The following is a 54,880-nucleotide window of genomic DNA, read 5'->3' as shown; positions in this document are numbered from 1 at the left end:
TGGAGCCCCCTTGAGTCAAGGGGGTGAAGAGTGATCGCTCAGAACCGCAGGTTCTCATCGTTCTGAACGCCCAACGGGCCGGGCGGCCAAATGCCTGCGCAGCAGGCGTTTGGCGGGGCTATGGAGATCTGGTGCTGAGAGCAAGAGCGATGGTCGCAAGGCTTGTTCAGAACTTCATTGATACCCGAGAATACCACGGCGCAGAAAGTCGCCTGTCTTCTGGCCAATCGCGCCGAGACCCTTGAGTTCCATCTCGAAGTACAGCGCGTCGTTCGCCTTGCCGCTCGCGCTGCGCAGGTAATGGCGCGCGAGCAGGCGCCAGACCACGCAGCAGGAGTCGCGCTCGATGCCGACGAGGTTTTCCAGCGGCTTGCGGTCGCGCAGCGAGTAGTTCCAGCGGCCGATCAGGCGCCACTTCTCGTTGAGCGGGATCAGCGCGGAAATGTCGGTCTGCTCGAGGAAATCGCGGCGGTAGCGGTACGACAGGTTCAGCACGCCGTCGCCGAGGAAACGACGCTGCACGCTGATCGCGGACAGGTCGGTCTGGTCGCCGTTCGGGTTCCACTGGTCGGCCACTTTCAGGCGCCAGCGGTCGGTCAGGTGCACGTCGAGTTCCGCCACGTAGGCCGAGCCGGAATAGCGCGTCGGCGCGCCGTACAACTGCACGCGCTGGTCCTCGAAATAGCGGATCTGGCCCAGGCTTGCCGACAGGCGTTCGGCGCCGGTCGCGGTCTCGAGCAGACGGGTAGTGACCGCGGCGGTCAGGTTGTTCGCATCCATCTGGCGGTCGGCGCCGGTGTAGCGGTTGGTCGTGAACAGCTGCGGGAAATCGAAGGTCAGCAGCTGGGTGTCGAAGACCGGCAGGTCGTTCTGGTTGCGGTACGGCACGTTCAGATAGAACAGGCGCGGTTCCAGCGTCTGTGTATAACCCTTGCCGAACAGGTTGGTGTCGCGCTCGAAGATCAGGCCCATGTCGAGGCTGCCGATCGGCGTGGTGCGCTGCGGCGTCGCGCCGAGCGTGTTGCCGTTGGCCTGCTCGGTCTCGACGTCGTAGCGCGTATGGCGCACGCCGAACTCGGGGCGGATGAACCAGGACGCGCCTTCCAGCGGCAGGCTCAGGTACGGATACAGGTCCAGGCGCTGGCCCGTGGTCGGGCAGACCCGGTTGCCGCCGCCATCCTCGAAGCAGTCCTTGTCGAACGCGACGAACTCAGACTTGACGCCGCCGCGCAGTCGGCCGGCCAGCGCGATGTCGCCGTCGAAGGTCATGCGCGGCAGGCGCATGTAGGGCTCGAACTGGTCGGGCAGCGAGGGATCGGTGATCTGGTACTTGTCGCCGCCGACGGCGAAGCTCCAGCCACGGCCGCGGCCGTTGAGGTACGCGCTCGACGGTAGCAGGCTCGTCGAGATCGCCGACAGGCTGTCGCCGAAATCCTCGAAGTAGCGCTTGTCCGACACGCCGTTGATGTTGGCGGCGAAATTCCAGTTGCCACCGAGCGAGGTGAAGTTGTCGAAATGCCACTGGCCGCGCTCGCGGTCGGCGCGGCGGTCGTTCGGCAGCCAGGCGCCGTCGATCTGGCCGCGGCTGCGCTCGGTGAGATAGCGGAACTCGGCACCCGCCATGAAGCCGCGCTGCGTGACCAGGCGCGGGTACAGCGTCATGTCGTAGTTCTCGGCCAGGTTCAGGTAGTACGGCAGCGTGAAATCGAGGCCACTGTTGCCGTTGAAACCGAAGCTGGGATAGAGAAAGCCGCTCTGGCGCCGGTCGTCGGTCGGGAAGCGTACGTACGGCAGCCACAGGACCGGAACATCGCCGATGCGCAGGGTCGCGTCATGACCCGTGGCGATGCCGGCGGCCTGGTCGATCGCGAGATCGTCCGCGCGGATCTCCCAGCTCGGTTGATCCGGATCGCAGGTCGAGAAGCGCACCATTTTCATGCGTGCGTTGTCGTCATCGACGAGTTCGGCCTGGCTGGCCTGGCCGTTGCCTCGCGAGCTCAGCAACTGGAAGCGCACCCCGTCGAGGATGGCCGTATTGGGCGTGGTCTTGCCCTGGGCCTTGTCGGCCGACAGCAGCATGCCGCGGTCCTGGTAGCGCACATTCCCTTGCGCGACCCAGGCGGTGGTCTCGGTCCAGTAGGTCAGCTCGTCGGCGCGGATTAGCTGGTCGAGGCGCTGCACGCGCGCATTGCCCTGCAGCAGGTACTTGGTCTGGTCGGCGGTCTGGAAGCGGTCGGCACCGAAATCGGTATCTGCCTCTTCGCGCACGCCCGTGGTCGGCAGGCCGGGTACGTAGAACGCGAGCAGCGCGTTGGGCCTGCACAGGCTGAAGTCGTCAGACTTGCGCGGGCACTGGTCGCTGCCGGGCAGGCAGGCGGCCGGGTTGGCCGCATGGGCGCCGGCACCGTACAGGCACAGGACAGTGGCCTGCACCAAGCGGCGCAGCCGGGGAGTACGCGAAAGATGGCGCGGCACAGGCAGGTCTTTTGCAGACAGTGAGGCGCGTAAGATGCCCGAAACGCGCCCATGGCAGCAATCTTCGCGGCGGCAAGTGCTTGACGCGGCAGCTTGAGCCGTCGCCGCACGACCCCAATCTGGAGCGACCATGAACACCAAGATCGAAAAATCCGACGCCCAATGGCGCGAAGAACTGACCCCGGAGCAATACGCGATCTGCCGCTGCTCGGCGACCGAGCGCGCCTTCACGGGCAAGTATTGGGATCACCATGACGCGGGGATCTACCACTGCGCGGCGTGCCGGACCGCGCTGTTCGGCTCCGGCACGAAATACGATTCCGGTAGCGGCTGGCCGAGCTACTGGCAGCCCCTCGCGCCGGATGCCGTCGTCGAGCATACCGACGATACCCACGGGATGCGCCGCGTCGAAGTGCGTTGCGCGCACTGCGATTCGCACCTCGGCCACGTGTTTCCGGACGGGCCGAAGCCGACCGGGCTGCGCTATTGCATCAATTCGGCCGCGCTCGAGTTTGAGCCGGAAAAGTAGCGTCGAGGAGTGAGAAACGAGTGACAGCGAAAGTGTGTCGCCGCTTCCACTGTTTTCTCACTCCTATCCACTGTTTCCTCGTGTCATTGGCAGCCCTGTGCGATCGGCGTCAGCGTGCACACGTCGAGGCTCAGCACATTTCCCTCACCCGAGGTGCGGAAGATCACGTCGTTGTTGACGAAGACCGGCACCGACGGATAGCCGACCACGGCGATGTCGGGGTTCACGCGGTAGCGGATCTCCGTGCCGTTCTGCACCGTCGAGGAGGCCACCGGGATCAGGAATTCCAGCCAGAACCCCTGCGCCGAGCGCCAGGCGCCACCTTCGGCAGTGTTGCGCGGCGCGCGGATGGCCCAGCCTTCGAGTCCTTGGCTCAACTGCTGCGGACAGCCATAGCCGCTGTCGTTGCCGAGGTTGATCAGGCGAGGGCCGTTCGGCACGCGAGCGAAGCAGAACGCGGGGTTTTCGGCCGAGATCGCCGGCGCCATGCCGCTGGGCAGCAGCAGCTCCAGCCCGATCACGCTGCCGCCGCAGGGATTGCCCGGGTGGCTGATGATCAGATGGGTGTAGAACACTTCGCCGACGGCCGGCGTGCGGTTCGGCGGCAGCAGGGTATAGCCGGTATAGGCCTGTGTGCGGACTTGCGTGATCGGCGGGTCGCTGACACAGGCGATGTTGCTGCCGATGCTCCTGAACACGCCGTCGTACCACGGCAATTGCAGCGCCGCAGCGGGACGCGCGGCGGCGAAACAGGTCAGGACCAGGGCGGCCAGGCTCGGGAACAGGCGACGCATGACGGATTCCTCGCAACGGCGACCCGCGACGGCGCGGGTTTCGTTGCCAAGGACGGCGGCGCGGCGAGAAAACTGTCAGCGCGATTTCGGCGCGAGGTCAGTACAGATCTGCCGGCGCCTGCGGTCATGCCGCGCCTGTAGCTCAGTCGAGCAGCGCCGCGACATGCGCCTGCACCGACTGGCGCAGCGCGGTCAGGCTGTAGCCGCCTTCGAGGCTCGACACCACGCGGCCCTGCGCGTGCTGGCGTGCGATCGCGACGAGTTCGCGCGTTACCCAGGCGTAGTCGTCCGCGTCGAGATTGAGGTTGGCGAGCGGATCGAGGCGGTGCGCGTCGAAGCCTGCTGAGATCAGCACGAGCTGCGGCGCGAACGCGTCGAGCGCCGGCAAGACGCGGTCGCGGTAGGCGGCGCGGAACTCGCCGCTGCCGCCGCCGGACGGCAAGGGTTCGTTGACGATGTTGCCGGCCCCGGTTTCCCGGCGCAGCCCGGTGCCGGGGTACAGCGGCATTTCGTGGGTGGAGGCATACAGCACGCGCGTATCGTTCGCAAAGATGTCCTGACTGCCGTTGCCGTGGTGTACGTCGAAGTCGACGATCGCGACGCGTTGCAGCCCGCTGGCCAGCGCATGCGTGGCGCCGACCGCGACACTGTTGAACAGGCAGAAGCCCATGGCCTGGGCGTACGTCGCATGGTGTCCCGGCGGACGCACTGCGCAGAACGCACGCTGGTGGCGCGCGGCGAGCACGCCGTCGATCGCGCCGCATACCGCGCCCGCGGCGCGCAGCGCGGCGTCGAGTGAGGCGCCCGACATGACCGTGTCGTCGTCGATGCGCAGCGCGCCGTCGTGCTGCGGCGCGAGCGCGAAAATGCGTGCGACGTGTTCGGCGCTGTGCGCGCGCTGCAACTGTTCGGTGGTCGCGCGCGGTGCCTCGATGCGATCGAGTCCGGCGAAGCGATCCTGGTCCAGTGCTTCGAGTACGGCGCGCAGGCGCGCCGGCGATTCCGGATGGCCGGCGCCCGGGTTGTGCGCGAGGCAGCTGGCGTGGGTATACAAGGCGAGATGCATGAGCGGATTCCGTGGCGATTGCGGCGGCGTCATCGCGACCGGGCGGCGTCAGGTGCCGGCGGGTTTCTTGCGCCGCTCGTGCTGCCACAGCACTTCGCCGTGACCGCTGCGGCGCGCGAGCACGCGGGCGAGCACGAACAGCAGGTCGGACAGACGGTTGAGGTAGCGCGTCGCCTCGGCGCGCACGCTTTCGTGCGCGGCCAGCGTGACGACTTCACGCTCGGCGCGGCGGCAGACGGTACGCGCGAGATGGCAGGTCGACGCGGTCATGCCGCCGCCGGGCAGGATGAAATCCTTGAGTGGCGGCAGGTCTTCGTTGAAGCGATCGAGCACGTCTTCGAGCCGCGTGATGTCGGCGTCGAACATCATCGCCATGCCCGGTATGCACAGCTCGCCGCCGAGGTCGAACAGATCGTGCTGGATCTGGGTCAGGCACTCGGCGATGTCCGCTCCGGTGTCCTGCGCGAGCAGCATGCCGATGACACTGTTGAGTTCGTCCACGGTGCCGTACGCGTTGACCCGCGCCGAATCCTTGCGTACCCGTGAACCGTCGCCGAGCCCGGTACTGCCGTCGTCGCCGGTGCGGGTATAGATTTTGGTAAGTCGATTGCCCATGGAAGCTTCTGTGTCGGATTCGTGTGTATTGTGGAAAAGGTATAAAGTAAATAATGGGAATTAGCTACTGATCTTCCTCGAAACGCGAGGCATTCGTGTAGCTTACTTCAAACTGTCCCATGCGATAGCGGATACGGCTCGCACGCGCATGCCCGAGCTGCAGCGCGAAGGCGCGCGCCGGTGGCAGTCCCAGTGCATGGCACAGCAGCGCGCGGATCGAACCGGCGTGGGCAACCGCGAGCACGCCATCGTTGTCGCCGGTCGAGCCGAGCAGCGCAGCGAGCCACGCGCCGGTACGCCGCATCACGTCGCTGAAGCTCTCGCCGCCGGGCGCTTCCTGGATCACCCAGTTGTCGGCCCAGTGGCGATAGCGCGCCGCGTCATGCTTGGCGATCGCATCCCAGCGCTGGCCGTCCCATTCGCCGAGGTCCACCTCGCGCAGGCGCGGGTCGGCCAGCGGCTCGATGGCGAAGCGCGCCGCGAACACCTGCGCCGACTGCTGCGCGCGGCGCAGGTCGCTCGTGAACAGGAAACGCGGCGCCTCCCCTTGCCAGTGCGCCGCAAGACGCTGGATCGCGAGGAAGCCGGCGCTCGACAGCGCCACGTCGGTCTGGCCGATGCACAGTCCCGACGCCGCTTCCGAATCACCGTGCCGGATCAGAATCAGATCCATCGCTGGGCCCCCGCGCACACCAGATAGCAGGCGAGTTCCACGATCTGGTTGGCCGCGCCCAGCGTATCGCCCGTGATGCCACCGAGCTGGGCACGGAAATACAGGCCGGCGAGCAGGACCACCGCTGCGCTGATCAGCGCAGCGAGCAGCGCGAGCCGGCCGAATGGCGCGATCAGCACGAATACGAGCAGCGTGCCGGCGGCGACCTGAGCCCAGCCTATGCCGTCGGCGACCGGCTTGTTCGTGGCCTGGCCGTCGCGCGCATAACCCAGCATCGCGGCCAGTGGCAGCACGCTCCAGCGCGCAAGGATGTGGCCGAGCCACAGGGCGACGAACAACTGCGACGGGGACAGGCTGGCCAGTGCGAGGTATTTGCCGCCGAGCACCGTAGCCAGCGCGAGCGCGGCGTAGCTGCCGATGCGGCTGTCGCGCATGATTTCGAGCTTGCGCTCGAGCGTGAAGCCGCCGCCTAGACCGTCGGCCGTGTCGGCCAGGCCGTCTTCATGGAAGCCTCCGGTCAGCACGATCGCTGTGGTCAGCGCGACCCAGGGCGCCAGCGACGGCGGCAGCAAATGCAGGCTGACCCAGGCCGCGAATGCCGCGATCGCGGCGACCAGCGCGCCGACCAGCACGAAATACGGCGCTGCCTGCGCGAGCCGCGCCGGTTCGGCATAGCTCAGGCGCGCGAACGGCAGGCGCGTCAGGAACGTCGCGGCGGTGGCGAACAGGCGCAGCGGGTTGCTCATGCGGCAGGGAAGGGCGGGGAAGCGCCGAGCGTAGCCGATGCGGCGCGAGCGCGGAAATGCACGGCGGTTCTGGCAGGTGCTGCGGCCGCCCGCGACGCGATGCCGCGACCGCGGTCTGGGCATCGGATTCAGCCTGCCAGCGTACACCGACAGCCCCCCGGCATGCCGTCGAGAAAACTTCAGCGTCGGCGCACAGGAACATCACGGAACGCTCGTCTCCGGCCGCTACTGGCTAACGGCGAACGCCTGTGCATGAGGTCTTTGACGATGTCACCACAGAACCGCGCGCACCCGAGGTGGATGCGCACGGCCGTAGCATCGTCACTCCCAGCGGTACCCGACCTTGCCGTAGACGAAGGCACCGTTGAAGCCGAATGGCGCGTTGCGGGGGTACACCAACTGACCGCCGTTGGAGGTGGCGAAATAGAATTCGTCCGGATACGCGTCGAAGATGTTGTCGGCACCAAGGGCAAAACTCCAGGCATCGAGCTGATATGCCGCCGCCAGATCGACCGTCCATTTCGCGCCGAAGGTCTGGTCGAGTGCCGGATTCGCATTGAGCGCGCTGAACTCGCCGTAGCGTGTGGCGGTGCCGGAAAAGGTCCAGTCGCCGGACTTCCACACCGATCCCAGTAGGATCTTGTCGCGCGGCGCGCCGACCGTGATGCGTCCCTGCTCCACCCGGCCTATGCGCTGCAGGTTGAGGCCGCCGGCGGTGAGTTCGGGCGGATTCGGAGCGATCTTCTCGATCGTTGTCTTGGAGTAGTTGTAGCCGATGGTCCAGTCGACTTCGCTCGAGGACAGCACCCATTTGTACGTGCCGACGATATCCACGCCTGTGGTCTTGGTATCCACGGCGTTGGTGAAATAGCGGCCGCCGGTGACGCCGAAAATGCCGCGGGTTTCGAGGAACGCCGTGACGGTCGGACCGATCAGGTTTTCCGACAGGATGATGCGGTCGTCGATGTCGATGCGGTAGGTATCCACCGTCACGTACAGTCCGTCAAGCGGCGACAGCACCAGGCCCAGGCCGTAGTTCATCGATTCCTCGGCCTTGAGCGGTTCGGCGCCCAGCGCGATGGCGGTCGAATTGTCGACCGCGAACGTGCGCACGTCGAACGGTACGCCGCCGATGAAGTTCGTCGCCGTGGACTGGAAGTACTGCTGCTGCAGCGACGGTGCGCGGAAGCCGCTGGACACGGTGCCGCGCAGCGCGACGGCGTCGGTGAAGGCGTAGCGTCCCGACACTTTGCCCGAGGTGGTGGTGCCGAAATCGCTGTAGTCCTCGTGGCGCGCGGCGACCGCGGCCGAGAACCTGTCGGTGAGGTCGGCTTCGAGGTCGGCGTAGAGCGAACTGCTGTTGCGATCGCGGTGGCCTGCGTCTTCGGGCTTGAAACCCGGGAACACCTGCGCGCCCGGTGGCGTGTTGACGGGACCATCGCCGTCCACGTACGAACCGAGTTCGCCCGGGCTCTGATTGAACTTCTCCTCGCGCCATTCCGCGCCGAAGGCGAAGGTGATGGGGTACTTGAGCCAGCGGGCCTCGATCGGTTTGGAGAAGTCGAGGTTGGCCACGTTCTGCGTCACTTCGAGGCTGCCGGCGTAGAACTGCCGTGGCGAGGTCGACCCCAGGCTGCGGTTGAGGGTGTTCCGGATGTCGAAGCCGAGATTGTTGTAGCCGTAGTTGTAGCTGAGGTCGTAGTTCCAGTCGTTCCCCAGCCCGCCGCGCAGCCCCGCGACCGTGGATCGGTCTTTTGCAACATTGTTTATAGTAGGAAGAAAGCCATTGGGATAAATGGACGGAATGTTGCGCGAGTCGCCGGCGGGGCGGAAGAATCCATTGGACACCACGTCGCGATTGCTGGCCGCGCCGAACGCGTAGAGCGTGGCGTGCTCGCCGAAACCGAACTCGCTGTTGAACGACACCGCACCCTGGTCGATCTCCGGATCGCCGTAGCGCTGCACCACGCGATCGTAGGGAGGTGCCGCGGGTCCCGGCGTGCCGATATAGGGGCGGGCGCGGTCGGTCTGGTCGTTGTGGCCGCCTTGCCCGGCCAGGTGCAGGAAGCCACGCTCGCCGAACTCGAAGCCCGCATCGCCCGAAAGCTGGTATTGCCTGCCGTCGCCGGCGGAGTGCTGGCCGTAGCGCGCGGTGATGCCGCCGCCGCTGCCGCTTCCCTTGAGCACGATGTTGACCACACCGGCGATGGCATCCGATCCGTACTGCGCGGAAGCGCCGTCACGCAGTACTTCCACGCGCGCGATCGACGCGATCGGGATCGCGTTGAGATCGACCGGTGATGAGCCGCGGCCCTGGCTGTCGTTGAGGTTGATCAGCGCCGTCGTGTGCCGGCGCTTGCCGTTGACCAGCACCAATACCTGGTCCGGTGCCAGCCCGCGCAGTTGGGCGGGCTTGACCGCGTCGGTGCCGTCGGAAATGGCTGGGCGCGGAAAATTCAGGGAAGGCAGCACGCGCGACAATGCCGTCGCCAGCTCCCCCGTGCCGGTGGCCTCCAGTGCCTCCGGCGTGATGATATCGATAGGGGCCGCCGATTCGGCTACTGTGCGATCGGTGACGCGTGTGCCCGTCACGATGACGGTTTCGAGCGAATCTGCTTCTTGGGTGCGGACTTGGGCCGCGGCGGGCAGCGCCGCCAGGGCGGCGGCGACGGCGACAGTCAGGTTACGTGTGCGGGACATGGAAGCTCCTCGGCAGTGACGGAAATCGGTTGTTGTTGTCGGCAGCCGCTTCCCCTCGTCGCGGCGGCACTCGGGAAAATCTTCCCTGTACGGAACTCTTGCTATTTCCACACAGGATGAGCTCCCAGGGCGAGATTGGTGACCGGCTTGCGCCCATCCATCGCTTACACGCAGACGTGGCGATGGCAGTGGGTCAATGGTGCGGAGGCAGCACCCGCACTCCATCAGCGATCTTTGCGCGTCAGCCGCATCATATAGAAAAAATTTTCGGACTTTGTGGCATTTTTACGAATATCTCGGCTGAGCCCCAGGATTGGCTGGCTGGTGTGCCGAGCCGTAAGTTTTCGAACGAGAAATTCCGGATGGGTTTCGCCGCGAAACCAGGCGCGGCGAGGAGACGTACCGCAGTGGCGCGAATCCGCGCTGGCGGAGCGGTTGGTGGGTCTGCTGACGCGCTTGGCCGACAACGAAGCGCAGATGCCGAGACGACGGCGGCCGTGGAGCCGCCCTGCGGATGACGGACGGGGGCGATTGTGCCAAGCCGGGGAATGCCGGCGGAGCGAAGGCCTGGGTTTCGAGGTGAAGGGCCGGAGGCGGCAAGAACCGGACGATCGACGTGCGTCCAGGATCCTCGGTTACAACAACGGTTCGGACGCTGCAGGCCGCGTTGCAGACGAAAGCCAGGACACAACCGGCCACGCGTTCATACAGCCGTCGGGGCAAGGCGTGCCGTATGGACCTGGTTGCCGAGTCCGGTGAATTTCCGAGCGCGGCATCGGAATCCGCCGCATGAATCCCTAAGGAATTTCCGAGAGCGGTATCATCCGCCGATGACACCTGTTTTCGACGTAGTCCTGATCGGCGGTGGTTTGGTCGGCAGCAGTCTCGCCATCGCGCTGAACCACAGCGGTCTTTCCGTCGCCCTCGTCGAAGCCGCCGCCCCGCGCGCCAGCGACGGGCCGCGCGAGGACGAGCGCAACCTCGCCCTGGCCCGCGCGAGCACGACGGCACTGCAGACCCTGGGCGTCTGGTCGCACCTCGCGGCCAGTGCCACGCCGATAGAGCGCATCCATGTGAGCCGCACCGGTGAATTCGGTGCGCTCCGTCTGGATGCCCGGCAGGAAGGACTGGATGCGTTCGGTGCCGTCGTGCCGGCGCGCGCGCTGGGCGTCGCGCTGGCACAGGAGCTGGAACAGTGCACGCGGATACGCCGCTACACGCCGGCCGAGCTGCTCGATCTGCGTCCGGGCAGCGACAGCACGCAGATCAGCCTGCGTACGCCCGATGGCGATACGCTGATAGCGGCGCGCCTGCTCGTCGGCGCCGACGGCACCGCCTCGCGCGTGCGCGCGCTCAGCGGCATCGGCGTGGACGAGATCGACTACGGGCAGACCCTGTTCGTCTGCAGCGTGTACCCGCAGCGGCCGCTGACCGGCCTCGCCTACGAGCGCTTCAGCGACACCGGTCCGGTCGCGCTGCTGCCGCTGGCCGAACGTCGCGCCGGGCTGGTGCTCAGCGTCGCTACCCCGGACGCGGCCGACGTGGCCGCGCTCGACGACGAGGCCTTCCTCGCCTACGCACAGCAGCGCTTCGGCTGGCGCGCCGGACGCCTGTCCCGGCCTGGCCGGCGCAGCGCCCATGCGATCCGCCGCGTCGTCGCGCACAGCCTGGTCGCACCGCGCTGCGTGCTCATCGGCAACGCGGCGCAGACCATCCATCCTATCGGTGCGCAGGGCTTCAACCTTGGCCTGCGCGATGCGCTGACCCTGGCGCAGTCGCTGATCGCGCAGCAGCGCGCTGGCGGCGATCCCGGCGCGGCGGCACTGTTGCAGGCGTACGCCCATGCGCGCCGCGAGGACCGCGACGGCACGCTCGCCTTCAGCGACGGTCTCGTGCGGCTGGCCTGCAGTCCCGCGCCCTTGCTCAAGCCGCTGCGCAGCCTCGGCCTGCTGCTGCTCGACGGCCTGCCGGGACTCGGCAGCCTCGTCGCCCGCCGCGGCATGGGCTTCCGCGGCCGACCTACCGCCTATGCACTCGGAGTACGCCCATGAGGCCACGCAATGTTTTCGATGTCGCCATCGTCGGCGCGGGCATGGTCGGCAGCGCTGCGGCGCTCGCGCTGGCCCGGCGCGGCCTGCGCGTCGCGCTGGTCGAGGAGCGCGCGCCGTCAGGCTGGAACGCTGCGGACGATGTCGACCTGCGCGTGGTCGCGCTGGCGCGGTCGAGCGTCGATCTGCTTGAACAACTGGATATCTGGACAAACGTGCGCAGCGCGCGCGCCAGTGCCTACCGCCACATGTACGTCTGGGACAGCCAGAACGGCGCGCACATCGAATTCGACGCCGCCGATACCGGAGCGGCTGAACTCGGCTGGATCGTCGAGAACCGCCTGATCCAGCACACGCTGTGGACGGCGCTGCAGGCGCAGGACAGCGTCAGCCTGCGCTGCCCCGCGCGCGTCGTCGCCACCGAGGACGAAGGCGAGACTCGCAGCCTGCGCCTGGACGACGACAGCCGCGTCGTGGCGCGCCTCGTCGTGGCGGCCGACGGACCCGCGTCGCCGCTGCGCCATCTGCTCGGGATCGGCGCGAGCGGGCATGTCTATGACCAGCACGCGCTGGTCGCGCACGTGCGCACCGAGCGTGCGCACGAACAGACCGCCTGGCAGCGCTTCCTGCCCGGCGGTACGCTGGCGCTGCTCCCGCTGGCCGACGGTCGCTGTTCCATCGTCTGGTCGCTGCCGCCGCAGGAATGCCGGCGCCTGCGTGAGATCGACGAAGCCGCGTTCCTGCAGGAACTGGGGTGCGCATCGGATTTCCGGCTGGGTCCGATCCTCGCGACCTCGGCACGCGCCGAATTCCCGCTGCGCCTGCTGCTGGCCGACCGCTATGTCGCGCCGCGCTTCGCCCTGCTCGGCGACGCCGCGCACCAGGTGCATCCGCTCGCCGGGCAGGGTGTCAACCTCGGCCTGCGCGATGTCGCCGCCCTCGTCGATGCCATCGCTGGCGACGCCGACCGCGACCCGGGCGCAGCCACAGCGCTGCGCCGCTACGAACGCCGCCGGCGCAGCGACAACACGATCTCGGCCTGGAGCATGGACGGTATCAATCGCATCTTCCGCAGCGAGTTCGAGCCGCTGGTCTTCGCGCGCGGAATCGGACTGCGCGCGGTCAATGCACTCGGACCGCTCAAGCAGCTGCTGGCGCGGCATGCGGCCGGGCGATGACCGACTTTGTCTCCCCCAAGCTCGCTTGGGGGAGATCTGCGTGGTGAGGGAGGGGAAGCCGCAGACGCGCTCGGTGCAGATTTTGCGCCGCTTTCCCGCGCGGAATATCTTTTGCCGCAAAAACCACAGTTTTAACGTGGCGGATGTTTCTCCCCCTCAATGAATTCTCTCCCCGCGCAAGCGCGGGAGTGAGTGGGGCGCCGCAAAGAAACCCACGTTCTGGCGCCCCGAACGCCCAACGGGGCGGAGAGGGGCCAAAGTTCGTCCGCTGGTCCTCTTCCCTCTGTCACGAACGCGTCACTGCGCCTGCCCAGACTGCGCGGCTGTCGCCGGTCCGCCCGGCCCGCCGTCCAGGGAATCCCATGAGAATCGTCACCTCGCTCGTCCTCGCCGCGGCGCTCGCCAGCGGCGCGGATGCCGCGCTCGCGCAGGTCCGCATCAGCGAGTTCATGTACAGCGGCGCCAACGGCGAATTCGTCGAGATCACCAATACCGGCGCGAACGCGGTCGACCTGACCGGCTGGAGCTTCGACGACGACAGCAACACGGCCGGCAGCTTTGCGATCGGCGCACTGGGCACGTTGGCCGCGGGCGAATCGGCCATCATCACCGAAGCAACCGCAGCCGATTTCCGCGTGGCCTGGAACCTGTGCGCGGCAGCGCGGATCGTCGGCGGCAACGGCCAGAACCTGGGTCGCAACGACATTATCAATCTCTACGACGGCAGCGGTACGCGCGTCGATACGCTGCGTTTTGGCGACCAGAATTTCCCCGGCAGCATCCGCACGCAGAACGTCGCCGGCTGGGTGTCGGCAGCGGGACTCGGTGCCGATGCGATCGCGCAATGGACGCTGGCCAGCGCTGGCGACGCGGAATCCTCGCGCGCGTCGGTTGCTGGCGACATCGGCAGTCCCGGCATCAGCACGCGTAGCGCGCAGCCGTTCGATCCCTGTGCGCCGCTTGGGCCGCGGCTGCGCATCACCGAGTACATGTACGACGGCCCGGACGGCGAATTCGTCGAGTTCACCAATGTCGGTGACGCCGCCGCGGACCTGGCCGGCTGGAGTTTCGACGACGACAGCAATGCACCCGGCACGATCGACCTGAGCGCGTTCGGCACGGTGCAGCCCGGCGAATCAGTGCTGCTGACCGACGCGACGGCGGCGGCGTTTCGCAGTGCCTGGAATCTCTGCGACGGTATCGGCGTGGTCGGCGGCAGCAGCGCGGGACTGGGGCGCGCCGACCAGATCAACCTCTACGACGGGACTGGCCAGCGCGTGGATCGCCTGACCTACAACGACCAGACCATCGCCGGTTCCGTGCGCGCCAAGGACAGGAGCGCGTGGATGTCCAGTGCAGGCCTCGGCGTCGACCAGGCGCTGCAGTGGACATTATCCACGTTGTCTGATGTGGAAGAATCGCGCGCCTCGGCCGGGGGCGCGATCGGCAGCCCGGGCCGCAGCCGGCGCAGCCTGTTCGATTTCGATCCCTGCGCCGTCAGCGGCGGCGCGCCGGTCGTCACGGTCGATGTCGCGCAGACCACGCGCCGCCTCGACCTGGCGGTCAACGGCGCGGGCGCGATCGCCGCGACGCTGGCCGATGCAACCGATCCGGCCGCAGTCGACGGCATCGTGCTGCAGTTCGCCGATCCCGACGGCGACGCCACGGCGCTGACGGTCACCGCGAGCAGCAGCAATCCGGCCGTGGTCGACGCGGCCGGTCTCGTGCTGAGCGGCACGGGCGCGACGCGCACCCTGCGCATCACGCCGCTGGGCGTGGGCTACAGCACGATCACGGTACGCGCGGTCGATGCGGGCAACAGCGCCGGTACTTACGTCATCCGCTATGCCGCATCGGCCGCGGGCAGTGCCGGCCAGCATTGGTTCACCGGCGCGAGCGACGCGTCCGCGGCGGTGGCGAGCGGCGACCATATGCTCGTTGCCGACGACGAGGGCCAGAGACTGCGCCTGTATGCGCGCGAGGCGTCGGGTCTGGCCGAGAACGGTTTTGATTTCACCGCATCGCTGGGCCTGACCGACATTGACGGCGGCACGCCGCGCGAAGTCGATATCGAAGGAGGCGCGCGCGGCGGCGACCTGATCTACTGGACCGGTTCACATTCCAACAAGAAGGACAACGGTGCGGCGCGACCGAACCGTCAGCGCATCTTTTCCACGCGCGTCAGCGGCACCGGCAGCGAGGCGACGTTGAGTTACGTCGCGCGCTACGATCATCTGCGCACGGATCTCGTCGCCTGGGATGCGGGCAATGGCCACGGACTCGGTACCGACGCGCTCGGCCTGGCCGCCAGCGCGGCGACCGGTGTGTGGCCCGAGCGCGACGACGGCTTCAATATCGAAGGTCTCGCGCTCGCGCCGGATGCGGATGGCCTCTACCTCGCGTTCCGCGCGCCGCTGCTGCCGCTGAGCCAGCGGCGCAAGGCGCTCGTGATCCACGCCACCAACCTGCGCAGCACGATCGCCGCCGCTCCGGCCGGCGGTTCTGCCGCGGCGGGCAGCCTGATTTTCGCCGCGCCGATCGAACTCGATCTCGGCGGCCGCGGTATTCGCGACATCGTGCGCACCGCACAGGGCCAGTACCTGATCGCCGCCGGTCCGACTGCCGCTGCGACCGGTGTGGCGCCGTCAAACTTTCGTTTGTATACCTGGAGCGGCGACCATGCCGACGCGGCGCTGCCGCTGGAAGCAGACCTGAGCGGCATCGCCGCGAGCGGCAGCATCGAAACCCTCGTCAATGCCGACAGCGCGGTGCCCGGAACGCTGGCGCTGGAACTGCTGGCCGACAGCGGTGACACCGTCTGGTATGCCGACGGCATCATCGCGAAGGATCTCGCCGAGCCGCGTCACCGCAAGTTCCTCGGCGGACGCGTGACGATCGAGCTGCCGCCGGCGAACGACCGGGTGTTTGCGGATGGGTTCGAGTGAGGATCCATCCACCTCTGGCCTGGCGGTGTGCAGTTCTGCCTTGAAGCACCGCCATCCCCACCCAACCCTGCGGCCCGATGGGCCGGAGGGTTGGGTGGGGATCGTGTTCGCCTCGCGGCGCAGGTAGCAGCCGCATGCCCTTTGCGGTAGACGAACGCCGGTAAACGATGGCGGCAGAGATCGGCTTACTGCGCCGTCCGCGTCGCCTCGCGGCAGATGCGCTCGATCTCGAACGGGTCCGCCGGCTTGACGAGGTGATGGTCGCAGCCGGCCGCGCGCGAGCGGCGACGGTCGTCCGCCTGGCCCCAGCCGGTCAGTGCGACGAGGACGACACGGTCGCCGCGGGCGTCGGCGCGAATCATCGCGGCGAGTTCCAGGCCATTGAGCTTGGGCATGCCGACATCGAGGAAGGCGACGTCGGGCTGAAACGCGATCAGCGCATCGAGTGCGAGTTCGGGATCGTAGACCGTGCGCACGTCGTGGCCGGACATGCCGAGCAGCTGCGCCAGCGTGTCGGCCGCGTCGCGGTTGTCGTCGACGATCAGGACGCGGCGGCCGGCTTGCGCCACGGTCGCGGCGGCGGGGACCTCGGCCTCCTGTGCCGCGCGTGCGCGTGCCGCGCCGCGCGCGGCCAGCGGCAGGCGGATCTCGAAGCAGGAGCCGAGGCCGACGCCTTCGCTGCTGGCGTGGATGCTGCCGCCGTGCATCTGGATCAGGCGCCGCACCAGGGTCAGGCCGATGCCGAGGCCGCCCTGCGCGCGTTCCAGCGAGGTATCGATCTGCACGAACAGGTCGAACACTTCGTCCAGCCGTTCGGCCGGTATGCCGATGCCGCTGTCGGTGACGCGCACGACCACTTCCTGGACCTGCAACTGCGCCGACAGCGCGATGATCCCGCCGGGCAAGGTGTACTTCGATGCATTGTTCAGCAGGTTGCCGAACACCTGGGTCAGCCGCTGCGGATCGCCGTCGACGAAGATCGCCGCATCGGGAATGTCCAGCGACAGCTGGTGCTTCATGGACTCGATGTGCGGCAGGGTGGTCTCCACCGCGGTGGCGAGCAGTGGACCCAGTTCGGTCAGCTGGCGGCGCAGTTCGATGCGGCCATGCGTGATGCGTGACACGTCGAGCAGATCGTCGACCATGCGCACGAGCTGGCGCAGCTGACGGTCGATCACGTCGAGCGACTGGCGTTCCGGCGCGCTGGCGCGCTCGTTCTGCAGCAAGCCCACGGCGCTGCGGATCGGCGCGAGCGGATTGCGCAGCTCGTGTGCGAGCGTGGCGAGGAATTCGTCCTTGCGCCGGTCGGCCTGGCGCAGCTTCTCGGCCAGTTGTTGCAGCTGCGCCTCGGCGCGGCGTCGTTCGGCGACTTCGGCCTCGAGCTGCGCGTTGGCCAGCGACAGCTCGGCGTTGGCCAGCGCAAGCGTCTGAGAGAGCGCCTCGAATTCCTGCGCGCGCTCGGTCTGCAGCGCGAGGTTGACCTTGACCAGGCTCGCGTTCTCGCCGGCCAGCGCGCGGCGCTTGCGGTACAGCTCGACCAGCACGGCGACCTTGCTGCGCAGGATGTCCGGCACCAGCGGCACCTGTACGTAGTCGATCGCGCCGAGACGATAGCCCTGCAGCCGGTCCAGTTCGCCGATATGCACACCGGTGACGAAGATGATCGGCGTGTTCTCGAAGCGCGGATGCTGGTGGATCAGCTGCGCCGTCTCGAAGCCGTCCATGCCGGGCATGCTCACGTCGAGCAGGATCACGGCGAATTCCTGCTCCATGAGGCGCCGCAGCGCCTCCTCGCCGGAATGGGCCTTGACCAGTGTTTCTCCGAGCTGCGCGAGCACCGCCTCGTAGCTCAGCAGCCGCTGCGGCTGGTCGTCGACGAGCAGGATGTTGACCTTGTCGTTGTGGATCTGCACGGCGGCCACTCAGCGATGCAGCCATTGACGCAGCACCGACAGCAACTGGTCGGTGTTGACGGGTTTGGCGAGGTAGTCCGACGCGCCCGCCTCGAGGCATTTCTCGCGATCGCCCTTCATCGCCTTGGCGGTCAGCGCGACGATGGGCAGACTGCGGAATTGCGCGTCCTCGCGGATCGCGCGTGTGGTTTCGTAGCCGTCCATCTGCGGCATCATGATGTCCATTAGCACGAGGGCGATGTCCGGCGCCTGCTGCAGCCGTGCGATGGCCTCCTGGCCGGTCGCGGCGGTGACGACCCGCAGGCCGTGGCGCTCGAGCACGCTCGACAGCGCGAAGATGTTGCGCACGTCGTCGTCGACGACGAGCACGCGCTTGCCGGTGAGCACTTCGTCGGTGTTGTGCAGGTTCTCGAGCATGCGCCGCTTGTTCGGCGGCAGGTCGGCGATCACGCGGTGCAGGAACAGCGCAGTCTCGTCGAACAGGCGCTCGGGCGACTGCACGCCCTTGATCACGACGCTCTTGGCGACTTTCCTGAGCAACGCGTTTTCCGCGTCGCTGAGCTCCTTGCCGGTGAACACCACGACCGGTATGTCGACGAGCGCTGCGTCGGCATGGATACGGTTGAGCAGTTCGAATCCCGTCATGTCCGGCAGGCGCAGGTCGAGCACGACGCAGTCGAACTGCTCGGCGCGCAGTTGCGCCAGCGCGTCGGCGCCGTTGCCGACGCTGACGATCTCGACGTCGTCATGGGCGATCAGCTCGACGATGCTGAGGCGCTCGACGTCGTTGTCCTCGATCACGAGCAGTCGCTTGGGTCGTGGCGTGGCGAAACTCTTGATCTTCTCCAGCGCGGATTTCAGCCCTTCGGTGGTGACCGGCTTGTTGATGAAGGAAAACGCGCCGCGTTCCAGACCCTGCTGCCGCTCGTCCTCGATCGTGACGACCTGCACCGGGATGTGGCGCGTGGACGAGTCCTGCTTGAGCCGGCTCAGCACGGTCCAGCCGAGCATGTCGGGCAGGAAGATGTCGAGCGAGATCGCGGTCGGCGCGTGCTTGCGCGCGAGCGTGATCGCTTCGGTGCCGCGCATGGCGACGAGTCCCTTGAAACCGTGCTCGCGCGCGAGATCGAGCATGACCTTGGCGTAATGCGGGTCGTCTTCGACGATCAGCAGCAGCGGATCGCCGGGCTCGAGCTGGCCGCGGTCGTCGGCCACTTCCTCGTTGCGCGGGCTCGGCAGCGTCGGAAGACTCGGCGTGCTCGAGAGCTTGGCACGCGCTTCGTCGGCGCTCGTCGCGCTGGTGTAGTGCAGCGGCAGATACAGCGTGAACGTGCTGCCGACGCCGACGGTGGAGCTGAGCCGGATCTCGCCGCCGAGCAGGTTGGCCAGTTCGCGGCTGATCGCGAGTCCCAGGCCAGTGCCGCCGTACTTGCGCGAGGTGCCGGCGTCGGCCTGCTGGAAGGCCTCGAAGATGATGCGCTGCTTCTCAAGCGGGATGCCGATGCCCGAGTCGGTGACCGAGAACGCGACTACGGTGGGCGCGCGACTCAGTACCGCATGTTCGGTGCTCCAGCCGCTCGCGGCGACGCCGGCGGCGAAGGTGATGACCCCCTGGTCAGTGAACTTGAACGCATTGGACAGCAGGTTCTTGAGCACCTGCAGCAGGCGCTTGGGGTCGGTCGTGATCAGCGGACCCAGCGCCGGATCAAGGCGCGTGACGAAGCCGAGTTTGCGCCGCTCGGCCTCGTGCGCGAAGTTGCGCTCCACCATGTCGCGCAGCTGGGCGAAGGCGAGTTCCTCGACGTCGACCGTGACCGTGCCCGACTCGATCTTGGACAGATCGAGAATGTCGCTGATGAGGTTCAGCAGGTCGGTGCCCGCGGCGTGGATCGTGGTCGCGAATTCGACCTGCTTGTTCGACAGGTTGCCCGGCACGTTGTCGGCGAGCTGCTGGCCGAGGATCAGGATGCTGTTGAGCGGCGTGCGCAGCTCGTGCGACATGTTGGCGAGGAATTCCGACTTGTAGCGCGAGGTCAGCGCGAGTTCGGCGGCTTTTTCCTCGAGCGCGCGGCGGGCCTGCTCGATCTCCCGGTTCTTGCGTTCGACTTCGGCGTTCTGCTGCGCGAGCAGCTTGGCCTTGAGGCCGAGCTCGTCGTTGGTCTGCTGCAGCTCTTTCTGCTGCGTCTGCAGTTCGCCGGCGAGCTGTTGCGACTGGGCCAGCAGGCCCTCGGTGCGCATGGTCGCCTCGATCGTGTTGAGCACGATGCCGATACTGCCGGTCAGCTGTTCGAGGAACGCCAGATGCGAAGGCGTGAATTCGCCGAGACTGGCCAGTTCGATCACCGCCTTGACCTCGTCCTCGAACAGCACCGGAATCACGATGACGCTGCGCGGCGAGGCCTGCACAAGGCCCGTGCTGATCCTGATCAGCTCGGCCGGGATGTCGGTCAGCAGCAGGCGGAAACGCATTTCCGCGCACTGCCCGACCAGGCTTTCGCCGAGGCGGAAGCGCCGCGCGGCGTCGCCCGCGCGATCGGCGTAGCCATAGATCTGTTGCAGGCAGGCACCGTCCGGGCCTTTCTCCATGATGTACATCACGCCCTGCTGCGCGCCGACCAGCGGCGCGAGTTCGGACAGCAGCGTGCGCGCGACGGTGAGCAGGTCGCGCTGGCCCTGCATCATGCCGGAGAAGCGCGCAAGGTTGGTCTTGAGCCAGTCCTGTTCGGTGTTGCGCTCGGTGGTCGCGCGCAGGTTGCCGATCATGGCGTTTATGTTGTCCTTGAGCTCGGCCACTTCGCCGCGCGCGTCGACCTGGATGGAGCGCGTCAGATTGCCCTGGGTCACCGACGTGGCGACTTCGGCGATCGCGCGCACCTGCGTGGTCAGGTTGGCCGCGAGCAGGTTCACGTTCGCCGTGAGATCGCGCCAGGTGCCCGCCGCGCCGGGCACCGCGGCCTGGCCGCCGAGGCGGCCTTCGACGCCGACTTCGCGCGCGACCGTGGTCACCTGGTCGGCGAAGATTGCGAGCGTATTGGTCATGCTGTTGATGGTGTCGGCCAATGCGGCCACTTCGCCCTTGGCCTCGACCGCGAGCTTCTGGCGCAGGTCGCCGTTGGCCACCGCGGTCACGACCTTGACGATGCCGCGCACCTGGTTGGTCAGGTTCGCCGCCATCACGTTGACGTTGTCGGTCAGGTCCTTCCAGGTGCCGGCGACGCCCGGCACGGCGGCCTGGCCGCCGAGTTTTCCTTCCGTGCCCACTTCGCGCGCGACGCGCGTGACTTCGGCGGCGAAACTGTTGAGCTGGTCCACCATGGTGTTGATGGTGTCCTTGAGCTCGAGGATTTCGCCTTTCACGTCGACCGCGATCTTGCGCGAGAGATCGCCGCGCGCGACCGCGGTCGCGACTTCGGCAATGTTGCGCACCTGGCCGGTCAGGTTCGACGCCATCGAGTTGACGTTGTCGGTCAGGTCCTTCCAGGTGCCGGCGACGCCGGGCACCTGCGCCTGGCCGCCGAGTTTTCCTTCCGTGCCGACTTCGCGTGCCACGCGCGTGACTTCGGCGGCGAAGCTGTTGAGCTGGTCGACCATGGTGTTGATGGTGTTTTTCAGCTCGAGGATTTCGCCGCGTACGTCGACCGCGATCTTGCGCGAGAGATCGCCGCGCGCAACGGCCGTCGTCACCTCGGCGATATTGCGCACCTGGCCGGTCAGGTTCGACGCCATCGAGTTGACGTTGTCGGTGAGGTCTTTCCAGACGCCGGAGACGTCCTTCACGTCGGCCTGGCCGCCGAGCTTGCCTTCGGTGCCGACCTCGCGCGCGACGCGCGTGACTTCGGCGGCGAAGCCGTTGAGCTGGTCGACCATGGTGTTGATGGTGTTCTTGAGCTCGAGGATTTCGCCTTTCACGTCGACCGCGATCTTGCGCGAGAGGTCGCCGCGTGCGACGGCCGTCGTGACCTCGGCGATGTTGCGCACCTGCACCGTGAGGTTGGTCGCCATCGCGTTGACCGAATCGGTCAGGTCCTTCCACGTCCCGGCGACGCCCGGCACGGTGGCCTGGCCGCCGAGCTTGCCTTCGGTGCCGACCTCGCGCGCGACGCGCGTGACTTCGGCGGCGAAGCCGTTGAGCTGGTCGACCATGGTGTTGATGGTGTTCTTGAGCTCGAGGATTTCACCCTGCACGTCGACCGCGATCTTGCGCGAGAGATCGCCGCGCGCGACGGCGGTCGTGACCTCGGCGATGTTGCGGACCTGCGCCGTGAGGTTCGATGCCATCGAGTTGACGTTGTCGGTCAGGTCCTTCCAGGTCCCGGCCACGCCGGGCACCTGGGCCTGGCCGCCGAGCTTGCCTTCGGTACCGACCTCGCGCGCGACGCGCGTGACCTCGGACGCGAACGAGCGCAGCTGCTCGATCATCGTGTTCAGCGTTTCCTTGAGATCGAGGATCTCGCCGCGCACGTCGACGGTGATCTTGCGTGACAGGTCGCCGCTGGCGATGGCCGTAGCGACCTCGGCGATGTTGCGCACCTGGTCGGTCAGGTTCGAGGCCATCGAATTGACGTTGTCGGTCAGATCCTTCCAGACGCCTGACACGCCCTTGACCTGGGCCTGGCCGCCGAGCTTGCCTTCGGTACCGACCTCGCGCGCGACGCGCGTGACTTCGGCGGCGAAGCCGTTGAGCTGGTCCACCATGGTGTTGATGGTGTCTTTCAGTTCGAGGATTTCACCTTTCACGTCGACGGTGATCTTGCGCGAGAGATCGCCGCGCGCGACCGCGGTGGTGACCTCGGCGATGTTGCGCACCTGCGAGGTCAGATTGGTCGCCATCGCGTTGACCGAGTCGGTCAGGTCCTTCCAGGTGCCGGCCACGCCAGGCACGATGGCCTGGCCGCCGAGCTTGCCGTCGGTGCCGACTTCGCGCGCGACGCGCGTGACCTCCGAGGCGAAGCCGCGCAGCTGGTCCACCATGGTGTTGATGGCTTCCTTGAGCTGCAGGATTTCGCCGCGCACGTCGACGGTGATCTTGCGCGAGAGATCGCCGCTGGCGACCGCGATCGTCACTTCGGCGATGTTGCGCACCTGCGCCGTAAGGTTGGACGCCATCTGGTTGACCGATTCGGTCAGTTCCTTCCAGACCCCCGAGCCGCCCTTGACCTGGGCCTGTCCGCCGAGCTTGCCGGCGGTGCCGACTTCGCGCGAGACGCGCGTCACTTCCGAGCTGAACACGCTCATCTGTTCGATCATCGCGTTGACGATCGTCGCAGAGCGCAAGAATTCGCCCTGCAGCGGCCGGCCTTCGACCTCGAGGTCGATGGTGCGGGTCAGGTCGCCGCGCGCGACCGCGGAAATCGAGCGCGTCATGCGTTCGGTCGGCCAGAGCAGGTCGTCGCAGAGCGTGTTGACCGACAGTTCCATCGCGCCCCAGGCGCCGCGGCGGCTCGCGCCGGCGACGCGTTCGCGCGTCTGGCCACGCTTGCCGACCAGGTCGCCGACACGTGCCAGCTCGTCGGCCATGCGCCGGTTATTGAAGATGATCTCGTTGAGGGTATCGGCGAGCTTGCCGTCGAGGCCGTCCCAGTCGCCGGGCAGGCGCTCGCTGAAATCGCCGTCGCGCACCGCCTGCAGCACGCGCAGCAGTTCCGGCAGGCGCTCGGAAGGGGCACACGGCGGTGCCGGCTCGGTGCCGGCATCCGCGCGAGGGTCACGGCGAACGGTCATCGCACACTTCTCCCGACGGCAACGTGGCACTGATTAGCGCAGCGCAAGTGTTCATAGCGTGCACAAGAGTACGCCACGCGCGATCGGTTCTGGCGGCGTGAGTTTCCGGTGCGGATCGGAAGACCGACGGGGGAACCTCGCGACGACAGAACGCGAGGACGGCACACGCGGCGCGATCGGCTTTGCCTGCGGTATTCGGCGCGCGCCGTTGCACCGTGGTCGACACGCTGTGACCCGGATAGCGCGCAGTGCGGCCCTCACTTTTTCTTCACAAATTTCCGTGTTGCCGCCATCGGCGAGTCGCTAGCGCGTCGCCGGCGTTTCACCGGCAGCACCCACCTGACGCGCGATCTGCGCAGCGAATTCGTCGAGATCGACCGCGTCGGTGTTGGCCAGGATGACGAGAGTCACGTCCGCGTCGCGCATGCGGAACAGCAGCGCCTGCGCGCCCATGTTGCGGCCTGGACGCTTGACGATGCGCTGCGGCTTGCCGGCGATGGTCATGGTGTAGGACCAGACGCCGTAGCCGTAGTCGTCGAGTCCGGCCCTGGTCATTGCCGCCAGCGACGCCGGCTGAAGCAGCGCGCCGCTGAACAGCGCATCGGAAAACGCGAGCACATCGCGTGCGGTCGAGTAGAGGCTGCCGGCCGCGTAGAGATTCTCGGGGTAGACCGGCAGGTCATTCGCGAGGGACTTGAGGTCGTCACGATACATGTAGGTATCGGCCAGATTCCCTATGACGACGCCCTGGCGCAGCAGGCCCGTATGGGTCAGGCGCAGCGGCTGCAGCAGGCGCTCGCGCAGCAGCTGCTCGTACGTCTTGCCGCTGACGCGTTCGAGAATCTGCCCGAGCACGATGTAGTCGCAGTTGTTGTAGTCGAACGCCGCTCCCGGCTCGGCGACGAGATCGCCGCAGCAATGGCGCGTCAGCAGCTGCGCGCTGGTCGCTGGTTTCTGGTAGACGGGAATGCCTTCGGTGAGCGCGGTCTGCAGGTCCTTGACCTGGTCGAAGTTCGGCAGGCCCGAGGTGTGATTGAGCAGTTGTTCCAGTGTGACCTTGCCGCCGCCGTTGCCGGCGTAGTCGGGCAGATAGCTGCGTAGGGTCTTGCGCAGGTCGAGCTTGCCCTGTTCGGCGAACTGCAGCACCAGCACGGCAGTGAACGCCTTGGTGATCGACGCGATCTTGTAGCGCGTCTGTGGCGTGTTCGGTACCTGGAAAGTGTGGCTGGCGAGGCCGAAACTCTTCTCGTAGGTGACCTTGCCGTGTTCCTGCAGGAGCACCGTGCCGCTGAAGTGGTGCTGCTTCGCGTAGGTGTCGATGAATTCCTCCGGCGTGGAATGCGCCGGGGTCGCGAATGCCAATGACAGGACAGCAACGAGCAGGCTTTTCATGGTGAGTCCGTAGCGGCGGGAACGTGCTTCCACCGATACGGTCCGGCGCGAGGCGGTTGCACGCCGTTACCGTGCCCGTGTCGCACTGCAGCGCTCAATCGATGCGATAGACACGCGCCTTCGGATAGTCCTCGTGCACCTGCAGGAACCAGCGGCCGGCGAGGCCGGGCACGACGAGGATCTCTGGCGATTCCAGCGTCTGGCGCAGTTTCATCGCGCCCTTGAGCACCTTCCAGGCCTGGCCGTTTTCCAGGCGGAATTCTGTGCCGGGCTCCCAGCCGTCGACCGGGCCGCGCAGACGGCTCCTGATCGTGCGGATGTCGAGATCCATCGGAATGGCGCGTGGCTGTTCGTCGCCGCGTTGCGCGGCCGCCGTGTCTTCGGTAGCCGCTGCGGCGTCGCGTGTGGGGGCGGGCAGGGCTGCTGCATCGAGCGCGGCTTTCTCGCGCAGCAGGTGGTTCAGCAGTTCCAGTTGCTGCCTTGTCAATGTATCCAGGCCCGTGTCGTGGCGCTGCGCGGGCGTGAGCTGATCTTCGACGTTGACGTAGTCCGGAGCGGTCAGCGCGAGTGGCGCCGCGACCAACAACATCAAAGCCAGGCCAATGCGCGTTGCTGCCGACATGCCGCTCTCCACGAACCGGGCCAGCCACGCTGGCAGGCCTCGGGGGTCAGGCCCGGCAGGGTAGGCAGGGTTCGTGTCAGATTTATTACGCGCGACGCTGCGTGTACCGCGGGATTGAAGAGCGGTCGCTGGCGCGACGGTCGCGTCGCGTTTCAACGCCTCAGTTTCACCACGTCTGTTTCAGCAAGCCTGTTTCAGCAAGCCTGCTCGCCACGCCCGTTCCAGACCACTCGCTCAATCGGCGTAGTCCTTTGCTGCGCGGCCCTGCGCGACGACGACGACGTAGTCGAAACCGAACACGATTTTCTCGAACGCTGCGCCGGCCGACTGGCGCGCCTTGCGCTGGCGTCGCAGCGGATCGACATCGAACACGGTCCAGCCGGACCGGGTCGCATGCTCAATGAAGGGCATGACGCCGAAGTCGCCCATCTCGGCGCGCGCGTCGTAGGGCTGCGTCTTCAGGCTGGCATCGGCGACGAACGGCAGCCAGCGGTTCGCGCTGCCGCCGCCGACGAGGACCAGCACATGCAGCGACGTGCGGCCGTTGCTCGCGGCGAACTCACTGGCGAAGCTGCCGAGGTCGAACAGGTTGGTCGGGCTGATGCCGCGGATCATATGGTTCGCGCCGAAGCGGAACAGCGCGCGCGGCAGGATTTCGCCGGCCTTCTGTGCGGCCCGATAGTAGTCCATGAAATGACGTTTCATCAGCAGCGCGCGCTGGTTGTTCGAGGCGTAACCGTCGGTCTGCTGGCCGCGATAGATCTGTGCGCTCTCGTCGAGTTCGTTGATGAGGCGTGCGGCTTCGCTGCCCGGGCTGGGCTTGACCGCGGCACGCAGCTGCGCGAAGTCGGCGTCGTGCCATTGCAGCAACAGCGTCGGCGCGGTGTCGTGTTCGGCCATGGCCTGCTTGTCTGCGAGCGCGTTGCGCGAGAGCGCGTCGGCGACGGCTTTTTTCGCGGCGCTGGTCGTGGCCAGCGCCTGCAGGCGTTCGAGGATCAGGCGTCCGCTGAACAGGAATTCCTGGTCGAGACCCCACAGACGTTCGCGTCTTTCACCGTGCTGCCAGGCGCTCGCCATGGCGCCGTCCTCCTGAAGATTGAGGAACGGCATCGCGGCGGGATAGTCGCGTGACAGCGCACTCAGGCTCCCTTCGCGCGCCGCGACGGCGGCGCGCTGCGCTGAGTAGGGACCGATTTCGAGTACGAGATTCTGCGGCGTGTCGCGGCCCAGCGATCGGCGCAGCGCAAGCACGAATTCCGGCACTTCGGCAAAGCCATGGTCCTCGCCGATCAGGATGAACTGCGCGCCGCGTGCGCGATCCAGCAAGGCTTTCGCGCCGGCGCCGCCGAGGCCGTCAGCGGCCAGCGTCAGTTCGCTGCGGTGCGTCGTGAGCAGTTCCGACAGCATCTGTTCGGGTGTCTTTTCGACAGGCGCGTCGTTGGCGGAAACGCTGCCGACGACCGCGGCGAGCAGGATGGCGCAGCGCGCCGCGTGATGTGACAGAAGTGGCATGGATTTCCTTCGGTGGATGTCGGACCGGTGACGCGGCCCGTGCCGGTCGGATGCGGTTTCCACCGGCCAGGGTTTAAAGCCGGTTGCGTTGCATCGATCGGAGCACCGGTTGCGCATAGACTGCGCGCGGCACTCCGCCATCGCCCGTACAGGCTCACCAATGACTACGTTGCCGACGCCAGGCACACCGGCACCGTTCGCCGAACTCGCGCTGGCTTTCGCCCAGGCGCTCGTTGCCGAAGACTACGACGCGGCGCAGGCAATGCTGGCCGACGAGCTGCAGTCGACACTGGATGCGCAAGCGCTGGGCTCGCGCTACCAGGCACTGATCGGCGACGGTGACGGTCCGCCGATCGACGTCTCCGTCGTGTCGACGTTGGTGGAATGGCCGGAGCGCCAGGCCGACGATCTGGGCTGGGCCTACGTCGGTATTGCCGGCGAGGACTATGTCGAAGCCATCACGGTGGTCGTGGCACGGCAGGGGAGGATGGCGAAGATCCGCTCGATCGAATGGGGACGGCCGTGATGCCCGAGGCGCGTCACGGCGATCCGCCGCCGCCGCGGCGCACGTTCTCCAGCCGTGCCTTGTCGATCGCCGCGGCAAGGCCGACGCTGCGGCCCGCCAGGTTGGCGACGCGATACTGCACGCTGCTGCCGAGCACCTGCGCTGCTTCTGATGCGTCGAGCCCATAGTCCTGCCGCAGCCATTGCAGCATGCCGTCCGTTGCCGTGCGCAGGGCGTCGTCGAGTGAACCGGCCTGGCCGAGCACGAAGATCTGCCGCGGCGATTCGATGCGCGGCATCGTTATCGCCTTGCCACGTACGAGTTCCACGCGGAACTCGACCTCCATCGAGGTTTCGAGCCCGTACTGCGAGGTCTCGCCGTCGCCCTGCAGCGCGTGCGCATCACCCAGATAGAGCAGGGCGCCGGGCTGGAACACCGGCAGGTAGACCACATTGCCTTCCACCACTTCGTTGAAGTCCATGTTGCCGCCGTTGCGTCCCGTATCGCCGGCGGACATCGGCGGCCAGCCGTCTCCGGGCGCGACGGCGAGGCCGCCGAGCATGGGCCGCAGCGGCACCGTGAACGCCGACAGCGCGCCGCTCGCGTCCTGCGGCGACGCGGTGCCGCGTGCGAGATCCAGCGCCCAGCGCACGGGTTTGCCGAGTGCGGCACTCCTGATCGCCTGCGCTGCGCTGAGCGCGCGCGGCACGATGCCGTCCAGGCTGTCAGCGTAGTCGCGGTTCAGGCGCAGCCGCGTGAGGTGCACGGCGATCGTGTCGCCGGGCGCCGCGCCGGCGATGTAGAACGGACCGGTTTGCGGGTTGCCGTAGAGCGCGCGCGTGACGCCGTGCTCGTCGACGCCGCCCGAATCCAGCGTCGTGGTCCGTACGCTGTCGCCGGGCCATAGGATCAGCACGGGTGCGCGCGTAGCGGAGAATTCGTTGGAATAGGTCGCCGGCGTGAAGACGTGAGTGCGTGGCGGACCGTCGGGACGCGTTGGAATTCGCCGCGCGGTGAAGGTGTGGCGCGCGCGCCGATCCGCATGGTTGGTGTCGGGAAAGTCGGCTTCGCCCGTGATCCGCTCGCCGCTGCGTTTGCCGGTGAAGACGTAGCGTGCTCCGTGCTCGTCGGTGACGGTGAAGCTGAGCACGTCGCCGCGCCGCGAGCCCTGCAGCGCGTCGCCGTCGAGTGTGCCGCTCAGCGTGCGGCTGTCGGTGCGGAGTTCCAGTATCTGGTGACTGGGATTGCCCCAGCGGTCGGTCGTGACTAGCCAGGATTCGTCGGCGGCACCGCTCGTAGTCGCGAATAACAACATATACAAAGATAAAAACAGACGGTGCATCGTGGGCAGTCCTGGTCGGGAATACCTTGCAGATGCGCAGCCGCGCGCTACGGTCGCAGCGGTCATGCGGCCGTGCCGCTGCGCGAACGTCGCGTGCGGCAGGCTGCGTGCGATCAGTCCTGGTCCGACAGCGGCCGGTTCAACTCGGTCTCGCCCAGCCGATGCATTGTCACCGGCCTCCGCTCCGCCGAGATAGCGCTCCCACAACGTTCCCGCGGCAGCGTGGCCCGTTGGCCCTGATCCAGCCCATGAATTCGCCCCAGCCGCCGCCGAGGCCTTCGTAGCCGCCGCGATAGATCGCGCGCGCGGCCGTCGCCGACGGGATCGGTCCGGGTTGCACGCGTTCGGCCGTTGCTATTGGTTTGCGCACCGGGAAGCCGACGTCCAAGTCGAAGGTGTCGGTCGGACTGCGGTGGTGAAAGTTATACATCGGCCCGACCGGGCCAGCGTCCTGCGCGCCGATCACAGCCAGCAGCTCGCTGATCGCTGCGCCATGATCGTCGGCATTTCCTCGCGCGGTATCGTGAAGCGGATGACAGCAGACTGCTGGGCCGGGCTGCTGACGATTTGCGGCGTGTCGATCATGGCGTGCTCCTCAAGGTCGGGAATCCCATCCTAGCGCTATGTTCCGCGATTGCTATCAAATGATTCCCGTATAGTGCCTAGCGTCAGGTCTGTGCCCCGCGTAGCCCGTGTGCTCATCACGCCGGCTCTCGCGAGGGAATACTTGGGCGATTTCTTCACCGAAATGGCAAGGATAGGCGCGAGCGCTCCAGATAAGCGATTGGCACAATGCGCGTTGCGTGGCCCCTTTGGGAATACGGACGTGCGACTGCGCACCTGGCTGTGGCAAGTGCGCAGGGTGTTCAAGGTACGTTGACGCAGGTGTAGGGGGGGGCGAGAACGCCACAGTCCGTGCTGTTGGAGATGCTGTAGACCACTGGCGTCGGCGGCGACTGCGATACTCGTCCGGCCATGGTTCCTGTGGCTTGCAGGTCCACGAATGTATTGCCGCTGAAGGTAATGCCGCTGGTCGCAATGTCGTTGCCCGGCGTCAACGGCGTATTGTCGTTGGCATCCGGATAGAGGATGGCTCCGTAGCCGATGCCGCCTTCGCCTTGGCCTTCGTTCGAGAAAGTGTTGTTGCTGATGCTGACGTTCTGCGACTCGCTGAGAAACAGGCCCGACAGATAGCGTCCGATCTGCGTGATGTCCTTGCCGCCGGTACCGCTGCCCTCGCTGAGGTTGCCGGTGACGGAGCAGTTGAGACAGCTGTTTACGCCGTAGTTGTGCATAAGGCTGCCATACACTTTGTTCGAGTTGATCGTGACGTTGCTGAACATCGACGTGAAGCCGCCACTCGTGTTGGCATTAAGTGTCTCGACGCCGCCGCGCGAACGATGGACCTGGTTGCCGGATATGGTGATGTGGTGCGACAGCGGCTTGCCGACATCGGCGGGAAGCGGATCGTCCGAGAGAACGCCAATGCCCGCGCCGTCGGAGTTTTGGACGGTCGAATTCTCGATGCTGGAATGGCTTACGTTGTTGTAAAAAGCGAAGCCGATGTCGCGGATGTCTTCGACGCGCAGGTTGTAGGCGTGCGCATTGGTCGTGCCGTGCGCGAACTGGACTGAGTTGCCGCCGTCGATGATCTTCAGGTCGCGCAGCGTCACGCCATCGGCGCCATCGATCGAGACAGGCCAGTTGTAGGTGTTGCGTATCGTGAGGCCGCGCACCGTCAGATTCTGGATCCCGGTCGAATAGGGGCCAAGCGTAGGTCCGCCGGCGACGACCCCGCCGATGCAGCACTCATCCTGATTGACACGGTTCCCGTCGATGACGCCGCGTCCGCTGATCGTGACGTTCTTCGAGTTATCGGCGACCTGGATCACGCCTATCTGGCGGGTATCGGCGGGCACGACACCGGTGGAGCCGGAATTTGTCTGAGAGGCAAGGAACAAGGTGCCGTCGAGAATGACCTCGACCGGTGCTGGACTCGCTCCCGTATTGGTGATCAGGAGCACGCGCCGGTCCTTGTTGGTTACGGAGGGTGAGGTCTCGCAACCCGGGACGATGCAGCGATCCGTAACGAGATAGTTTTTGCCGACGGCGTTGCGGGGAACATAGGTGACGCCGCCGAGCGCGATCTCGCTGTTGATCGTATCCGTATCATCGGTCACGCCGTCACCGATGGCAGCCGAGATCCGGTGGGGAACCCGAAGCTCGCCCGACCCGTCGAGCAGTGGCCAGTTGCTGCCGGCCGGATAGGCATAGGCGTACAGTGTCTGGCCCGCGTATGTTGTGCGCATTGCCGGAGTTATCGGCACCGCGAATCGACGTGTGTTGCCGCCACAGCCAGGAAACGATTCCCCGTATTCGGGCGGCCCATTCGCAGGGGATTGATACGCGACCAATGTTCCAGCCGGGAGCGGGCCGCCGGCGTAGATGTGGACATCGATAGCGCTCGCATTGTTGCGCTGGCAAACCCAGCCCTGAACGATCAGGTTCTGGGTTACGGCGTCGTACGCATACCCGTCCACACGGCCGAATGTCGGTTCGACGACCGGACCTACCGAAATGGCGAGCAGGCCCTGCAGCAAGGAATTGAAGAGACTCATGGAAGGCACCTCGGAATGAATGGTGGTGCTTCGCGATACCATCCACCCTGGGCACCGCGCGCGGGGCTATTTTGTCAGTGTTGAATCTCAATGGATGCGATGCCGGCACGCGAACACGAATACGCTGCGCGCGATCTCGTGTTTGACGAACAGTGTTTCAGAAGGATGCGCTGAGCGAGTTGTAGCGCCGCTGCATTTCCTCGGCGCTGACGGCTTCGATGCTGTGGCCGATGTTCCAGCGATGGCCGAACGGGTCGCGGATGACGCCGGAGCGCTCGCCGTAGAACTGGTCCCTGGCCGGCATCAGCACGCTGGCGCCGGCGGCGACGGCGCGGTCGATCAGCGCGTCCGCATCGTCCACATGGATATGCAGGCTCACGCTCGTGCCGGTGGCGGGATCCGGGCGGCGGATGTCGTATTCGGGATATTCCTCGCAGAGCATGAGCACGCCGGCGCCGAGGTCGACTTCGGCATGGCCGATGCGGCCGCCGGGTTCGACCAGCCGCAGTTTCTCGGTGCCGCCGAATACCTCGCTGTAGAACGCAATGGCAGCGGCCGCGTCGCTGACGCAGAGATAGGGAAACAGTTCGTGCACGGTCATGGCGCGCTCCAGTGGGGACTCAGCGCCGACCTTACGCGTCGCGGCGACGGCCGTCTTGAACGGAATTGACTGGCGCGGTTGCGCAGGCGACGTGATGGGCCGATGCGCTGGCGGCCGCGCGCCAGGCTTGTGGCGTCAGGCCAGTGAATTCCCGGAACTCGCGATTGAAATGGGCCTGATCGCTGTAGCCGGCGGCGAGTGCGGCATCGCGCCAGGATGCGGATGGGTTTCCGGCGGCAAGCACCTGCTGCAGGCGCAGCAAGCGTGTGTAGCGCTTGGGTGCGAATCCGGCGTTGGCACGGAACTGGGCAATGAAATACCGGTGGCTGCAGCCGATGGCCTCGACCAGCCTGCCGACATCGCCGCTCCGCAGCGCCGCCAGGGCCTGCGCGATCGGTGTGTGCAGCGCGCGTATCGGACGCAGCTGGCCCAGCAGGAAGGCCTGCAGCGTGGCGATCTGGCGTTGCTCGTCAGTCTCGGTCGAGAGGTCTTGCCGCAGCTGCGTGGCGGCGTCTCCGCACAGCGCTTCGAGCGCGACATGCCGATTGCTCAACGCGTCCGCGCGACAGCCGAACAGGGCCGGTGCGGCGCCGGGGCGCAGCAGCGCGCCGACCGAGCGCGACGGCTGCGAGGTGTCCTTGAAGTAGGGGCGGTCGCGCGATCCGGCGACGACGGCGTTCGCGACGAGCCAGCCGCGTGTATCGGCGGCGTCGGCGTAGAGGCGCAGTCCCTCGCCGTCGAGCCGCACGGCGACATGCATCCGACCGCTGGGCAACACGCGTTCGCGCGCCGCCGGTGCCGCTTGCGCGGCGCGTGCCCAGAACCCCTCGACGTAGGGACACAGCGCAGCGGCGGTGGGGGCGGTCAGCATGCGACGAGCATATCGCGCCTGGCGATGCTGATCGCTACCGCTGACGGATCAGCCCGATTGGGTCAGGGCCTGCAACAGATCGGCCTGGTTTTCCTGGGTCAGGCGCTGGATCAGATCGTCAAGGTCGCCCTCGACGATTTCGGGCAGCCGGTACAGGGTCAGGCCCTCGACGCGGTGGTCGGTGATGCGGCCTTGTGGAAAATTGTAGGTTCGGATGCGCTGGCTGCGGTCGCCCGAGCCGACCTGCAGGCGCCGGTTCTCGGCCTGTTCCGCCGCTTGTTTGGAGCGTTCTGCGTCGAGCAGCCGCGCCTTGAGCAGCGAGAGAGCGCGCGCGCGATTCTTGTGCTGGCTGCGCTCGTCCTGGCATTCGACGACGATGCCGCTGGGCAGGTGGGTCATGCGGATCGCGGAGTCGGTCTTGTTGACGTGCTGGCCGCCGGCGCCGGAGGCGCGGAACGTATCGACCTTGATGTCGGCGTCCTTGATGTCGATCTCGTCCACTTCGTCCATTTCGGGAAGAATGGCCACGGTTGCGGCGGACGTGTGGATACGGCCCTGGGCTTCGGTCGCCGGCACGCGCTGCACGCGATGGGTGCCCGATTCGAACTTGAGCCGGGCGAAAGCCGCCTTGCCCTCGACGCGGGCGATGACTTCCTTGTAGCCACCGTGTTCGCCGGGACTGGCCGAGATGATTTCCACGTTCCAGCGCTGACGTTCGGCGTAGCGGCTGTACATGCGGAACAGATCGCCGGCGAAGATCGCGGCCTCGTCGCCGCCAGTGCCGGCGCGCACTTCGAGGAACAGGTTGGCGTCGTCGCGCGGGTCCTTCGGGATCAGCAGGATCTGCAACTCCTTGTCGAGCGCGTCGCGCGTGGCCTGCAGTTGCGGCAGCTCGGCCTCGGCGAGTTCCTTCATCTCCGGATCCTTGAGCAGCGACTGGGCCGACGCGAACGCGGCCTCGTTCGCGTCGTAGGACTTCAACGCGGCGGCTACCGGTTCGAGCTGGGCGTATTCGCGGTTGAGCGCGCGGAAACGGTTCGTGTCGGCGGCGGCGTCGGGCTGCGCGAGCAGCGCGCCGACCTCCTCGAAGCGCTCGGCCAGTTGTTCGAGCTTGCGGCGGATGCTGGGGCTCATGCGTCTTTTTCGTCGTTGGCGGCGGCGCGGTCGAACAGGCGGGCGGCTGCCTGGACCAGCTCGCCGTCGCCGCGCAGCGTGGCCGCGCGCAGGTTGGCGCTCGGCGCATGCAGCAGCTTGTTGGTCAATGTGTTGGCGAGATACGCCAGCGTTTCTTCCGCGGTCCGGCCGCGTGCAAGCATGGCGGTGGCGCGGGCCAGCACGTCGTCGCGCTCGGCCTCGGCCTGGCGGCGCAGATCCTGTACCGGATTGCCGTGTTCCAGCGCGCGGCGCCAGGCCATGTAGCGTTCGACCTGCAGGTCGATGATGGCTTCGGCTTCGCGCGCGGCAGCTTCGCGCGAACGCAGGTTGTCGTCGATCACCTGTTTCAGATCGTCAATCGTATACAGATAGGCATCGTCCACGTCGGCGACGGAGGCCTCGATGTCGCGCGGCACGGCGATGTCGACGAGGAACATGGGCTTGCGCCGGCGCCGCTTGAGCGCGGCCTCGACCATGGCGCGGGTCAGCACCGGTTCGCGGCTCGCGGTCGAGGAAATGACGATGTCGGCTTCGGCCAGATGCGCGGGCAGGTCGGACAGCGCGATCGCGTAGCCGCCGCAGCGCTGGGCGAGGCCCTGTGCGTGGTCGAGCGTGCGGTTGGCGACGATGAGGCGGCGCACCTTGGCGTCGCTGAGGTGGCGCGCCGCGAGGTCGATCGTTTCGCCGGCACCGATCAGCAGCACGCAGGCACCGGCGAGATCGGCGAAGCGCTGCTCGGCCAGGCGCACGGCGGTGTAGGCGACCGATACCGGGCTCGCGCCGATTCGCGTGTCGGTGCGCACGCGCTTGGCTACGGCGAAGGTGTGCTGCAGCATGCGTTCCATCGGTGCCTTCAGGGTGCGCGCGCTGCGCGCGACCTGGTAGGCGTCCTTGACCTGGCCGAGGATCTGCGGCTCGCCCAGGACCAGCGAGTCGAGTCCCGTGGCGACGCGGAACATATGCCGCACCGCCGCTTCGTCGTCATGCCGGTAAAGGAACTCGTCGAGGCGACCGCGGGTCAGCTGGTGATGCTGGTGCAGCCAGTCGGCCGGCACGATCTGCGCGCCGTCGGCGACTGAACAGTAGAGTTCGGTACGGTTGCAGGTGGAGAGGATCAGGGCTTCTTCGATGCCGGCCTGGGCGGCGAGCTCTTCGAGCGCGGGCCGGGCTTGTTCGGGACCGAACGCGACTTTTTCGCGCAGATCCAGCGGAGCGGTGATGTGATTGAGACCGAGGGCTAGCAATGCCATGTATGCGGGGCCGCGCGGGCAACAATCAGCTAAGCTTGGACGCGAAAGGGCCCCCTGGGGCGCCCGAGTACGGCATTCTGCTGCCGCGTTGCACAAAATCGCGACTAGTGTGCGGTCGCGATCCAGCAAGATCAAGCAAGCCTTCCCGACAGGGGCGGGCATCGATGATGGTGGATGTGGATGAAATTTCGCGCTGATCGCGCTATGACCGTGCTACGGCTCTTCGCTTTCGCGGCCGCCGTCGCGCTGACCGCCTGTACGGCGACGCCCGTGCGACAAACTGCCGCGCAGCCGGGTCAGGCCGTCGTGGCCCCGACGGCGCTGGAGGAAGACCTGCTCGCGCAGATGCTGGGCGGCGAATTCGCGCTCGGCCAGGCGGACATTGCCGCTTCGGCCCGGCACTACGCCCGCGCCGCCGTCCTCAGCAAGGACCCGCAGGTCGCCGCGCATGCGACCCGGCTGGCGCTGGTCGCGAAGGACTGGACGCTCGCGCGCGAATCACTGGCGCGCTGGCGCAGCCTCAAGCCGGACGATCCGGGCCAGACCCAGGTAGAGGCCAGCCTGGCCCTCAGCGACGGCAATGCCGACCTCGCGTTCCAGTCGCTGTCCCGTCTGCTCGCGTTGCCGAACCAGCAGGGCTGGCGGTTGTTGGGCCAGGTGCTGCTGGGAACGAACGACAAGGCGACCGCGGCGACGCTGCTGCAGCGCCTGGCGACGCCACTGAGTCTCGCCGGCGCGCCGGAGGAAACCTGGATCGCGATGAGCCAGCTCGCGTTCAAGCTGGACGCCAAGCCCTATTCGCGCCAGCTCGCCGACGCTGCGCTGAAGAAATTCACGAGTGCGCCGGCGTACGGGTGGTCGGCCCAGCTCGCCGTCGACGAGGGCGACAAGACTCGCGCCGGTCGCGACTACCAGGAAGCGATCCAGCGCGCCCCCAAGGACATACGCCTGCGTGCCTCCTACGCACTGATGCTGGGCCAGCAGGGCGACAACAAGGGCGCGGCCAAGCTCCTCGCTGACGGCCCGCAGGACGACTACAGCTACGCCGCCCGCGCCGCCTACGTCGCGCGTTCCAACGACAAGAGCCTGATCCAGTCGCTGTACGACGAGCTCAAGGGGCGTCCGTCCGAGGAGCGCGCCGCACGGGCGCACCTGCTCGGCCAGCTGGCCGAGATGCTCGAGCAGAAAGCCGCCGCGCTGAGCTGGTACGAACAGGTCACCGTGGACGACGAGGACTGGTTCTCGAGCCAGGTGCGCATCGCCGTGCTCGTCGACGATCAGGGCAAGCACGACCAGGCGATGGCGCTCGCTCATGAGCTGCAGCAGCGTGTCGGCGACCTGCCCACCGCGCTGGTCGATGCGTTCATGCTCGAAGCGGAACTGCTAGCCAAGCGCGATCAGCACGAAGCGGCGCAGGCCGTCTATGCACGCGGTCTCCAGCAGATGCCGGACGATACGCGCCTGCTTTATGCGCGTGCCCTGCACGCCGCGGCCAATGGCATGGTTGAAAGCGCCGAGGCGGACCTGCGCCGCGTGCTCCAACTCAAGCCTGACGACATCGATGCGACCAATGCGCTCGGCTACACCCTGGCCGACGCAAACCGCAAGCTCGACGAGGCGCTGATGCTGATCGAGCGCGCGCTGGCGGCCCGCCCCGAGGACGCCGCGGTCATCGATTCCTACGGCTGGGTGCTGTACCGCCGCGGCGATCTGAGCGGTGCCGAGAAGGCGCTGCGCCGTGCGTTCGAAAAGCAGTCCGACGGCGAGATCGCCTCGCATCTGGGTGAGGTGCTCTGGGTGCAGGGCAAGCGCGACGAAGCGCGCACCGTGTTCGATCAGGCGCGAAAGAAAGACGCGAAGAACAAGTCTGTCGTCGAGGCCATGCGCAGGCTGGGCGTCTGATGCCGGCACGCGCGGGATTTTCTGCAGCGCGGCTGCTGGTAATCGTGCTGGCGCTGGGGCTGGCCGCGTGCGCGCCGCTGCGCCTGCGTGAAGACGATTCGACGCTCGGCGCGCAGAGAGCGCGTGAAACGGCCGTGCTGGCGCAGACGCGCTGGCAGTTCAGCGGCCGCATCGCCGTCAGCAACGGCGACGATGGCGGCAATGCCGACGTGGAATGGCGCCAGGACGGCGGACGCTACGACCTGCGCCTGCGTGCGCCGGTCAGTGGCAAGAACTGGCGCCTGCACGGCGATGCACGTTCGGCCACGCTCGAAGGCGTGCGCGGACAGGCGCTGACCGGCAGCAATGCGGCCGAACTGCTGGCCCGCGAGGCGAACTGGCAACTGCCGGTGGCAGAGCTGGAATACTGGGTGCGCGGCCTGCGCGCACCGGGCAGGGCGGCCGAGCTGATCTTCGACGAGGCGCAGCGTCCGACAAAGCTGCTGCAGTCGGGCTGGACCATCGAATACCGCGACTATTTCGCTGACCTTGAGCCGGCCTTGCCGCGCAAGGTGTTCGCGACCAAGGGCAAGCACCGGGTACGCCTGTTCGTCGAGGACTGGCAGGTGCAATGAATAGCTGGAGCAGCTGGCCCGCCCCGGCCAAGCTCAACCTGTTCCTGCAGATCACAGGGCGGCGGGACGATGGCTATCACCTGCTGCAGACCGTGTTCCAGTTGCTGGACAGGGGCGATACGGTGCGCCTGCGGATGCGCGACGACGGTCGCGTGGAGCGCCGGAGCGAGCTGGCCGGGGTTGCGCCGGCGCAGGACCTGGTCGTGCGCGCTGCGCTGACCCTCAAGCCGTATGCATCCGCCGGTGCCGGCGCAGATATCGCGGTCGACAAGCGCCTGCCGCTGGGTGGCGGACTCGGCGGGGGCAGCTCGGACGCGGCCACGGTGCTGGTCGCGCTCAACCGGCTCTGGGACTGCGGCCTGGCCCCCGAGGCGCTGGCTCAGCTCGGTCTGTCGTTGGGCGCGGACGTGCCAGTGTTCGTGCTGGGGCGCTCGGCCTGGGCCGAAGGCGTCGGAGAAGCCCTGACTCCGCTGGCATTGCCGGAGCCCTGGTACGTCGTCGTCGATCCGAAAACTCCTGTGCCAACCGCGCCGTTATTCCAGGTCGCGGAATTGACACGCGATGCCCGCGCCACGACAATTCCGCGCTTCCTTGCTGGGGCTGAGACCTCGAACGTGTTCGAGCCAGTGGTCAGCGCGCGCTACCCCGCGGTAGCAGCAGCGTTGCAATGGCTTGAACCGTACGGTCGCCCGCGTTTGTCCGGCTCCGGTGGCTGCGTCTTCGTTGACGTGGAGGCCGAAGCCGAGGCAGTGGCGCTGGCGGCAGCTTGTCCTCGGGAATGGTCGGCCTGGGCCGCGCGCGGTGTGAACCGTTCGCCGCTGCTGGCCGCACTGGAAAGTTTCGCTGCTGGGGCGTCGCCAAGTCGGTAAGGCACGGGATTTTGATTCCCGCATCCGTAGGTTCGAGTCCTACCGCCCCAGCCATTAGCATTACGAAAACGAATCACCCAAAGCACTGGACGTCAGTCCAGTACCTGGCGGCTGGCGGAGATTCACATGAATACGCAAGGTTTGATGCTGTTCACCGGCAACGCGCACCGGCGGTTGGCGGAGAACGTGTCGCACCGGCTCGGTATCCCCATGGGGAAAGCGCTCTGCGGGCGTTTTTCCGACGGCGAAGTGCAGGTCGAAATCGAAGAGAACGTCCGCCGCCAGGATGTTTTCGTGATCCAGCCGACGTGCGCGCCCACGGCGGACAATTTCATGGAACTGCTGGTGCTGATCGACGCGCTCAAGCGTGCGTCGGCGGCCACGGTGACGGCGGTGATCCCGTATTTCGGCTACGCGCGGCAGGACCGGCGCCCGCGCTCGGCCCGCGTGCCGATCACGGCTAAGGTCGCCGCTGACATGATCTGCACGGTTGGCACCGATCGCGTGCTCACGGTCGACATCCACGCCGACCAGATCCAGGGCTTCTTCGATATCCCGGTCGACAACGTCTATGCCTCGCCAGTGTTGCTGGCCGACATCTGGCGCAGCCAGGGTACCGACAACCTGATCGTCGTCAGCCCCGACGTCGGCGGCGTGGTGCGCGCCCGCGCGATCGCCAAGCGCCTCGACGATGCGGATCTGGCGATCATCGACAAGCGCCGTCCGCGGCCGAACGAGTCGACCGTGATGAACATCATCGGCGACGTGCGCGACAAGACCTGCGTGCTCGTTGACGACATCGTCGACACCGCCGGCACCCTGTGCGCCGCGGCGAATGCGCTGAAAAAGCAGGGCGCGAAGAAGGTCGTGGCCTACTGCACCCATCCGGTGCTTTCGGGCTCGGCGCTGAGCAACATCATGAATTCGCAGCTGGATGAGCTGGTCGTTACCGACACCATCCCGTTGACGCCGGAAATCCAGGCCTGCAATCGCATCCGCCAGCTGACGGTGGCCGAACTGCTGGCCGAAACGATACGCCGCGTGGCTTTCGGCGAATCGGTGAGTTCGCTTTACGTCGATTGATCTGCGATCGATCGACGATCCGGCTCCTCTGGTCGCGGGGGAGCCTTCAGGCCGCTGCGAAGCGGTTCATTCCTGCAAGGTAATTCGTCATGGCAAAGATTCGCGAAATTCCGGCCGAAATCCGCAACGACCAGGGGAAAGGTGCGAGCCGCCGCCTGCGTCACGCGGACGTCGTCCCGGCCATCCTGTACGGCGGCAAGGACAAGCCGCAGAGCATCCAGTTCGTGCACAAGGACGTCTACATGGCCTCCCAGCACGAGTGGTTCTACTCGGCGATCCTCGAACTCAAGATCGACGGCAAGAACCAGAAGGCCCTGCTGCGTGACATGCAGCGCCATCCGTACAAGCAGCGTCTGCTGCATCTGGATTTCCAGCGGGTCAACGAGAACGAAGCGCTCAAGATCCGCGTTCCGCTGCACTTCCTGAACCAGGAAAAGTCGCCGGCCGGCAAGACCGCTGGCGTGCTGGTCACGCATGAACTCAACGAGATCATCGTTTCCTGCCTGCCGCGCGATCTGCCGGAGTACATCGAAGTCGACCTGAGCGAGCTGTCGCAGGGCGACATCATCCACCTGTCGGACCTCAAGCTGCCGGCCGGTCTGGAAATTCCGGAACTGAAGCTGGGCAAGGAGCACGACGTGGCTGTCGTGCTGGCCAAGCTGGCCCGCGAGGAAGTCGAAGAAGTTGCGCCGGAAGCGGTGGCGGCGGCTCCGGCGGCTCCGGCCAAGGGTGGCAAGGCGGCGGCGAAGGCTCCCGCAGCTGCTCCGGCCAAGGCCGCGGCCAAGGCTCCGGCGGCTCCGGCCAAGAAGAAGTAAGGTTTCGCGTCGTCCGACGCGAAACCGCTTCGCATGGCTCGGTTGCGCCTGCTCGTCGGCCTCGGCAATCCCGGGGCCGACTACCTCAGAACCCGGCACAACGCCGGGTTCTGGTTTATTGACGCCCTTGCCGAGAAGCTGGGTGCGCGCTTCGGCGTCGAATCCAAGCTGCATGCGCAGACGGCGAAGGTTTCCCTCGACGGTCAGTCGGTGCTGCTGCTCAAACCGACGACGTTCATGAACAAGAGCGGCATCGCCGTCACCTCGGCGCTGCGGTACTACAAGATCGAACCGGACGAGATGCTGGTCGCGCACGACGAACTGGACCTTCCGCCGGGAACGGCGCGGCTCAAGTTCGACGGCGGCCACGGCGGCCAGAACGGCCTGCGCGACATCATGGCCCATCTCGGCGACGGCAAGTTCCACCGCCTGCGCGTCGGCATCGGCCATCCGGGTCACAAGGACAAGGTCACCGGCTGGGTGCTCAGCCGCGCCGGGGCCAGGGACGAAGATGCGATCATGGCGTCGATCGGCGCCGCCTTCGACGTGCTGCCTCTGGCGCTGTCGGGCGACTTCAACGAAGCCATGAAACGCCTGCATACCGCTCCGGCGAAGTCCTGATTCCCCCGCTTTTCTCCCTCCCTTTCACTGCTTTCTGGACAAACCCTCATGGGCATCAAATGCGGCATCGTCGGCCTGCCTAACGTCGGCAAGTCCACTCTGTTCAACGCGCTGACCAAGGCCGGCATCGCCGCGGCGAATTTCCCGTTCTGCACCATCGATCCGAACATCGGCGTGGTGCCGGTGCCCGATCCGCGCCTGAGCGCGCTGGCGGACATCGTCAAGCCGCAGAAGGTGATCCCGACGTCGATGGAATTCGTCGACATCGCCGGCCTCGTCGCCGGTGCGTCGAAGGGTGAAGGCCTCGGCAACAAGTTCCTCGCGCATATCCGAGAAGTCGATGCGATCGCCCATGTCGTGCGCTGCTTCGAACACACCGACATCATCCATGTCTCGGGCAAGGTCGATCCGATCTCGGATATCGACACCATCGACACGGAACTCGCGCTGGCCGATCTCGAATCGGTCGAGAAGGCGCTGAACCGCGCCGAACGCGCCGCCAAGGCGGCCGACAAGGAAGCCATGGCCAAACGTCCGGTGCTGCAGAAGCTCGCGACGACGCTCAACGAGGGAAAGCCGGCCCGCGCGGCCGGGCTCGACGAGGACGAGAAGGCGCTGGTGCGCGACCTGTTCCTGCTGACGATGAAGCCGTTGATGTATATCGCCAACGTGCTCGAGGACGGCTTCACCAATAATCCGCTGCTGGACAAGGTGCGCGAGCGCGCCGCGACCGAAGGTGCCGAAGTGGTGCCGGTCTGCGCCGCGATCGAGGAAGAACTGTCCCAGCTCGAAGACGCCGACCGCGACGCGTTCCTGCAGGACATGGGCCTGGACGAGCCGGGCCTCAATCGCGTGATCCGTGCAGGTTACCGCCTGCTGGGCCTGCAGACCTACTTCACCGCCGGCGTCAAGGAAGTGCGCGCCTGGCAGGTCAGGATCGGTGCCACCGCGCCGCAGGCCGCTGCGGTGATCCATACCGACTTCGAGCGCGGCTTCATCCGCGCCGAAACCATCGCCTACGACGATTTCATCAAGTACAAGGGCGAAGCAGGCTCCCGCGACGCCGGCCGCCTGCGCCTGGAAGGCAAGGACTACATCGTCAAGGAAGGCGACGTGCTGCATTTCCGCTTCAACGTCTGAGGCGCCGCACTGCCGCGCGGCGCGGGTCGAGCGCCCGCGCGGCAGCCTACGGGTCGGACTGCTTTTTTTTGCGTGCCTCAGGACGAGAAGCCGTCGCGGAAGATCAGGTCGTCGATGATCCAGCGCGAGATTTCGTCCGGCAGGCGCCATGGCGTGGCGATGCTGCCGTTGCCGAGCTGGCCGAAGTTGTTGAGCCCCCAGCACTGCGCGCTGCCGACGCCGCGCAGCACGCAGCTCGCCTGCGCGCCGAGCGTGACGTGGCGAACGGGCCCAGCCACGTTGGTCGCCGCGACGGGCTGCAGGCGGTCGATCTGCGTGTCGTCGCCGAGCTGGTACAGATTGTTGCGTCCCCAGCAGCGCAGTGCGCCGCCGCTCAGCAGCGCGCAGCTGTGGTAATCGCCCGCGGCGATCTGCAGCACACCGCTGCTCAACGTGGCTACGCCGGCAGGCGAGGCGCGCGTGATGAGCGAACCGTCACCGAGCTGGCCGTAGGCGTTGCTGCCCCAGCACTTTGCCTGGCCGCTCGTGGTAAGGCCGCAGGTATGCAGGCCCCCGGCGGCGACAGCCACGTAGGTCGCGAATGAATCATTGACGGCCGTCGGGACGTTGCGGCTCACGAGCGTGCCGTCGCCGACCTGGCCGTTCATGTTGTAGCCCCAGCAGCGTACTGTGCCGTCGTTGCATACGGCGCAGGCGTGGCGGTCGCCGGCGCTGAGGTCGATCACGCCGCCCGCGAGCCCGACGGGGATCACGGCCTGCGCGCTGTTCGTCGTCGAGCCGTTGCCGAGCTGGCCGTCGGTGTTCTGGCCCCAGCACCAGACGCCGCCGCCGACCGTGCGCGCGCAGGAAAAGTAGGGCCCGCTGACGATCTGCACCGCGTCGACGATGCCGACGGTCTGGACGGCGATCGGGCGCGCGATCGTAGTCTGGTCGCCGATCTGTCCCTGCGCGTTGTCACCCCAGCACCAGACTGTGCCATCGGTGCGCACGGCGCAGCCATGGTTCTCGCCGATCGCCACGCTGCTGACACCGTTCTGCAGCCCCTGCACGAAGCGCGCGCCGGTATGGTCGATCGCGGTGCCGGCGCCGAGCTGGCTCAGGTTGTTGCGGCCCCAGCAGCTGGCCGAGCCACGATCGGTCGTCGCGCAGCTCGTGCGGGTGCGCATCGACACCTGGCGCGCGGGCGCGGGCAGGCCCGAGATCGTCACGGCCTGGTTCGCATTGCCAACGACCGTGATGTTGCCGATCGCAGTGCGGCCGTTGGCCAGGCTGCCCCAGCAGCGCACACGGTTGCCCCTGCCGCTGCGCGCGCAGGAATGCGCGGTGCCGCTCGCGATTTCGCCGATCGGCGCGGCGAGCGTCAGCACGTCGACGGGCACGCGCGAATCGATGGTCGTGGCGTTGCCGAGTTGCGCGTTCGCGTTGTAGCCCCAGCACTTGAGCGCTGTCGTGCCGATCCGTGCGCAGGTGTGGTGGCCGCCGGCGCTCAGAGCGCTGACGCCGCTCGACAGCCCGCTGACCGCGGTGGGTGTCTGGCGCTGGACGATCGTACCGTCGCCGACCTGGCCGACGTTGTTGCGGCCCCAGCACAGCACTGCGGCGGCCGTGCTGCGCGCACAGGTGTGGAACTGGGCCAGCGCGATTTCTGCGACCGGAACGCCGATCGAGACGAAGACCGGAATGTCGTGCATCGTCGTCGTTCCGTCGCCGAGTTCGCCGTAGGTGTTGGCACCCCAACATTTCATCGTCGCATCGGCGAGCACGGCGCAGCCATGCGCCGCGCCGGCGCCGATCGCGACCGCATTCGTGATGCTCAGCACTTCGCCCGGCGTGGCCTGATTCATCGACGCGCCCGACCCGAGCCGGCCGCCGCCGCCGTTGCCCCAGCAGTTGATGCGGCCGCTCTGCATCAGCGCGCAACTGTGGGCGAGTCCGACCGCGAGCTCGCGCACGCCGCTCGTGAGGCCGACGACGGCGACGGGCTGCGCGCGATTGACGAGCGTGCCGTCGCCGAGCTGGCCGAACTGGTTGGCGCCCCAGCAGTAAACCGCGCCGCTCGCGGCGATCGCGCAGGTATGCGTGTCGCCGGCGGCAACCGCCTGCCATGCGGCAATCGGCGACACCACGGCGACCGGCGAGGCGCGGTCCGCCGCGGAGCCGTTGCTGAGCTGGCCGCTTGAAGCCAGGCCCCAGCAGTACAGGCCGCGGTCGGATTCCGAGATGGCGCAGGTATGGGCACCGCCCGCTGCGATTAACGCAGCGCCCGCGGCGGTCGTCGTCGACAGCAGGATTGCCAAGCCGGCCAGGATGATTCCAAGCCGTGTGAAATGCTGAATTCCCATCGCTGTCTGCTCCTCGTCCGGATTCCGCCTCGGCGCATGTCGTCGTGTTGCCATGCGCATGCGTATAAAAAGCGCACTCGGCAAATTGGCCATTTGCGAAGTTGTCGCTGACGAGGGTTGTGCCGGTTGTGGGGCCAAACTCCCAGCGCGGTCGCGATCGCCGTTGCGCAGGCACGGCGACGCGGCCGCCGGAAAAACGGGGGGGGGGGGGGGGGGGGCGGGGGGCCCGGGGGGGGGGGGGGCCCGGGGGGGGGGCGGGCCCCCGCCCGGGCGGTGAACGCCGTATCACGGATGGCGGACGCGTTTGCAGCGGAGGCCCAGTGGGCGTCGGCGCAGCGGTGGCGGCGCGGACCGCGCCGCGGCGTATCAGGGCTCGAAGTCGCCCTTGAAGATGCGGTCGTTGTCGGCGTCGAGAGCAAGTGTCGCGGTGTTGTTGTTGCTGACCGGGTCGGTGACCGGCGAACCGACGACGGCGGTCGCGGTGTTCGTGAGGCTGCCCGTGGTGCCCGGTGCGACCGTGCCGCTGACGATATAGGTCACCGCCCCACCCTGGGGCAGGCTGATGTTCTCCGTGATATTGCCGTTGCCGCTGGCGGTACAGGTGGCGCCGCCGGTGACCTGGCAGGCCCAGGACACACCGGTATAAGTAGCCGGGAAGATGTCGACGACGGTGGCGGTCGCCGCCGACGGACCTGAGTTGGCCACGGTGACCGTGTAGACCAGCGTTCCTCCGGGCGTGTACGCCGGGGGATTCGCGCTCATGCCGACGACGAGGTCCGCCGTCTGCGGTCCGACCGGACAGTCGACCACGCCACGAATCACCCAGTCTCCGGTCAGGCCCAGGGTCGCGCTGTCGAACCATACGAAAGTGCCGCCGAGGTCGGCGAGCAGCGCATTGCGGCCGCTCTGTATGCCGTTGGTATCGCGCACCACCGTGGGGCTGGAGTTGGTGATCGGCGGATCGAAGAACGTGAACGAGACGACGAACTGTTCATTGGCCGCGAGCGATACCGAGAGCGGGATCGTGTTGTTTTCGTCGAGGTAGCGCCATTCGTTGAGCACGCCGTCGGTCATGACTGGACCGGCTATCTCTGCGGCGAGCGCACCGGGGTTCGGGAACGTGCCGGCGCGGAAGACCTTCACCGAATCCTGGATTTCCTGCGCCTGAGTGCCGCTGGGCGAACGCCAGAACACCTGTACGGCACGCAGGGTGCCGGTGCACGGTGAGGTCAGCCACGACGCGGCCGCCTCGTTGGCCGCAAAGCCATAGACGAGTACGCCGGTATCTCCGTTGCCGAGGGAGTCGTTCTGCACGGTCTGCTCGACCGCACCCGCGCCCATGCCGAACAGCGCTGTCGCCAGCGCGAATGCCCACCGCTTCATGCCGATTCCCCATTCCGCGGACGGCAGGACGCCGTCCTGGAAAAAGTATAGGTCTGCGCATCCACGCAGCGTGACGGCGGTCACATTCCGGGCCATGGGTTAGGATGCGCGCCGTCCCCATGCCGAGCCGCGCCATGCCAGGTCAACAACGCGAGACCACCTTCCGCTTCCTGGCCCAGCCTTCCGACGTGAATTTCGGCGGCAAGGTCCACGGTGGCATGGTCATGAAATGGATAGACCAGGCCGGCTATGCCGCCGCAGTCGGCTGGAGCGGCCAGTATTGCGTCACGGTTGCACTGGGCGGGATCCAGTTCGTCAAGCCGATCCTGATCGGCGACATCGTCATCGTGCGCTGCAAGCTGATCCGCACCGGTAGCAGCAGCATGCATTTCGCGGTCGACGTGATTGCACGCGACCTCAAGAGCGGCGCCGAGCGTCTCGCGACGCATTGCATGATCAGCTTTGTCGCGCTGGACGCGCCCGAGGGCCGGCCCGCGGCTATTCCGCCGTGGCTGCCACAGACCGAGGACGACCGCATCCTGGCGTCCTACGCCGAGAAGATCATTGCCATGTCGCGCGAACAGCAGCAGGAACTCGAACGCGTGCGCCACGACATCGAGCGCAGCGGCTGAGCGCGGGCGTCGCTGCTACGGCTCGAAGCCGTCGGTAAACAGCCGGTCGTTGCCTGTCGAGGGCAGGTGGGCCGGATCGAACAGGCATAGCGCGGTGCCTGTTTCCAGGGCGCGCGTGCCGTTGCAGCTCCAGGCGCCGCCGTCGGCGGCATCGTCGGATTGCAGGCCGACGCAGGCCGAGGAGCCGGCGGTGGCGTCGAGCGTGGTGTATTGCACGACCGCGGCCTGGCTCGCGTGGTACAGCACCAGCTGAAAGGTCAGCGGCTGGTTGTCGCCAAGGCGATTCCAGTTTTTCCAGTGCACCACGCTGCAGGCTTCGCCGGCAATCAGGCCGGACCCGCGTGGGCAGGTGGCGAAGAACTGCTGCGTGAGTGCGGATCCCGCGCCTTCGCCACTGAGCTCATCGTGGTAGGCCAGCAGGCGTGCAGCGGCAAACGGCGCGTTGTCGGGTACCGCAGGCAGGTAGATGTCGTTGCTGAAATCGCCGCCATTTTCCTCCGCGAGGCTCGCCGCGAAGGCGACGTAGCCGTTGGTCGACACCACCAGCGTGCCGTAGTCGGTGCCAAAGAAGCGGAACGGCTGGCCCAGCGCGAACGCGGCTGCGCCGTCGTCGAGCGCGGGAGCAGAAGGCGATGCCGCAACCGGGTTCAGCGTCATGCCGCCGTCGACGTCGACGGGTGCGTAGGTGCACAGCGCCGGATCGGCCGACGCGAAGTGGCCGTAGCCGTCGAGCTGGGTCAGCTGAGCGCGCGGATTGGTGCCGGCTTGGCAGGGTGCGGCCAGTGCGGAGAGAAGCAGCAGCGATGCGGTGCGGTACTTCATTGCACTCTCCCCTGCCAGATTTCCGCATTGTGGTCGGTATTGGTGCCGAGGAAATTTTCCGCCGAGATGAAGTTCACGACGGGGATGACGGTGCTGCTTCGGCCGATGCGGGCGCCGTTGGTGGTCAGGCCGGTGGCGAGGTTGTTCTCGATGTCGCTGGTACCGTTGACACGGCGCTGACCGACCGAGAACTGGCCGTTGAGCAGGCTGATGCGCTCGTAGGCGTAGTTGAGCGTGCCGTCGGTCTCCACGTCGACGCCGATATAGGCGCTGTCGGAACTGTTGGTGCGCTGGGTCAACGGCGTACCGGCGCCGACTTCGTAACGGAAGATTTCCGAGGAAAAGTCGGCGTTGAAGTTGGCCGCGCTGGGCGTTAGGTTGCCGTCCGACAGGAAATAGATGTAGGTGCCGTTGGTACTGCCGTCCAGCACGGCTGAGCTGTTGTTGGTCTGCGGGCCGCCGGTGCCGTTCGTGGTCGTGTTGGTGATGCGTGTGAAGTTGCCCGTCGTGGTACCGCTGTTGGTACCGGAGGCGCCGCGGTCAAAGCGATAGATCTCGAAGTTGGCATCGGCATTCGTGCCGTTGTGCACGCAGGTCGACTTGAAGACCAGATAGCGACCATTGTTGTTCTTGGTCAGGGCCGGCTCGGCCATGGTGCAGCCGGTGGTCGTGCCGAACAGGGAGCTGCTGGTCGTGGTGCCGTTCCAGACCACGATCTTCTTTGCCGTACCAGAGCCGGTCAGTGCGTTGCAGGTCGATTCGAAAGCAATCACGCCGCCGTCGCCGTCGATGGTCGGTGTGCCGTTCTCGCAACCGGCCGGCGTGCTTGTCAGGGTCAGGAATGTGTTGGTATTGCGGTCGTAGCGGTAGATCTGCGTGGTCGCCGTATCGGTCAGCCTCGCGGCGATCGCGAGGTAGCGGCCGCCGTCCTGGTAGGACATGGCCAGCCCGGAGATGCCGCCGCCGCTGGTCACATTGAAGCCGGTGGCACGCGTGAACGCCGTACCGTTCCAGATGTAGATCTGATCGAGCAGGTTGGGATTGCTGCCGAGGTCAGCGCTGGTGACGAAGGCGACGATCTCGCCGGTCGAGTCGTTGGCGATCAGGCGCGCGTTGGCCCCGCGGAAGAAGAACGTGCCGCCCTTGAGTTCGACGTTGCGCCCGGTAGTGACGGTGCGCTGCACGATGCTGCCGATTTCGTTGCAGGAGGTCTTGATCTGCACGTCGTCGATGAACAGCGTGGAGTCGACGTTGCGGTCGTTGCTGTCGGCGACGCTGAAGCGCAGCGTGACACTGCTGTCGGCCAGCGCGGCGGCGGGGATCTGCAGGCAGACCCGCTGGAATGTCGGTGGCCCGAAGCGCAGGTTGACGGTGTTGAGCGCGGCCGGATTGCTGATCGTGTTGTTGACGATGGACGCGTTCTGGCAGTTCGCATTGGCGAACGGCGAATAGCTCGATCCATTGAGCTTGCAGCTGGAGCGCGAAAAGATGCGCACGCCGTCGGCCTTGACGTCCATCACGTCATCGTACTGGTCGGGCTCGTTCTGCTCGCTGGAGGCGAATGCCCAGTCGAACGCGACGAAGGCGGGGCTGAAGGTGACCGCCGAGGTCGATTCCAGCCACGACTGGTCATAGTCGTTGTTGCCCCCGAAGCCGTCGAAATCCAGCGGTCCGGTGGACCTCGCACCTGGGCCGCTGGAAATCGCGCCGGCCCAGGTGCCTTCGGGAATCACGATCGTGCCGCTCACATAACTCGCGCGAATCGCGCCGGCGCGGGTGTCGCCGCCCGCGGTCCAATTCGCGATGGTGCCCGTCTCGAAACCTCCGTTGACCGGAATCTGCGCCTGGGCCAGGGACGTCAGCGTCACCAGGCCGAACAGCAGCTGACGCGCTCGATGGGAAACAGTGCTCATGGCGATGGGCCTTGTGCGGCGGTGGTGAGTTCCTGTCCGAACAGGAATCGATCATCGAGCAGCACGTCCTTGCGCGCCAGGACGCGGCCATCCGCGGCCATCGCGCGCAATTCGTAGCGCCCCGGCGCGATGCCGTCGATGCGGTAGTAGCCGTAGGCGTTGCTGCGCGCGCGTCCCTGGATGGACTGCTCGGGGTCGACCAGATGGATGTCGACCTCGCCCAGCGCCTTGCCGTCGGGCGCGCGCAACTGGCCGGCCAGGCCCAGGCGCAGGTCGAGCGTGAAATCCACCCGTGTCAGGCTGCCGGCGCGGACTTCGACCCGACGCGGCGCCTCGTGCACGCTGAACTCGATCGGCAGGCCCTCGCTGTCCAGTTCGACGCGGTGCACGCCGGGCGCAAGGTTCGGCACATGGAAACGGCCGTCCGCGTCGCTGCGCGCACGCACATGGCCGTCGACGAGCACCGGCACGTCGGACAGGTCGATGCCGCCGGCGCGTCGGCCCTGGCCGATCACGCCGGAGACGCCGCCGTCACGCACCTGACCGAGATTGGCGCCGCCGCGCGCGAGGCCGGCGCCGGTCACGGCGAAATCGGCGATCACGGAAAGCCCTACCACGGTGCCGTTGGCCGGTGCGAGCGGATCGCGCACAGCCTGCAGGCGGGCGCTCAGACCAGGACGCAGCTCCATGCTGGCGTCGGCGATGAATCCGCTGCGGCCTTCGCCGTGCAGCAGGCCGGCCGACCAGGCCAGTCCGGAGACCCCCGGCTGGTAGCGCTGGAACATCGCGCTGAGACGATTGCCGCGGTCACTGTCGCGCTGCGCCATCACCGCGAGACGGGAGTTCTGGCCGAGTGCCTGATCGACGCCGATCTGGCTCAGGTTGCCGTAGCGCGTCGCCGACAGTCGCGTGCCGCGGCGCACGCCCCATTGTGCGTCGTACGAATACCGGCCGTCGTACTCGGGTCGCGCTGACAGCTGCAGGTTGCGCAGGGGGCGCCAGCTCACGGCCGGCAAGGTGTATTCGATGTCCTCGGCGTCGGTCACGCTGGCATTCGCATGGATCAGCGAGACGCGCAGGTCGGTGCCGACCGTGCGACCCGCCTCGACACGCAGGTTATGGCTGGCGACGGTCTTGTCGGTCTGGTAGCCAGCGCTGTACTCCAGCCAGTTCGCGCGCCAGAACCACGGTCCGCGCTGACCGTCGCCGAGCACCTGGCGTGCCTCGCTGCCGTTGTCGTCGCGGCCGACATAGCCGGCCCAGCTGCCAACCCTGCCGAGGTTGGCGGCGGTACCGATCACGCTCTGCGTGCGTCCGTCGACGGACTGGATGATCAGGTCGCCCGTGAAGCGTTCGCTGAGGCCGCGGCGGAACTGGTAGAAACCCGCGCTGCCGCTGCCGATGCGCTTGTCGTCGAGCAGAAAACCGTTGCTGCCCGCGCCGAGGTAGTGCGCCTGGGCGCCGGCCGGCAGCTGCAGGTTGCTGGCCTGCGAATAGGTCTGGTCCACGCGCAGCGGGGTGCCGTTGTCGCCGAATTCGTAGACCGCCACTTCGACGGGAATCGCATCGCCCGGCGCTGCTGGAACGTCGGTGAATTCGTAGCGTCCGTCGAGGCGGATGGTCTGGCGCGCGAACACGCTTCCGGCGTAGCGCAGTTCCGCCGTGCCGCCGGGCGGGCCGTTGCCACGGATCGTACTGGTCGGCCGCGCCTGGTAGGCGAGCAGCTGGCCGGCGTCGCCGAGGCTGGAATCGAATACCTGGCCTGGCCGGTTGGTCCACGCATACTGCGCGCCGGTCAGGTCGAAGGACTGCAGCAGCGGATGCAGGAAGACACGTTCCTGGCCGACCAGGAAGCGCGAATTGCCCCGGTCCAGCCGCCACGACAGTGCGCCTACATCAATGCCGCGGTCGTCACCGGTCAGATAGTGACTGAAATCCGCACGCCAGTTGCCCGGGCCGAGTGCGCCGACGAGGCGATGGTTGGCCGCGCTGGACAGCTCGCCGTTGGACTGGACGGTCATGACCTCGCTGCGCCAGCGCGAAAGGCTGGCGCGCGGCGCGCGGATGTCGACCGGGCCGTCGTCGCGCGTCGGTAACCTGCCGTCGGCATCGACGCCTGGCGTCCAGGGCAGTACGACGCGCAGTGCGTATTCGCCCGGGTCGAACGCGACCTGGGCAGCGAGTGCCGTCGACAGCGCGGCCACGTCGGCGTAGGTCACGCCCTTGTCGTCGAGCAGCGCCTCACCCGTCAGCAGCGCATCGCCGAGCGGAGTGCTCAGGCGCACGCTGCCGTCCGCTTCGCGCAGGCTGCGGATCGCACAAAGCTGGGTGAAGTCGTCCAGGCTCACGAAGTCGCGCCCGTCTGGCTGGCGCAGCAGGGCCAGGCTCGCGTCGACTTCTTTCTTGTTGAGGATCGGTACCACCAGCAACACCTGCTTCTGCGTGCTAGACGGAATCGCCGCGCCAAAAGAGGAGAATTCCGGGCGCGGCGCCGGTGCAGGCGCGGCTTCCACGGCGCCTGTGGCGAGCAGGCTGGCGATGGCTCCTGAAAGAGCCAGCGCGGGGTGGAACCGCGTTGCCACGATTCAGCGCGCCGCAGCGCCGACGACGAACTCGACCGAGCGGTCGAGCACCGCGTCGCCGAGCTTGCCGTTGAGGTCGAGCACATAGCGGCCAGGCTTGAGTACGGTCGGCCCGAACGGGAACGTGATGTCGTGGGTTTCGCCGGGCAGTACCGGCGTGCCGGGGAGGCTGTTGGCGATGAGCTGTCCGTGTGCGAGCTTGGCATCGGGTGTGCCGAGGCCGGAAATCAGTGCGGTCGCCTCGACGCCCGGAAAGGCGTCGGCCTGCCAGATGGCGAACTGACCCATCAGGCGCACGTTGGCGTTGCCTGCATTTTTCAGCCGTACACGGGCGCCGTCGGTCGAGGCGGTCAGCGATTCGATGTCGCCTTTGCGCGCAGTGGGTCCGGTTTGGACATACAGCGCCGAACGGAACTGGAAGCGCGCACGCATGTTGCCGTCCGGCGACGGCGGACTGACTTCATCGAAGATGAACATGACGCGCTGTTCCCCGACCGGCAGTTCCGCGGCCGGGCGTACGCTGAAGCGTACCGCCTGGGACGACTGAGGCTTGACCTCGAATTCGACCGGATTGACCACGACCCACTGATCCAGCGTGGTCGGGCCGGGCGGCAGCAGGCGCGGCTGGTTGGACGGATCGGCGTCCCATGGTGCCAGCGACACGCGCACGCGTTTGGCTTCGTCGGTGTAGTTGAACAGGCGGAAGGTCTGGGTCTTGCCGGCTTCGGCTGCGCTGAGGTCGTGATAGGCCGGGCTGATGCCGACCTGGGCCAGCGCAGGGACGGAAGCGGCAAGCAGGACCAGTAGGGAGGCAAACAACCGCAGTAGATGCATGGGATCAGTAGCCTTCGACGCGGATGACCAGCCGCCCGCGGTAGCGGGTGGCATCACCGAGCGCCGCGGTGGGGATTTCCAGGATGACGTCGCCTTCCAGTCCGTACTGCTCGCGTCCGATGGCGACGTTGCGCGGCGCAAGTTCCTTCACGGCGACAGGGACAGTCAAACTGCTGGCGTCCGCCGCATTGAGTACGCCCGGTATGCCGTCGATACTTTCGATCGAGACCTTTACATGTTCCTGCACACTGCCGCCCGTGGGCTTGCTCAGGCGCCACAAGGCCGGAATGCGCCGGCGAATCGTCGTTGCCAGCGGCGCCGGGCGTAAGTCAGCCACGGCTGTCGCCGTGCTGCCGTCGAAATGGGCATTGAGGCGTGTCGCCGGCTGCATGGGCGCGGAATTGCCCAGCAATTCGTGCACGGTGATGGGTTCCAGCTGGATCGATGCCTGGCTGACGCTGAGCACCGGCGCGGTGCTGCTGTTGGCGAGTTCCAGCTTCGAGGCGAGCGGCATCCCGTTAGGGGATGCCGCGGCCACGATCAGGGACGCGCCCAGGGCCAGCATTGGCAGCAAGGCGGCCATGGCGTATCAGGTGCTGGTGACGGTGAGGGTGAAGTTGCTGTCGGCGTTCGAACCGATCGCGCCGGTGGTCGAATAGTCGCCGAGCGCAGTCGCCCCGGTCAGGTTCAGGTCGATGCGCACGTCACCCGGACGCGCCGTGACCAGACCCGGATCCGGGAACTGCACGCTGGCGCCAGGGCCGACCGCTGCTGCGGCGCCGAAAACCGGCGACTGCACACGGAAGTTGCTCATCGCGATGCTCGAGCCCGACGGGCCATTGAGCGTGCTGGAGCCGCCCGCGATTGCGACGGTTGTGGTGTTGGCAGTACCGCCGACGGCACGCACGGCCCAGAGGTTCTGCAGCACGAGCGGTACCGCGCCGGGGTTGATCGACAGGGCGGCCGGGTTGATGTTGAAGTTGGCAACCAGTTCACCCGCCGTCGGTACCGCGGTCACGGCCCCGGCCAGCGGCGCGATGGCGCAGGCACGCGTATCGCCGGAGGCGACGCAGCCCGCGGGCGTGCCGAACAGGTCGGTCAGAGAAATGTTCACGTCGACCGATGAGTAGTAGTAGAGGATGGTGATGCCGTTGTTCAGCGTGATGTCGACGTCCACCGAGCCCTGGGCCTGGGCAAATGCACCCGAGGGGAAGCAAGCGGCCGACGCGAGCGCGAGCGCAGCAAGGCGAGGAACAAAGCGCAGTTTCGATGTCACGATGGAATACCTCTGTGTAGTTGGGCGTGCTGCCCGTTGGCAGGCACGGCAGCTAAGCATGGGTTATGCCGAACTGTGACGTATATCGCATTCCGTTACATTTGGTCACAATTACGGCCGCGGTACTCGGAAATTCAGTGGGCAACGGATCAGCGGGCTCAGCGCTATACGGCTTGGCTTCGCCCCTGCGTTCCGGTTATCTTCCGCGGTCCCGCGCAGTCATCGTCCGCGATCAGGAAATTCATGCCGCAACGGCATTGACTTTCGGTCTGCGGATGACGAGAATGCCGGGCTCCGCGCTGGAGGGATACCCAAGCGGCCAACGGGGGCAGACTGTAAATCTGCTGGCTCACGCCTTCGGTGGTTCGAATCCACCTCCCTCCACCAGCCGGTTCTAGCTTGAGCGGGAGTAGTTCAATGGTAGAACTTCAGCCTTCCAAGCTGATTGTGCGGGTTCGATTCCCGTCTCCCGCTCCATTGAAATATTGCCGCGGTTGACACGTTTCACGCTCACGTAGCTCAGTCGGTAGAGCACTTCCTTGGTAAGGAAGAGGTCGAAGGTTCGATTCCTTTCGTGAGCACCACCTTCTTCGCAACACCGTTTCGACTCATCCACCTCCTTAGATCTCTCGGGGTTTTGCAGGCATGGCCAAGGGTAAATTCGAGCGCACCAAGCCGCACGTCAACGTCGGCACGATTGGTCACGTGGACCACGGCAAGACGACGCTGACGGCAGCGCTGACGAAGATCGGTGCCGAGCGATTCGGTGGCGAGTTCAAGG

The 54,880-nt window shown here is 66.8% G+C and carries 41 protein-coding genes and 4 tRNA genes; 18 read left to right on the top strand and 27 right to left on the bottom strand.

Going from position 1 to position 54,880, the window contains the following annotated elements:
* Positions 1-174: 174 nt before the first annotated feature.
* A complete protein-coding gene (gene lptD / locus RUU78_RS13480; RefSeq protein WP_313917410.1) occupies positions 175-2,433 on the bottom strand; it encodes an LPS assembly protein LptD in 2,259 nt (752 codons plus the stop codon).
* A 172-nt stretch (positions 2,434-2,605) separates the two neighbouring features.
* On the opposite strand from lptD, the gene msrB reads away from it, so the two are divergent.
* Entirely contained in the window at positions 2,606-3,004 is a 399-nt protein-coding gene (msrB, locus tag RUU78_RS13475; RefSeq protein WP_313917408.1) for a peptide-methionine (R)-S-oxide reductase MsrB, read from the top strand.
* An 83-nt stretch (positions 3,005-3,087) separates the two neighbouring features.
* On the opposite strand, the gene RUU78_RS13470 is transcribed toward msrB, so the two are convergent.
* From RUU78_RS13470 to RUU78_RS13445, 6 genes are all read right to left on the bottom strand, one after another.
* The gene (locus tag RUU78_RS13470; RefSeq protein WP_313917407.1) at positions 3,088-3,798 is read right to left on the bottom strand and encodes a hypothetical protein; all 711 of its coding nucleotides are present in this window, start codon (positions 3,796-3,798) and stop codon (positions 3,088-3,090) included.
* Between the two features lie 142 nt (positions 3,799-3,940).
* Positions 3,941-4,864, bottom strand: coding sequence for a histone deacetylase family protein (locus RUU78_RS13465; RefSeq protein ID WP_313917405.1), 924 nt, complete (start codon positions 4,862-4,864; stop codon positions 3,941-3,943).
* Positions 4,865-4,912: 48 nt separating this feature from the next.
* The gene (locus RUU78_RS13460) at positions 4,913-5,479 is read right to left on the bottom strand and encodes a cob(I)yrinic acid a,c-diamide adenosyltransferase (RefSeq protein WP_313917403.1); all 567 of its coding nucleotides are present in this window, start codon (positions 5,477-5,479) and stop codon (positions 4,913-4,915) included.
* 64 nt (positions 5,480-5,543) lie between these two features.
* Positions 5,544-6,152 (bottom strand): histidine phosphatase family protein, encoded by a 609-nt coding sequence (locus RUU78_RS13455; protein WP_313917401.1) that lies wholly within the window; start codon positions 6,150-6,152, stop codon positions 5,544-5,546.
* On the bottom strand, positions 6,143-7,021 hold the full coding sequence (gene cobS, locus RUU78_RS13450; RefSeq protein WP_313917399.1) for an adenosylcobinamide-GDP ribazoletransferase: 879 nt from the start codon (positions 7,019-7,021) through the stop codon (positions 6,143-6,145). The genes RUU78_RS13455 and cobS overlap by 10 nt, the downstream gene beginning before the upstream one ends.
* A 198-nt stretch (positions 7,022-7,219) precedes the next feature.
* Positions 7,220-9,598 carry a TonB-dependent receptor gene (locus tag RUU78_RS13445; RefSeq protein WP_313917398.1) on the bottom strand — a complete coding sequence of 793 codons (2,379 nt, stop codon included), beginning with the start codon at positions 9,596-9,598 and terminating at the stop codon, positions 7,220-7,222.
* Between the two features lie 830 nt (positions 9,599-10,428).
* Between RUU78_RS13445 and ubiH the strand changes: the two genes are divergently transcribed.
* The 3 genes from ubiH to RUU78_RS13430 all read left to right on the top strand — a co-directional run bounded on the left by ubiH (position 10,429) and on the right by RUU78_RS13430 (position 15,769).
* On the top strand, positions 10,429-11,649 hold the full coding sequence (gene ubiH, locus RUU78_RS13440; protein ID WP_313917396.1) for a 2-octaprenyl-6-methoxyphenyl hydroxylase: 1,221 nt from the start codon (positions 10,429-10,431) through the stop codon (positions 11,647-11,649).
* Complete coding sequence (locus RUU78_RS13435; protein WP_313917395.1) at positions 11,646-12,824, top strand: UbiH/UbiF/VisC/COQ6 family ubiquinone biosynthesis hydroxylase; 1,179 nt, start codon at positions 11,646-11,648, stop codon at positions 12,822-12,824. The genes ubiH and RUU78_RS13435 overlap by 4 nt, the downstream gene beginning before the upstream one ends.
* A gap of 362 nt (positions 12,825-13,186) precedes the next feature.
* Positions 13,187-15,769 (top strand): DUF3616 domain-containing protein, encoded by a 2,583-nt coding sequence (locus RUU78_RS13430; protein WP_313917393.1) that lies wholly within the window; start codon positions 13,187-13,189, stop codon positions 15,767-15,769.
* Between the two features lie 185 nt (positions 15,770-15,954).
* On the opposite strand, the gene RUU78_RS13425 is transcribed toward RUU78_RS13430, so the two are convergent.
* From RUU78_RS13425 to RUU78_RS13405, 5 genes are all read right to left on the bottom strand, one after another.
* Positions 15,955-17,682 carry a response regulator gene (locus RUU78_RS13425; protein WP_313917391.1) on the bottom strand — a complete coding sequence of 576 codons (1,728 nt, stop codon included), beginning with the start codon at positions 17,680-17,682 and terminating at the stop codon, positions 15,955-15,957.
* Between the two features lie 9 nt (positions 17,683-17,691).
* Entirely contained in the window at positions 17,692-23,403 is a 5,712-nt protein-coding gene (locus tag RUU78_RS13420; protein WP_313917390.1) for a HAMP domain-containing protein, read from the bottom strand.
* Positions 23,404-23,706: 303 nt separating this feature from the next.
* A complete protein-coding gene (locus RUU78_RS13415; RefSeq protein ID WP_313917389.1) occupies positions 23,707-24,795 on the bottom strand; it encodes a serine hydrolase domain-containing protein in 1,089 nt (362 codons plus the stop codon).
* Positions 24,796-24,889: 94 nt separating this feature from the next.
* The gene (locus RUU78_RS13410) at positions 24,890-25,417 is read right to left on the bottom strand and encodes a hypothetical protein (protein WP_313917388.1); all 528 of its coding nucleotides are present in this window, start codon (positions 25,415-25,417) and stop codon (positions 24,890-24,892) included.
* A 234-nt stretch (positions 25,418-25,651) separates the two neighbouring features.
* Complete coding sequence (locus RUU78_RS13405) at positions 25,652-26,929, bottom strand: hypothetical protein (RefSeq protein WP_313917386.1); 1,278 nt, start codon at positions 26,927-26,929, stop codon at positions 25,652-25,654.
* A 160-nt stretch (positions 26,930-27,089) separates the two neighbouring features.
* Between RUU78_RS13405 and RUU78_RS13400 the strand changes: the two genes are divergently transcribed.
* Positions 27,090-27,455, top strand: coding sequence for a hypothetical protein (locus RUU78_RS13400; RefSeq protein WP_313917384.1), 366 nt, complete (start codon positions 27,090-27,092; stop codon positions 27,453-27,455).
* Between the two features lie 13 nt (positions 27,456-27,468).
* Here the strand turns inward: RUU78_RS13400 and RUU78_RS13395 are convergent, their stop codons facing one another.
* From RUU78_RS13395 to hemA, 7 genes are all read right to left on the bottom strand, one after another.
* Positions 27,469-28,776: an acetamidase/formamidase family protein gene (locus RUU78_RS13395; RefSeq protein WP_313917382.1), complete on the bottom strand. Its 1,308-nt coding sequence runs from the start codon at positions 28,774-28,776 to the stop codon at positions 27,469-27,471.
* A gap of 462 nt (positions 28,777-29,238) precedes the next feature.
* On the bottom strand, positions 29,239-29,361 hold the full coding sequence (locus RUU78_RS13390) for a hypothetical protein (protein ID WP_313917380.1): 123 nt from the start codon (positions 29,359-29,361) through the stop codon (positions 29,239-29,241).
* 281 nt (positions 29,362-29,642) lie between these two features.
* Positions 29,643-31,394, bottom strand: coding sequence for a hypothetical protein (locus RUU78_RS13385; RefSeq protein WP_313917378.1), 1,752 nt, complete (start codon positions 31,392-31,394; stop codon positions 29,643-29,645).
* A gap of 157 nt (positions 31,395-31,551) precedes the next feature.
* Positions 31,552-31,995: a VOC family protein gene (locus RUU78_RS13380; RefSeq protein ID WP_313917376.1), complete on the bottom strand. Its 444-nt coding sequence runs from the start codon at positions 31,993-31,995 to the stop codon at positions 31,552-31,554.
* Positions 31,996-32,026: 31 nt separating this feature from the next.
* Complete coding sequence (locus tag RUU78_RS13375) at positions 32,027-32,866, bottom strand: AraC family transcriptional regulator (RefSeq protein ID WP_313917374.1); 840 nt, start codon at positions 32,864-32,866, stop codon at positions 32,027-32,029.
* 48 nt (positions 32,867-32,914) lie between these two features.
* Positions 32,915-34,000, bottom strand: coding sequence for a peptide chain release factor 1 (gene prfA / locus RUU78_RS13370; protein WP_313917372.1), 1,086 nt, complete (start codon positions 33,998-34,000; stop codon positions 32,915-32,917).
* Positions 33,997-35,271 carry a glutamyl-tRNA reductase gene (hemA, locus tag RUU78_RS13365; protein ID WP_313917371.1) on the bottom strand — a complete coding sequence of 425 codons (1,275 nt, stop codon included), beginning with the start codon at positions 35,269-35,271 and terminating at the stop codon, positions 33,997-33,999. Before hemA ends, prfA begins: the two co-directional genes overlap by 4 nt.
* A 270-nt stretch (positions 35,272-35,541) precedes the next feature.
* Between hemA and RUU78_RS13360 the strand changes: the two genes are divergently transcribed.
* The 8 genes from RUU78_RS13360 to ychF all read left to right on the top strand — a co-directional run bounded on the left by RUU78_RS13360 (position 35,542) and on the right by ychF (position 42,315).
* Positions 35,542-37,173 carry a tetratricopeptide repeat protein gene (locus RUU78_RS13360; RefSeq protein WP_313917369.1) on the top strand — a complete coding sequence of 544 codons (1,632 nt, stop codon included), beginning with the start codon at positions 35,542-35,544 and terminating at the stop codon, positions 37,171-37,173.
* Positions 37,173-37,787, top strand: coding sequence for a lipoprotein insertase outer membrane protein LolB (lolB, locus tag RUU78_RS13355; protein WP_313917367.1), 615 nt, complete (start codon positions 37,173-37,175; stop codon positions 37,785-37,787). The genes RUU78_RS13360 and lolB overlap by 1 nt, the downstream gene beginning before the upstream one ends.
* Entirely contained in the window at positions 37,784-38,656 is an 873-nt protein-coding gene (gene ispE, locus RUU78_RS13350; RefSeq protein WP_313917365.1) for a 4-(cytidine 5'-diphospho)-2-C-methyl-D-erythritol kinase, read from the top strand. The genes lolB and ispE overlap by 4 nt, the downstream gene beginning before the upstream one ends.
* A tRNA-Gln gene (locus tag RUU78_RS13345) sits at positions 38,635-38,710 on the top strand. Before ispE ends, RUU78_RS13345 begins: the two co-directional genes overlap by 22 nt.
* Before the next feature lie 72 nt (positions 38,711-38,782).
* Positions 38,783-39,739 (top strand): ribose-phosphate diphosphokinase, encoded by a 957-nt coding sequence (locus RUU78_RS13340; RefSeq protein ID WP_313917363.1) that lies wholly within the window; start codon positions 38,783-38,785, stop codon positions 39,737-39,739.
* Positions 39,740-39,828: 89 nt separating this feature from the next.
* On the top strand, positions 39,829-40,554 hold the full coding sequence (locus tag RUU78_RS13335; protein WP_313917361.1) for a 50S ribosomal protein L25/general stress protein Ctc: 726 nt from the start codon (positions 39,829-39,831) through the stop codon (positions 40,552-40,554).
* Between the two features lie 33 nt (positions 40,555-40,587).
* Complete coding sequence (pth, locus tag RUU78_RS13330) at positions 40,588-41,175, top strand: aminoacyl-tRNA hydrolase (RefSeq protein WP_313917359.1); 588 nt, start codon at positions 40,588-40,590, stop codon at positions 41,173-41,175.
* Between the two features lie 48 nt (positions 41,176-41,223).
* A complete protein-coding gene (gene ychF / locus RUU78_RS13325; protein WP_313917357.1) occupies positions 41,224-42,315 on the top strand; it encodes a redox-regulated ATPase YchF in 1,092 nt (363 codons plus the stop codon).
* 77 nt (positions 42,316-42,392) lie between these two features.
* Here the strand turns inward: ychF and RUU78_RS13320 are convergent, their stop codons facing one another.
* A complete protein-coding gene (locus RUU78_RS13320; RefSeq protein ID WP_313917355.1) occupies positions 42,393-44,657 on the bottom strand; it encodes a hypothetical protein in 2,265 nt (754 codons plus the stop codon).
* Positions 44,658-45,023: 366 nt separating this feature from the next.
* On the bottom strand, positions 45,024-46,040 hold the full coding sequence (locus RUU78_RS13315; protein WP_313917353.1) for a DUF11 domain-containing protein: 1,017 nt from the start codon (positions 46,038-46,040) through the stop codon (positions 45,024-45,026).
* 134 nt (positions 46,041-46,174) lie between these two features.
* On the opposite strand from RUU78_RS13315, the gene RUU78_RS13310 reads away from it, so the two are divergent.
* Positions 46,175-46,672 (top strand): acyl-CoA thioesterase, encoded by a 498-nt coding sequence (locus RUU78_RS13310; RefSeq protein WP_313917351.1) that lies wholly within the window; start codon positions 46,175-46,177, stop codon positions 46,670-46,672.
* Positions 46,673-46,687: 15 nt separating this feature from the next.
* Here RUU78_RS13310 and RUU78_RS13305 read toward each other — a convergent pair whose 3' ends face one another.
* The 6 genes from RUU78_RS13305 to RUU78_RS13280 are packed head-to-tail and all read right to left on the bottom strand — an operon-like array spanning position 46,688 to position 54,099.
* Positions 46,688-47,494: a hypothetical protein gene (locus tag RUU78_RS13305; RefSeq protein WP_313917350.1), complete on the bottom strand. Its 807-nt coding sequence runs from the start codon at positions 47,492-47,494 to the stop codon at positions 46,688-46,690.
* The gene (locus tag RUU78_RS13300; RefSeq protein ID WP_313917348.1) at positions 47,491-49,407 is read right to left on the bottom strand and encodes a hypothetical protein; all 1,917 of its coding nucleotides are present in this window, start codon (positions 49,405-49,407) and stop codon (positions 47,491-47,493) included. The genes RUU78_RS13305 and RUU78_RS13300 overlap by 4 nt, the downstream gene beginning before the upstream one ends.
* Positions 49,404-51,989 (bottom strand): hypothetical protein, encoded by a 2,586-nt coding sequence (locus tag RUU78_RS13295; protein WP_313917347.1) that lies wholly within the window; start codon positions 51,987-51,989, stop codon positions 49,404-49,406. The genes RUU78_RS13300 and RUU78_RS13295 overlap by 4 nt, the downstream gene beginning before the upstream one ends.
* 3 nt (positions 51,990-51,992) lie before the next feature.
* Positions 51,993-52,823 (bottom strand): hypothetical protein, encoded by an 831-nt coding sequence (locus RUU78_RS13290; RefSeq protein WP_313917345.1) that lies wholly within the window; start codon positions 52,821-52,823, stop codon positions 51,993-51,995.
* 4 nt (positions 52,824-52,827) lie between these two features.
* Complete coding sequence (locus RUU78_RS13285; RefSeq protein ID WP_313917343.1) at positions 52,828-53,406, bottom strand: hypothetical protein; 579 nt, start codon at positions 53,404-53,406, stop codon at positions 52,828-52,830.
* Positions 53,407-53,412: 6 nt separating this feature from the next.
* On the bottom strand, positions 53,413-54,099 hold the full coding sequence (locus tag RUU78_RS13280; RefSeq protein WP_313917342.1) for a hypothetical protein: 687 nt from the start codon (positions 54,097-54,099) through the stop codon (positions 53,413-53,415).
* 301 nt (positions 54,100-54,400) lie between these two features.
* Here RUU78_RS13280 and RUU78_RS13275 point away from each other — a divergent pair.
* From RUU78_RS13275 to RUU78_RS13260, 4 genes are all read left to right on the top strand, one after another.
* A tRNA-Tyr gene (locus RUU78_RS13275) sits at positions 54,401-54,486 on the top strand.
* 16 nt (positions 54,487-54,502) lie between these two features.
* A tRNA-Gly gene (locus RUU78_RS13270) sits at positions 54,503-54,576 on the top strand.
* Positions 54,577-54,607: 31 nt separating this feature from the next.
* A tRNA-Thr gene (locus tag RUU78_RS13265) sits at positions 54,608-54,683 on the top strand.
* Positions 54,684-54,744: 61 nt separating this feature from the next.
* Positions 54,745-54,880, top strand: a 136-nt coding sequence (locus RUU78_RS13260; protein ID WP_227416080.1) for a GTP-binding protein, incomplete at its 3' end; no start/stop codon positions are given.

It is taken from the genome of Tahibacter sp., from assembly GCF_032229445.1.
Taxonomy (GTDB): domain Bacteria; phylum Pseudomonadota; class Gammaproteobacteria; order Xanthomonadales; family Rhodanobacteraceae; genus Tahibacter.
This window is presented reverse-complemented; position numbering and strand designations above follow the sequence as displayed.

What these genes read in the sequence shown, in the direction of transcription:
- RUU78_RS13405 (WP_313917386.1), bottom strand. Translation starts at nt 26,929, where the DNA reads ATGCCACTTCTGTCACATCACGCGGCGCGCTGCGCCATCCTGCTCGCC.
- RUU78_RS13385 (WP_313917378.1), bottom strand. Translation starts at nt 31,394, where the DNA reads ATGAGTCTCTTCAATTCCTTGCTGCAGGGCCTGCTCGCCATTTCGGTA.
- RUU78_RS13390 (WP_313917380.1), bottom strand. Translation starts at nt 29,361, where the DNA reads ATGATCGACACGCCGCAAATCGTCAGCAGCCCGGCCCAGCAGTCTGCT.
- ubiH (WP_313917396.1), top strand. Translation starts at nt 10,429, where the DNA reads ATGACACCTGTTTTCGACGTAGTCCTGATCGGCGGTGGTTTGGTCGGC.
- RUU78_RS13410 (WP_313917388.1), bottom strand. Translation starts at nt 25,417, where the DNA reads ATGTCGGCAGCAACGCGCATTGGCCTGGCTTTGATGTTGTTGGTCGCG.
- pth (WP_313917359.1), top strand. Translation starts at nt 40,588, where the DNA reads ATGGCTCGGTTGCGCCTGCTCGTCGGCCTCGGCAATCCCGGGGCCGAC.
- RUU78_RS13305 (WP_313917350.1), bottom strand. Translation starts at nt 47,494, where the DNA reads ATGAAGTACCGCACCGCATCGCTGCTGCTTCTCTCCGCACTGGCCGCA.
- ychF (WP_313917357.1), top strand. Translation starts at nt 41,224, where the DNA reads ATGGGCATCAAATGCGGCATCGTCGGCCTGCCTAACGTCGGCAAGTCC.
- RUU78_RS13320 (WP_313917355.1), bottom strand. Translation starts at nt 44,657, where the DNA reads ATGGGAATTCAGCATTTCACACGGCTTGGAATCATCCTGGCCGGCTTG.
- RUU78_RS13465 (WP_313917405.1), bottom strand. Translation starts at nt 4,864, where the DNA reads ATGCATCTCGCCTTGTATACCCACGCCAGCTGCCTCGCGCACAACCCG.
- RUU78_RS13300 (WP_313917348.1), bottom strand. Translation starts at nt 49,407, where the DNA reads ATGAGCACTGTTTCCCATCGAGCGCGTCAGCTGCTGTTCGGCCTGGTG.
- hemA (WP_313917371.1), bottom strand. Translation starts at nt 35,271, where the DNA reads ATGGCATTGCTAGCCCTCGGTCTCAATCACATCACCGCTCCGCTGGAT.
- RUU78_RS13400 (WP_313917384.1), top strand. Translation starts at nt 27,090, where the DNA reads ATGACTACGTTGCCGACGCCAGGCACACCGGCACCGTTCGCCGAACTC.
- cobS (WP_313917399.1), bottom strand. Translation starts at nt 7,021, where the DNA reads ATGCCCAGACCGCGGTCGCGGCATCGCGTCGCGGGCGGCCGCAGCACC.
- RUU78_RS13415 (WP_313917389.1), bottom strand. Translation starts at nt 24,795, where the DNA reads ATGAAAAGCCTGCTCGTTGCTGTCCTGTCATTGGCATTCGCGACCCCG.
- RUU78_RS13460 (WP_313917403.1), bottom strand. Translation starts at nt 5,479, where the DNA reads ATGGGCAATCGACTTACCAAAATCTATACCCGCACCGGCGACGACGGC.
- RUU78_RS13445 (WP_313917398.1), bottom strand. Translation starts at nt 9,598, where the DNA reads ATGTCCCGCACACGTAACCTGACTGTCGCCGTCGCCGCCGCCCTGGCG.
- RUU78_RS13310 (WP_313917351.1), top strand. Translation starts at nt 46,175, where the DNA reads ATGCCAGGTCAACAACGCGAGACCACCTTCCGCTTCCTGGCCCAGCCT.
- msrB (WP_313917408.1), top strand. Translation starts at nt 2,606, where the DNA reads ATGAACACCAAGATCGAAAAATCCGACGCCCAATGGCGCGAAGAACTG.
- lolB (WP_313917367.1), top strand. Translation starts at nt 37,173, where the DNA reads ATGCCGGCACGCGCGGGATTTTCTGCAGCGCGGCTGCTGGTAATCGTG.
- RUU78_RS13395 (WP_313917382.1), bottom strand. Translation starts at nt 28,776, where the DNA reads ATGCACCGTCTGTTTTTATCTTTGTATATGTTGTTATTCGCGACTACG.
- RUU78_RS13285 (WP_313917343.1), bottom strand. Translation starts at nt 53,406, where the DNA reads ATGGCCGCCTTGCTGCCAATGCTGGCCCTGGGCGCGTCCCTGATCGTG.
- RUU78_RS13290 (WP_313917345.1), bottom strand. Translation starts at nt 52,823, where the DNA reads ATGCATCTACTGCGGTTGTTTGCCTCCCTACTGGTCCTGCTTGCCGCT.
- RUU78_RS13435 (WP_313917395.1), top strand. Translation starts at nt 11,646, where the DNA reads ATGAGGCCACGCAATGTTTTCGATGTCGCCATCGTCGGCGCGGGCATG.
- RUU78_RS13455 (WP_313917401.1), bottom strand. Translation starts at nt 6,152, where the DNA reads ATGGATCTGATTCTGATCCGGCACGGTGATTCGGAAGCGGCGTCGGGA.
- ispE (WP_313917365.1), top strand. Translation starts at nt 37,784, where the DNA reads ATGAATAGCTGGAGCAGCTGGCCCGCCCCGGCCAAGCTCAACCTGTTC.
- prfA (WP_313917372.1), bottom strand. Translation starts at nt 34,000, where the DNA reads ATGAGCCCCAGCATCCGCCGCAAGCTCGAACAACTGGCCGAGCGCTTC.
- RUU78_RS13380 (WP_313917376.1), bottom strand. Translation starts at nt 31,995, where the DNA reads ATGACCGTGCACGAACTGTTTCCCTATCTCTGCGTCAGCGACGCGGCC.
- RUU78_RS13335 (WP_313917361.1), top strand. Translation starts at nt 39,829, where the DNA reads ATGGCAAAGATTCGCGAAATTCCGGCCGAAATCCGCAACGACCAGGGG.
- RUU78_RS13340 (WP_313917363.1), top strand. Translation starts at nt 38,783, where the DNA reads ATGAATACGCAAGGTTTGATGCTGTTCACCGGCAACGCGCACCGGCGG.
- RUU78_RS13430 (WP_313917393.1), top strand. Translation starts at nt 13,187, where the DNA reads ATGAGAATCGTCACCTCGCTCGTCCTCGCCGCGGCGCTCGCCAGCGGC.
- RUU78_RS13375 (WP_313917374.1), bottom strand. Translation starts at nt 32,866, where the DNA reads ATGCTGACCGCCCCCACCGCCGCTGCGCTGTGTCCCTACGTCGAGGGG.
- RUU78_RS13315 (WP_313917353.1), bottom strand. Translation starts at nt 46,040, where the DNA reads ATGAAGCGGTGGGCATTCGCGCTGGCGACAGCGCTGTTCGGCATGGGC.
- RUU78_RS13470 (WP_313917407.1), bottom strand. Translation starts at nt 3,798, where the DNA reads ATGCGTCGCCTGTTCCCGAGCCTGGCCGCCCTGGTCCTGACCTGTTTC.
- RUU78_RS13420 (WP_313917390.1), bottom strand. Translation starts at nt 23,403, where the DNA reads ATGACCGTTCGCCGTGACCCTCGCGCGGATGCCGGCACCGAGCCGGCA.